Annotated in this window: 55 protein-coding genes, 4 tRNA genes, 2 pseudogenes and 1 other annotated feature (2 of these 62 cut by a window edge); of the genes and pseudogenes, 17 read left to right on the top strand and 44 right to left on the bottom strand. The window is 41.0% G+C overall.

Annotated features, from left to right (window positions below):
- Both bglA and MHB38_RS19085 read right to left on the bottom strand, forming a co-directional pair.
- A protein-coding gene (bglA, locus tag MHB38_RS19080) for a 6-phospho-beta-glucosidase BglA (protein ID WP_144741109.1) crosses the window boundary here: on the bottom strand, positions 1–1,140 show its 5' portion. It extends 300 nt beyond the left edge of the window; the window shows 1,140 of its 1,440 coding nt (coding positions 1–1,140); the start codon lies at positions 1,138–1,140; the stop codon falls past the left edge of the window.
- A 9-nt stretch (positions 1,141–1,149) separates the two neighbouring features.
- Positions 1,150–3,047 (bottom strand): annotated as a pseudogene (locus tag MHB38_RS19085) (beta-glucoside-specific PTS transporter subunit IIABC).
- A 155-nt stretch (positions 3,048–3,202) separates the two neighbouring features.
- Here MHB38_RS19085 and MHB38_RS19090 point away from each other — a divergent pair.
- Positions 3,203–3,913 (top strand): GntR family transcriptional regulator, encoded by a 711-nt coding sequence (locus tag MHB38_RS19090; RefSeq protein ID WP_046527583.1) that lies wholly within the window; start codon positions 3,203–3,205, stop codon positions 3,911–3,913.
- A 39-nt stretch (positions 3,914–3,952) separates the two neighbouring features.
- On the opposite strand, the gene MHB38_RS19095 is transcribed toward MHB38_RS19090, so the two are convergent.
- The gene (locus MHB38_RS19095) at positions 3,953–4,516 is read right to left on the bottom strand and encodes an Imm64 family immunity protein (RefSeq protein WP_046527582.1); all 564 of its coding nucleotides are present in this window, start codon (positions 4,514–4,516) and stop codon (positions 3,953–3,955) included.
- A gap of 322 nt (positions 4,517–4,838) precedes the next feature.
- On the opposite strand from MHB38_RS19095, the gene MHB38_RS19100 reads away from it, so the two are divergent.
- Entirely contained in the window at positions 4,839–5,735 is an 897-nt protein-coding gene (locus tag MHB38_RS19100) for a PhzF family phenazine biosynthesis protein (protein ID WP_048002015.1), read from the top strand.
- Positions 5,736–5,774: 39 nt separating this feature from the next.
- Here the strand turns inward: MHB38_RS19100 and MHB38_RS19105 are convergent, their stop codons facing one another.
- From MHB38_RS19105 to MHB38_RS19125, 5 genes and pseudogenes are all read right to left on the bottom strand, one after another.
- On the bottom strand, positions 5,775–6,635 hold the full coding sequence (locus MHB38_RS19105) for a LysR family transcriptional regulator (protein WP_046527580.1): 861 nt from the start codon (positions 6,633–6,635) through the stop codon (positions 5,775–5,777).
- Between the two features lie 13 nt (positions 6,636–6,648).
- Positions 6,649–7,155, bottom strand: a complete 507-nt coding sequence (locus tag MHB38_RS19110) for a hypothetical protein (RefSeq protein ID WP_048002014.1) — start codon at positions 7,153–7,155, stop codon at positions 6,649–6,651.
- A 17-nt stretch (positions 7,156–7,172) separates the two neighbouring features.
- On the bottom strand, positions 7,173–7,679 hold the full coding sequence (locus MHB38_RS19115) for an LURP-one-related/scramblase family protein (RefSeq protein WP_202734078.1): 507 nt from the start codon (positions 7,677–7,679) through the stop codon (positions 7,173–7,175).
- 136 nt (positions 7,680–7,815) lie between these two features.
- Positions 7,816–8,082, bottom strand: a pseudogene (locus MHB38_RS19120) (darcynin family protein); the annotation flags it as partial.
- Between the two features lie 71 nt (positions 8,083–8,153).
- Positions 8,154–8,744 (bottom strand): Crp/Fnr family transcriptional regulator, encoded by a 591-nt coding sequence (locus tag MHB38_RS19125; RefSeq protein WP_060781595.1) that lies wholly within the window; start codon positions 8,742–8,744, stop codon positions 8,154–8,156.
- A gap of 100 nt (positions 8,745–8,844) precedes the next feature.
- On the opposite strand from MHB38_RS19125, the gene MHB38_RS19130 reads away from it, so the two are divergent.
- Together MHB38_RS19130 and MHB38_RS19135 are read left to right on the top strand one after the other, a co-directional pair.
- The gene (locus tag MHB38_RS19130; RefSeq protein WP_025208306.1) at positions 8,845–9,093 is read left to right on the top strand and encodes a hypothetical protein; all 249 of its coding nucleotides are present in this window, start codon (positions 8,845–8,847) and stop codon (positions 9,091–9,093) included.
- Positions 9,094–9,107: 14 nt separating this feature from the next.
- Positions 9,108–9,350 (top strand): hypothetical protein, encoded by a 243-nt coding sequence (locus MHB38_RS19135; RefSeq protein ID WP_008347452.1) that lies wholly within the window; start codon positions 9,108–9,110, stop codon positions 9,348–9,350.
- 69 nt (positions 9,351–9,419) lie between these two features.
- Here MHB38_RS19135 and MHB38_RS19140 read toward each other — a convergent pair whose 3' ends face one another.
- The 9 genes from MHB38_RS19140 to MHB38_RS19180 form a co-directional block, all read right to left on the bottom strand.
- Positions 9,420–10,268, bottom strand: coding sequence for an MBL fold metallo-hydrolase (locus tag MHB38_RS19140; protein ID WP_341004238.1), 849 nt, complete (start codon positions 10,266–10,268; stop codon positions 9,420–9,422).
- 55 nt (positions 10,269–10,323) lie between these two features.
- The gene (locus MHB38_RS19145; RefSeq protein WP_202734076.1) at positions 10,324–12,153 is read right to left on the bottom strand and encodes a hypothetical protein; all 1,830 of its coding nucleotides are present in this window, start codon (positions 12,151–12,153) and stop codon (positions 10,324–10,326) included.
- A gap of 794 nt (positions 12,154–12,947) precedes the next feature.
- Positions 12,948–15,470, bottom strand: coding sequence for a toll/interleukin-1 receptor domain-containing protein (locus tag MHB38_RS19150; protein WP_202734075.1), 2,523 nt, complete (start codon positions 15,468–15,470; stop codon positions 12,948–12,950).
- A gap of 249 nt (positions 15,471–15,719) precedes the next feature.
- Entirely contained in the window at positions 15,720–16,199 is a 480-nt protein-coding gene (gene rlmH / locus MHB38_RS19155) for a 23S rRNA (pseudouridine(1915)-N(3))-methyltransferase RlmH (protein ID WP_017359968.1), read from the bottom strand.
- 80 nt (positions 16,200–16,279) lie between these two features.
- Complete coding sequence (locus MHB38_RS19160) at positions 16,280–16,450, bottom strand: CxxH/CxxC protein (protein WP_008360116.1); 171 nt, start codon at positions 16,448–16,450, stop codon at positions 16,280–16,282.
- 164 nt (positions 16,451–16,614) lie between these two features.
- Positions 16,615–17,442, bottom strand: coding sequence for an energy-coupling factor transporter transmembrane component T family protein (locus tag MHB38_RS19165; RefSeq protein WP_341004241.1), 828 nt, complete (start codon positions 17,440–17,442; stop codon positions 16,615–16,617).
- Positions 17,433–19,148, bottom strand: coding sequence for an ABC transporter ATP-binding protein (locus MHB38_RS19170; protein WP_156061154.1), 1,716 nt, complete (start codon positions 19,146–19,148; stop codon positions 17,433–17,435). Before MHB38_RS19170 ends, MHB38_RS19165 begins: the two co-directional genes overlap by 10 nt.
- Positions 19,149–19,167: 19 nt before the next feature.
- The gene (locus MHB38_RS19175) at positions 19,168–19,725 is read right to left on the bottom strand and encodes an ECF-type riboflavin transporter substrate-binding protein (protein WP_041508071.1); all 558 of its coding nucleotides are present in this window, start codon (positions 19,723–19,725) and stop codon (positions 19,168–19,170) included.
- A gap of 14 nt (positions 19,726–19,739) precedes the next feature.
- Positions 19,740–20,600, bottom strand: coding sequence for an SAM hydrolase/SAM-dependent halogenase family protein (locus MHB38_RS19180; protein WP_007497378.1), 861 nt, complete (start codon positions 20,598–20,600; stop codon positions 19,740–19,742).
- A 110-nt stretch (positions 20,601–20,710) separates the two neighbouring features.
- Positions 20,711–20,981, bottom strand: a binding site (T-box leader).
- A gap of 192 nt (positions 20,982–21,173) precedes the next feature.
- Between MHB38_RS19180 and MHB38_RS19185 the strand changes: the two genes are divergently transcribed.
- Complete coding sequence (locus MHB38_RS19185) at positions 21,174–21,863, top strand: ABC transporter permease (protein ID WP_008347476.1); 690 nt, start codon at positions 21,174–21,176, stop codon at positions 21,861–21,863.
- Positions 21,864–22,745 (top strand): ABC transporter ATP-binding protein, encoded by an 882-nt coding sequence (locus MHB38_RS19190; RefSeq protein WP_341004245.1) that lies wholly within the window; start codon positions 21,864–21,866, stop codon positions 22,743–22,745.
- A 38-nt stretch (positions 22,746–22,783) separates the two neighbouring features.
- Here MHB38_RS19190 and MHB38_RS19195 read toward each other — a convergent pair whose 3' ends face one another.
- The 11 genes from MHB38_RS19195 to MHB38_RS19245 all read right to left on the bottom strand — a co-directional run bounded on the left by MHB38_RS19195 (position 22,784) and on the right by MHB38_RS19245 (position 30,917).
- Entirely contained in the window at positions 22,784–23,248 is a 465-nt protein-coding gene (locus MHB38_RS19195; RefSeq protein ID WP_341004246.1) for a GNAT family N-acetyltransferase, read from the bottom strand.
- A gap of 68 nt (positions 23,249–23,316) precedes the next feature.
- The gene (locus MHB38_RS19200; RefSeq protein WP_412459322.1) at positions 23,317–24,507 is read right to left on the bottom strand and encodes a S1C family serine protease; all 1,191 of its coding nucleotides are present in this window, start codon (positions 24,505–24,507) and stop codon (positions 23,317–23,319) included.
- 78 nt (positions 24,508–24,585) lie between these two features.
- Complete coding sequence (locus MHB38_RS19205; RefSeq protein WP_007497388.1) at positions 24,586–25,380, bottom strand: MBL fold metallo-hydrolase; 795 nt, start codon at positions 25,378–25,380, stop codon at positions 24,586–24,588.
- 6 nt (positions 25,381–25,386) lie between these two features.
- The gene (locus MHB38_RS19210) at positions 25,387–26,250 is read right to left on the bottom strand and encodes a two-component system regulatory protein YycI (RefSeq protein ID WP_017368442.1); all 864 of its coding nucleotides are present in this window, start codon (positions 26,248–26,250) and stop codon (positions 25,387–25,389) included.
- Positions 26,237–27,616: a two-component system activity regulator YycH gene (yycH, locus tag MHB38_RS19215; RefSeq protein ID WP_008347488.1), complete on the bottom strand. Its 1,380-nt coding sequence runs from the start codon at positions 27,614–27,616 to the stop codon at positions 26,237–26,239. The genes MHB38_RS19210 and yycH overlap by 14 nt, the downstream gene beginning before the upstream one ends.
- Positions 27,606–29,444 (bottom strand): cell wall metabolism sensor histidine kinase WalK, encoded by a 1,839-nt coding sequence (walK, locus tag MHB38_RS19220; protein WP_007497390.1) that lies wholly within the window; start codon positions 29,442–29,444, stop codon positions 27,606–27,608. The genes yycH and walK overlap by 11 nt, the downstream gene beginning before the upstream one ends.
- Before the next feature lie 7 nt (positions 29,445–29,451).
- Positions 29,452–30,159, bottom strand: a complete 708-nt coding sequence (yycF, locus tag MHB38_RS19225; protein ID WP_017359978.1) for a response regulator YycF — start codon at positions 30,157–30,159, stop codon at positions 29,452–29,454.
- A gap of 347 nt (positions 30,160–30,506) precedes the next feature.
- Positions 30,507–30,579, bottom strand: a tRNA-Phe gene (locus tag MHB38_RS19230).
- Positions 30,580–30,605: 26 nt separating this feature from the next.
- A tRNA-Asp gene (locus tag MHB38_RS19235) sits at positions 30,606–30,682 on the bottom strand.
- A gap of 81 nt (positions 30,683–30,763) precedes the next feature.
- Positions 30,764–30,835, bottom strand: a tRNA-Glu gene (locus tag MHB38_RS19240).
- 6 nt (positions 30,836–30,841) lie between these two features.
- Positions 30,842–30,917: transfer RNA gene (locus MHB38_RS19245), tRNA-Lys, on the bottom strand.
- Between the two features lie 332 nt (positions 30,918–31,249).
- On the opposite strand from MHB38_RS19245, the gene MHB38_RS19250 reads away from it, so the two are divergent.
- Positions 31,250–31,774 carry a peroxiredoxin family protein gene (locus tag MHB38_RS19250; RefSeq protein WP_116306588.1) on the top strand — a complete coding sequence of 175 codons (525 nt, stop codon included), beginning with the start codon at positions 31,250–31,252 and terminating at the stop codon, positions 31,772–31,774.
- Between the two features lie 30 nt (positions 31,775–31,804).
- Here the strand turns inward: MHB38_RS19250 and MHB38_RS19255 are convergent, their stop codons facing one another.
- The 4 genes from MHB38_RS19255 to MHB38_RS19270 all read right to left on the bottom strand — a co-directional run bounded on the left by MHB38_RS19255 (position 31,805) and on the right by MHB38_RS19270 (position 35,410).
- A complete protein-coding gene (locus MHB38_RS19255) occupies positions 31,805–32,014 on the bottom strand; it encodes a hypothetical protein (RefSeq protein WP_024718463.1) in 210 nt (69 codons plus the stop codon).
- A gap of 15 nt (positions 32,015–32,029) precedes the next feature.
- The gene (locus MHB38_RS19260; RefSeq protein WP_017359897.1) at positions 32,030–33,163 is read right to left on the bottom strand and encodes a DUF418 domain-containing protein; all 1,134 of its coding nucleotides are present in this window, start codon (positions 33,161–33,163) and stop codon (positions 32,030–32,032) included.
- 132 nt (positions 33,164–33,295) lie between these two features.
- On the bottom strand, positions 33,296–34,591 hold the full coding sequence (locus MHB38_RS19265; RefSeq protein WP_007497400.1) for an adenylosuccinate synthase: 1,296 nt from the start codon (positions 34,589–34,591) through the stop codon (positions 33,296–33,298).
- Between the two features lie 216 nt (positions 34,592–34,807).
- Positions 34,808–35,410: a TetR/AcrR family transcriptional regulator gene (locus MHB38_RS19270; protein ID WP_341004334.1), complete on the bottom strand. Its 603-nt coding sequence runs from the start codon at positions 35,408–35,410 to the stop codon at positions 34,808–34,810.
- Positions 35,411–35,526: 116 nt separating this feature from the next.
- Here MHB38_RS19270 and MHB38_RS19275 point away from each other — a divergent pair, with 116 nt between their 5' ends.
- Positions 35,527–36,732 carry a cytochrome P450 gene (locus MHB38_RS19275; protein ID WP_341004249.1) on the top strand — a complete coding sequence of 402 codons (1,206 nt, stop codon included), beginning with the start codon at positions 35,527–35,529 and terminating at the stop codon, positions 36,730–36,732.
- 33 nt (positions 36,733–36,765) lie between these two features.
- Here MHB38_RS19275 and MHB38_RS19280 read toward each other — a convergent pair whose 3' ends face one another.
- The 3 genes from MHB38_RS19280 to MHB38_RS19290 all read right to left on the bottom strand — a co-directional run bounded on the left by MHB38_RS19280 (position 36,766) and on the right by MHB38_RS19290 (position 39,912).
- Positions 36,766–37,179 (bottom strand): VOC family protein, encoded by a 414-nt coding sequence (locus MHB38_RS19280; RefSeq protein ID WP_008347509.1) that lies wholly within the window; start codon positions 37,177–37,179, stop codon positions 36,766–36,768.
- A 129-nt stretch (positions 37,180–37,308) separates the two neighbouring features.
- Positions 37,309–38,673, bottom strand: a complete 1,365-nt coding sequence (dnaB, locus tag MHB38_RS19285) for a replicative DNA helicase (protein ID WP_003214779.1) — start codon at positions 38,671–38,673, stop codon at positions 37,309–37,311.
- A 282-nt stretch (positions 38,674–38,955) separates the two neighbouring features.
- A complete protein-coding gene (locus MHB38_RS19290; protein WP_046344900.1) occupies positions 38,956–39,912 on the bottom strand; it encodes a DUF4885 family protein in 957 nt (318 codons plus the stop codon).
- Between the two features lie 109 nt (positions 39,913–40,021).
- Here MHB38_RS19290 and MHB38_RS19295 point away from each other — a divergent pair, with 109 nt between their 5' ends.
- The 7 genes from MHB38_RS19295 (at position 40,022) to MHB38_RS19325 (ending at position 47,424) form a co-directional block, all read left to right on the top strand.
- Positions 40,022–40,879, top strand: a complete 858-nt coding sequence (locus tag MHB38_RS19295) for a hypothetical protein (protein ID WP_254000930.1) — start codon at positions 40,022–40,024, stop codon at positions 40,877–40,879.
- Positions 40,880–41,366: 487 nt separating this feature from the next.
- Entirely contained in the window at positions 41,367–42,248 is an 882-nt protein-coding gene (locus tag MHB38_RS19300) for an alpha/beta hydrolase (RefSeq protein ID WP_007497413.1), read from the top strand.
- Between the two features lie 209 nt (positions 42,249–42,457).
- Positions 42,458–44,083, top strand: a complete 1,626-nt coding sequence (locus tag MHB38_RS19305; RefSeq protein ID WP_341004255.1) for a helix-turn-helix domain-containing protein — start codon at positions 42,458–42,460, stop codon at positions 44,081–44,083.
- A 98-nt stretch (positions 44,084–44,181) separates the two neighbouring features.
- Positions 44,182–45,147, top strand: a complete 966-nt coding sequence (locus MHB38_RS19310) for an iron-hydroxamate ABC transporter substrate-binding protein (protein ID WP_035704087.1) — start codon at positions 44,182–44,184, stop codon at positions 45,145–45,147.
- Between the two features lie 89 nt (positions 45,148–45,236).
- Positions 45,237–46,025, top strand: a complete 789-nt coding sequence (locus MHB38_RS19315) for an alpha/beta hydrolase (protein WP_048002629.1) — start codon at positions 45,237–45,239, stop codon at positions 46,023–46,025.
- Between the two features lie 18 nt (positions 46,026–46,043).
- The gene (locus MHB38_RS19320; protein WP_008347524.1) at positions 46,044–46,187 is read left to right on the top strand and encodes a YycC family protein; all 144 of its coding nucleotides are present in this window, start codon (positions 46,044–46,046) and stop codon (positions 46,185–46,187) included.
- A gap of 22 nt (positions 46,188–46,209) precedes the next feature.
- Complete coding sequence (locus tag MHB38_RS19325; protein WP_341004258.1) at positions 46,210–47,424, top strand: CynX/NimT family MFS transporter; 1,215 nt, start codon at positions 46,210–46,212, stop codon at positions 47,422–47,424.
- 40 nt (positions 47,425–47,464) lie between these two features.
- Here the strand turns inward: MHB38_RS19325 and rplI are convergent, their stop codons facing one another.
- The 3 genes from rplI to MHB38_RS19340 are packed head-to-tail and all read right to left on the bottom strand — an operon-like array spanning position 47,465 to position 50,858.
- Positions 47,465–47,914, bottom strand: coding sequence for a 50S ribosomal protein L9 (rplI, locus tag MHB38_RS19330; RefSeq protein WP_007497423.1), 450 nt, complete (start codon positions 47,912–47,914; stop codon positions 47,465–47,467).
- Complete coding sequence (locus tag MHB38_RS19335; protein ID WP_017359884.1) at positions 47,911–49,890, bottom strand: DHH family phosphoesterase; 1,980 nt, start codon at positions 49,888–49,890, stop codon at positions 47,911–47,913. The genes rplI and MHB38_RS19335 overlap by 4 nt, the downstream gene beginning before the upstream one ends.
- A gap of 20 nt (positions 49,891–49,910) precedes the next feature.
- Positions 49,911–50,858 (bottom strand): YybS family protein, encoded by a 948-nt coding sequence (locus MHB38_RS19340; RefSeq protein WP_017368456.1) that lies wholly within the window; start codon positions 50,856–50,858, stop codon positions 49,911–49,913.
- 303 nt (positions 50,859–51,161) lie between these two features.
- On the opposite strand from MHB38_RS19340, the gene MHB38_RS19345 reads away from it, so the two are divergent.
- A complete protein-coding gene (locus tag MHB38_RS19345) occupies positions 51,162–52,091 on the top strand; it encodes a manganese-dependent inorganic pyrophosphatase (protein ID WP_048001996.1) in 930 nt (309 codons plus the stop codon).
- Positions 52,092–52,135: 44 nt separating this feature from the next.
- Here MHB38_RS19345 and MHB38_RS19350 read toward each other — a convergent pair whose 3' ends face one another.
- The 3 genes from MHB38_RS19350 to MHB38_RS19360 form a co-directional block, all read right to left on the bottom strand.
- Positions 52,136–52,993, bottom strand: coding sequence for a DUF3298 and DUF4163 domain-containing protein (locus tag MHB38_RS19350; RefSeq protein WP_048001995.1), 858 nt, complete (start codon positions 52,991–52,993; stop codon positions 52,136–52,138).
- Positions 52,994–53,488 carry an RNA polymerase sigma factor gene (locus MHB38_RS19355; protein WP_007497431.1) on the bottom strand — a complete coding sequence of 165 codons (495 nt, stop codon included), beginning with the start codon at positions 53,486–53,488 and terminating at the stop codon, positions 52,994–52,996.
- 149 nt (positions 53,489–53,637) lie between these two features.
- Positions 53,638–54,297, bottom strand: coding sequence for a hypothetical protein (locus MHB38_RS19360; RefSeq protein WP_060832808.1), 660 nt, complete (start codon positions 54,295–54,297; stop codon positions 53,638–53,640).
- Positions 54,298–54,493: 196 nt separating this feature from the next.
- On the opposite strand from MHB38_RS19360, the gene katX reads away from it, so the two are divergent.
- Positions 54,494–55,993, top strand: a complete 1,500-nt coding sequence (gene katX, locus MHB38_RS19365; protein WP_230677060.1) for a catalase KatX — start codon at positions 54,494–54,496, stop codon at positions 55,991–55,993.
- A gap of 48 nt (positions 55,994–56,041) precedes the next feature.
- Here the strand turns inward: katX and wrbA are convergent, their stop codons facing one another.
- The 3 genes in view from wrbA to MHB38_RS19380 are tightly spaced (at most 59 nt apart) and all read right to left on the bottom strand, a layout consistent with a single transcriptional unit that may run on beyond the window.
- A complete protein-coding gene (wrbA, locus tag MHB38_RS19370; protein WP_045034926.1) occupies positions 56,042–56,665 on the bottom strand; it encodes an NAD(P)H:quinone oxidoreductase in 624 nt (207 codons plus the stop codon).
- A 59-nt stretch (positions 56,666–56,724) separates the two neighbouring features.
- Positions 56,725–57,336: an alpha/beta hydrolase gene (locus tag MHB38_RS19375; protein ID WP_024718443.1), complete on the bottom strand. Its 612-nt coding sequence runs from the start codon at positions 57,334–57,336 to the stop codon at positions 56,725–56,727.
- On the bottom strand, positions 57,333–57,671 hold the 3' portion of the coding sequence (locus MHB38_RS19380; protein WP_171465983.1) for a ring-cleaving dioxygenase. The gene runs 633 nt beyond the window's last position; the window shows 339 of its 972 coding nt (coding positions 634–972); its start codon lies off the right edge, out of view — the gene reads right to left on this strand; it ends in the stop codon at positions 57,333–57,335. The genes MHB38_RS19375 and MHB38_RS19380 overlap by 4 nt, the downstream gene beginning before the upstream one ends.

Genomic DNA, 57,671 nt, shown 5'->3' on the forward strand with positions numbered 1-57,671 from the left:
AAAGCCATTTTCCACAATGAATAGCGGGATTTGATAGCGATCGTAAAAACGATTCAATGTATACCTTAAACCTGTCGGATCAATGGACCAACCCCAGTCACTTGATTTGATATACGGATTTTCCACACCATGTGGCAGTGCTCCATTGACAATGTCTCCGTTGTGATCAGATACCGCATCGCTTTTGACCGTTGTTGACATATAGTAGCTAAAGCCAAGGTAATCTACTTTTCCTTTTCTTAAGCTTTCTTCATCGCCTTCTTCAAAAGGAATGTGATAGCCTTCGCGCTCAAATTCTTTTAACGCGTAGCTTGGATAGTAGCCACGCACCTGGACATCTGGGAAGAAATAGCGCTGTCTCATATATTCTTCTGCCAGCATGACATCCTCTGGGTTTGAGGAATATGGATAAATTGGCACGTGGGACACCATCGCTCCAATTTGAAAGGACGGATTGATCTCTTTTCCTTTTGCCACTGCCCATGCACTTGCAAGCAATTCATGATGTCCCGCTTGATACATGACTTCTTTGGCATTTTCGCCTTCTTTGACCGATACGCCTGAATTTGTCCAAAGGAACAATGGGTTGTTGACATCCATTTTGTTATTGATTTCATTAAACGTCATCCAGTATGTGACTTTGTCCTTGTAACGATTGAAGCACACTTCCGCGAATTTCGCGAAATATTCAGCGACTTTTCTGCTTCGGAATCCGCCGTATTCTCTTGCCAAATGGAGGGGCATTTCAAAGTGAGACAGCGTAATGACAGGCTCGATTCCATGTTTAATCAGTTCATCAAACACATCATCATAAAACTGTAAGCCTGCTTCATTCGGCTCTTCTTCATCCCCTTTAGGGAAAATTCGGCTCCAGCCGATCGATGTTCGTAAGCATTTTAATCCCATTTCAGCAAACATGGCGATATCTTCTTTGTAACGATGGTAGAAATCAATGGCTTCATGGTTTGGATAAAAAGTTCCTTCTTCTATCGTTTCCGTGATCTGTCTTGGTACACCATGAGCACCTGCTGTCATCACATCTACAACACTCGGCCCTTTGCCAGCTGCATTCCATCCACCTTCGAATTGATGAGCGGCTAATGCCCCGCCCCATAAGAAATCTTTTGGTAAAGTCATTATCTATTCCTCCTATTTCACAATTGTCATCATGACGTCAGTTGGCTGACATGTCGAACGTTTCTCTACAATCACATCTTCGTATGCTTGGGTATTGGTAATGATAACAGGTGTGATTGTTTGTAATCCTTTGCTTTCAATTGCTTCCTGATCAAATGTCATCAACAAGTCACCCTTTTTCACCTTGTCGCCTTCTCTGATATTGAGTGTAAATGCCGATCCATCTAGAGAAACCGTATCAATTCCTACATGAACAAGTAACTCTACACCAAATTTAGAACGCAAACCAATCGCATGTTTTGTTGGTGCAAGCATGACGACACTGCCATCAAACGGTGCAAACAGTTGTTATCGGTCGGATGAACGGCAAAGCCTTTCCCCATCGCCCCAGAGCTAAATACGGGATCTGGCACTTCAGATAACGAAAGCACCTTTCCTGTAAATGGAGCCGTGATCATATCTTCATTGTTCATAGAAGCTTGTGTCGTTTCTCCGTCTTGATCTTTAACAGGTGTTTCACCAGCTGACTGTTCTACCGTATCTTCTCCATATCCGAACATTTGAATAAGCACAACTGGTAAAATCAGCGCAATGGCCACACCAATCAAAATACCAATGATAGACGTTGGATAATCTGCATTGATTCCGTTCACAATGGTCAGCGGGCCAGGCAGCCCTGCATATGCAAAGTAATAGGGCGTAAAGAAGCTGGCCACAATGGCACCGACCGCTCCAGAAATACACCCAAAAATAAACGGCTTTTTAAAACGTAAGGTGACACCGTAAATCGCAGGCTCCGTAATACCGAAGAGTCCTGTGATTCCAGCTGAAACCCCAACTTTCCGTGTTTCCCGATTTCTTGCTTTTAAAATAACTCCCAGCACCGCACCGACTTGAGCGATAACAGCGATGGTTTGATATGCCTGAAAGGAGTCACGTCCATATTGTTCAAAGTTCGCAAGTACCATTGGCGTGATTCCCCAGTGAACACCGAAAATCACGAGTACTTGCCAGAAACCACCGATAATGGCACCTGCCAGAGCTGGTACATTTTCAGCTAAGACATTGTATCCGTTTGCAATCCCATTTGCACCTGCTGTCGAAAGAGGACCGATTAATAGAATGGTTAACGGAACCATGACGACCATACAGAGAAAAGGAACAAATAGTGGTTTGACAACCTCATGAATTCGTTTGTTTAAGAATTTTTCTACATAAGAAAGAATCCATACTAAGAAAAGCGGTGGCAAGACGGATGATGTATAAACCGTTTCAGATAATGCAATCCCTAAAAAGGTCACACCTTCCCCTGATGCTACACGTCCGGCAATCTCTGTCCAAGAAGGACTGACAAGCGCTGCTGTACAAGCAACCGCGATATACATATTTGTTTTGAAATGCTTGGCTGCAGTGATCGCAATAAAGATGGGCAAGAACGTAAACGGTGCCCAAGAAATAAAGCTAAACACTTCATAAGTGCCTGTTTTCGAGAAGCTTGGAAATATCAAATTTATTAAGATAAGTGCACCTTGCAAAATACCAGCTGCGGCTAAAATATACACAAATGGCGCAAACACAGCGGACATGGTCGCAATGACCCGATTCAGTATCGTTCCTTTGTTTTCATTCGGCTGATCATCATCCGACGTTTGGAGCTGAACAAGGTTGGAAAAATGCTCATATACCTCACCTACATGCTGACCGATCACAACCTGAAACTGACCACCGTTTTCCACCACTGTAATGACGCCAGGCATGGCGTTGATTGCTTCTTTTGCCTTTGGATTAGAGCGCTTCAGCACCAAACGCAGCCTCGTGGCGCATCTTGCGGCACTCACCACATTTTCCTCTCCGCCAACTGCTTCTAAGATGTCTTCTGCAAGCTTTTGATAATCCCTCACTTTTGACATATAAACCCCCCCTTTATCACCACTAGTATATGTACATTATAATTATACCGGTACAATTTATCAATGCCTATATAATTTAAGTTTGCATATCAAAGAGAAATCGGGATGTGCTATAATACAAAGACAATAAATCGTGAAAACAAAGAGGAATGGCTATGTTAAAGTATCAACAAATTGCGAGCGATATTGAAAAATATATTGTCACACATGAGCTACAGCAAGGAGACAAACTTCCTGTGCTTGAGACTCTTATGAATCAATTTGCTGTGAGCAAAAGTACAATTATCAAATCATTAGATTTACTCGAAAGAAAAGGGATTGTCTATCAGGTGAGGGGCAGCGGCATCTTTGTGAGAAGGCACAGGCGCAAAGGCTATATCAGCCTTTTATCCAACCAAGGATTTAAAAAAGATTTAGAGGAATTTCAACTGACATCAGAAGTTCTCACGTTAGATACCGTCAAACCGCCAGAAGAAGCTGCGCTGAATTTAAACATTGAACCAGATGAGGATGTTTTCTACCTTAAACGCATTCGTTACATCAATGGACAAACTTTATGTTTAGAAGAGTCCTATTACCGGAAAACCATTATTCCTTACCTCAACACAGAAATTGCAGCCGATTCTGTTTTTAAATTTATCAGCGAAGGCCTTGGGCTCAAAGTTGGCTTCTCGGATATGTACTTACAAGTAGGCAAACTGAATGAAACCGAAGCGAAGCACCTCGGACTTAAGCAAAATGATCCTGCTCTTCGCGTCGAAACCGTCTTTCATCTCACAAACGGCCAGCCCTTCGACTTCTCGAAAATCACATATAACTACATGCAATCCCAATTTTTTATTCAGGCGAATAATTATTATGGGTGATGGATGGAAAAAGCCTCCTGAGACATTCAGGAGGCTTTTTTACTGTTCTCTTTTAACCTTTAAATATTTCTTCCCTCTCTCTTGAGTAGTTAGCCCGTCAATGAGAGTATCACCATAAAAAATGACTAAATAATCCTCTTTACCTATAAGAACAACTGGAAAAGCATGGTGTTCTTGCAGACTCTTTTCAACATCATCTGGATGAATCTCGACTTCCATTTCATGTCCAATGAATGAATACTCGAACGTAAGAGTATGATAAAGTTCTACAAGACACTGTACGATCTCCTGTTGAATACGAACGACATCATGTGAAACAACCTCTGTCCACTTTAAATATAGAACGAATCCCACAAAACCAGCTTCTTTTTGTATATTCATGGTCGTATGCTTTAGACATGTTCCCGCCAATTCAAATTCTGTATAAAAACCTTCCAAGTAATTGTTTTTGATTTTATTCTCTTTTACATCATGTTCGATCCATGCTTCGCCATTAGCATCCTGACTAAACTTTATCTTCGTTATCAATATTCCTTTTTTTGTTAAAAAGTCAGTCAGTTTGCGAAAAGTGATTGTTAAATGAATGTCATCATAGAATACCAATCCAATATTGATATATCCTCCTAAAGCTATGCTGACCCCCTCGCTTTCTTTTTGTTTTGTTCAAGCATACTACAAAAAAGCAGATTCTCTTTGAACCTGCCTTTTGATCCGATATTATTTTCTTTCAGCCTTAAACGACTTTACCGTCTTACTACTCTCCGACATTCCTTTTCCTGTAACGGTAAGACCTTTCCGCCCTTAGCGCCTAGTTGTTTGATATTACATGAACAATTCCAATTCATCACATTCAAAAGATTCATTTTACGAATGCATCATACAAATTTATGATGAACATAACAACATGTTTAGGAGGATTCGTCAGATGAAAGATATTAGAGTGTATCATGTCGATGCGTTTACAACTGAGAAATTTGGAGGTAATGCCGCTGGGGTGGTGTTGGATGGGGAATGGTTAACGGAGGATGAGATGCAGAATATCGCCAAGGAGTTGAACTTACCCGAGTCCGTTTTCTTACTACCGGCACATGATGAGAAAGCCGATTATCGAGTGAAGTATTTCACTCCAACGGAAGAGGTCAATTTCTGCGGGCATGCGACGGTTGGGTTGACTTGGCTTTTAGCGACGGAGCTAGGGATGGCTAAAGAAAAATCAGGGGTTGTGTTAGAAACAAAGATCGGCCATGTTCCCGTTATATGGCACGAGGAAAATGGCAAAGTTGTGGATGTGGAGATGACACAGGTCACGCCAAAGACGCGAGATTTTATCATCGATGTAGAAGAGCTTAGTGACATGCTCGGTATAAGCAGTGACAGGATTGATCCATCCTATCCTATAAAATTAGCAAACACCGGAAACTGGCATCTCCTGGTTCCGTTGAAACACCAGAATGACATTGATCAAGCGGCACCAAACTTAGCAGCTTTAGGAAAAATGAATAAAGAGCAGGATATCACAACGACTCATCTTTATACGTTTCAATCCACAAAGGACTTTGATCTTTATACAAGGGATTTTGCACCTGGCATTGGTATACCCGAAGATCCTGTAACGGGAGCAGCCAACGGGGCATTGGCCGGATTTCTGTATTTGGAAGGGATCATTCCTCAGCAAGAAACCACTCATCTACGCATTGCTCAAGGTGATGCCATCGGCAGACCAGGATTGCTTCGTATCACGGTCATTCCGAATGAAGCAAAGCCGGTCATTAAAGTAGCAGGAGCAGCGGTTATTACCATTCGTGGGGTGATCACGCTATAAATTGATCAGCTTGAATAGAGACTCTCGTTCAAGCTGAATCTATTTAAAATGATCTTTGACCACTTCAATCCATCTTTTAGTAGAGGGAGAGGCTGCGTTAAAAGATTTAAACGCCATATTGATTTCGCGATAAACACTGGTCTCAAGTGGAATTACGTTCGCATGAGGCACCTGAGGCGGCAAAATCAACTTCGGAATGATCGTGAGCCCAAGGCCTTCCTGAACCATAGAGATGAGCGTATTGTTGTCCCCAATCTCAAATAAAACATGGGGTTTTACGCCTCTTTCTTTTAATATTTTCTTAATGAGTTGATCACAGCCCGCTTTTGGCATAATAAATGGTTCATCTTGGAACGAAGCGACTTCCATCACCTTCTTTGTATGGAAACGATGACTCTCTTGCATGAGCACTACCAATTCATCTTGAAACAATGGAACAGTTTCCAAATCTCTAGATGGCTGTGTTAAAAACCCAAGATCAACTGTGCCAGACGCGATCCACTCTTCAATCTCTTCATAGCCGCCTTCGTATAACTCCAATTGGATATTGGGATAACTTTTCGTAAATCGATGTATCAGCTGCGGAAGCATTTTTGAAGAAAAACTAGAAAACGTGCCGATCTTAATACTCCCCACTTCCATCCCTTGAATCAACGCCGCCTCCTGCTCAAGCAATGACGCATGATGAATGATTTGGCGAATATGCGGCATCACCCGCTCACCTGCATCTGTCAGCGACAGCCCGTTTCGATTCCGATGAAGCAGCACAATCCCAAGCTCTGACTCAAGCTTCGCCATATTATGACTCACCCCAGACTGCGTCAGCCCAAGCTTCTCTCCAGCTTTTGTAAAGCTGCCGCATTCAACAACTGTTTGAAATACTTTGTATGGGAATGTCATTCGTTTGCTCACCTCACTTTAGATCTTGGCAAAACCTACTGTTAGACATGTCTGTGATTTTTCGATTTAATTGTTGTTCGACCAATTGAAAACATGCCTGCTGAATCCATAAACGTTTAAATGTATAGAGTTGTTCTTTTTCATCGCCATGCATCTCTTCATCTTTTTCTAACTGAAAATCTGTCAATTCGATTTTGTCATGAACATGCATGTGAATAAAAACATGCGCATTGTGAAAATCATGCATATGCTCTACTAAAGCTGAGATATTGGTGATAAAGTCATCAAATATATCTTCTTCTAGCGTTTTCTTGAGATCTAGATGGCTGTGCACATCCATTGATATGTAATTATCTCTTTCATCCAGTTCTTCTTGAGTGGCCAGAGGATTATCATGAATCGTTGCTTTTCTATTTAAATCTTTAATCGAGAAATAGACGATGATGTCTTTATTATCGAGAAATTCATACTCCCATATCTCTGCATCTCTTAATCTTAAAATGCGGGTGAGGTTGTCCAACTTTTTAAACCCTCCAATTAATTATTCATCGTCGTCGATGAAGACCTCGACGCCGCTTCATCCGCCTTCACACAATCAATCGCAACAACCAATGCAATCATCACAGGCTCCATCTCTTCTTTCAAAATATCCACCTTATAGCTATCCCCCCAAGTAAACCATTCCTTCTTCACTTGACCGATCACTTCGCCGCTTTGCAGCACTTGGAAATTCATATCCCACCAGTTCCCTTGTACTTCGATTCCAGCAGCATCAATTGAATATTTGGCTTTGAAGAACGTAAACTCTTTTTTGATCGTCAATACCTCTTGCCCTCCGACTTCTACTAAAAACTTTGGTAAAAAGCTAAACATTTTCTTTGTAATCACAGCGATTTCTTCTCGTTCTGTATTCAAAATGGTGAACGTCTTTGGCACCTTCATAAAGCTGCCTTCGACCTCATATACATCATTCTCCTGTTGGTCCTTTACCGTAAATCTGCCGCTCAGACTAAATACCTTTTGCTTCATATACAGCTGCTTCATAAGTACCTCCGATTCAGTTCAAAAATTTATCCGTTTTTACCTTACCCCTGATTATACCAAAAAATAGAATGTGCAAAAAACCACCTGATAGCAGGTGGTTTTCGATTACTAATCCATTTTCAAAGATTCTTTTTCATTTGACATAACCACTTGTGTAAGGAATAGAATCTCTAATCTCTTCCCACATAAAATGATAGAACTTCAGGTCATCCGTTTCACACATCACAAAATCTGTGTAATCCTTACCTGGAAGAGCTTCAGCATCAAAAAAGCGCACCGTCACATGTTCCTCATATTTCTGCATCAATTCTTGCAGCGAAGCCGCATGGGTTCTGCGCTCCTCTCGTGGTAAAGCAAGCCAAGATGGATAGAACTCTAATAAAACAACCATCATATATTTCATGATCCAGCCCCTCGATTCTTCTATGATGTGATGATTGTACGCCAGATCTAGAGAATGTGCATTAACATAGGTTAATGTTCATCAGTATGCAGCAGCCTGCTCAGCGAAACCGGAGAAATACCGGTATATGAGGCAATATGATATTGAGCGATACGCTGATGTAACCCGGGATATTTCAATAAAAACGCCTGATATCGCTCAATGGCTGGCAAATAGAGCAGTTCCCTCTCACGCTCTTCCTTTCTCGTATACAGCCTTTCTACACTCACCCGAACAAACCGCTCCCACATATGACTTCTGTCCATCAACATTTGAAGCAGATCATACGGAATTTCAATCACGATAGAATCCTCCATCGCTTCAATCGAATAAGGAGAAGGCTGCCCGTTGATCATACTTGCATAAGAAGTAGCAAAATCATCTTCCAACGTAAAAGCCACATTATACTCCCTTCCATCCGGTAACAAATAGAACAGACGGAAGAGCCCCGTTATGCAGAAATAAGCATGCTTCACTGGATCGCCAGCCTTGATCATGCATGTACCTGCTTTTAATTGTTTAATCGTTGTTCCATCTTTGAAAGCTTGCCAATGATTTTGTTCAATTGGATATTTCGATATTTTGGTTTTGAACGTGTCGTATAGGTCAGTTATGTTGTCCATCTGTAAGTAACCTCTCTATTAATAGAAGAATTGATAAAAAATGGTGTCAGAAAACACTCAGGTTATAATGGAAATATAAGCGAAGATGAGGGGAGAAACAATGAAAAACATCACTTTTTTTGACTGGACCATCTATTTACAAGCAGACTTAACAGCGATTACCGATCATCATGAAAAGAAAATGGTTATTTTAGAGCCATCCATTGAACTAAATAGCATCATCTGGATAGACGACAACAACGAGCTACAAATCAAACCTACTTGGGATTGTGTCATTTCAATTGATCCAACCAATAAATCACTGACAATCCGGCAAACAAAAGAAGTATTCGGAGATGTGTACGAATGAAAATAGGAGGAACTATGAAGAAAACCGCTTTTTATGATTGGACGATTCACTATCCTGAACATTTAACAGCAGTCAAAGATGATACAGAAAAGAAAATGGTCTTTCTAGAACAGACTGTTGAATTTAAAGGAATTATTCGTATTGATGAGAATGATGAACTGCAAATAAAGCCCACTTGGGATTGTGTCATTATTATTAATGCAAAACAGATGTCTGTCACAGTTCGTGATGCAGAAGACTTTGTAGGTTTACCATAGAAATAAAAAAGTCTCGTTTGAGGAAAATCACTCAAATGAGACTTTTTCTGTTTTAGTCACCATAATTATTTAATAACCATTTACAAAATAAGCGATTGTCTCTAACTCATCTTCTTTTAGCTCTCTGTTCACATGTGTTTGATATTCACTCTTGATTCTCTCCTGATCTCCACCATAAAGATCCGTGTATTTCGCCATCATTCGAAGCTTATCTGTTTCCTGACGAAACTCCTCTTTTGTCCATGGTCTTTGGTGTGAAGGAATATACGTTTCAGCATCAAATGCATCTAACTCATCTAAAAGACGCAAGATTTCTTTTACCGTATAATGTACTTTTTCAGCATACATTTTCGGATAAATGCAATCAGCAAGAAACAGGATTTTTTCCTCTTTCACATACACGATCACTGAATCTGCGGCATGATCACCCCCAACATGCTGCACAACACAAGTCACCCCGCCAAGATCAATCTCCATCCGACGATCAAACGTGACATCCGGTAAAACCACCTGAATCTCTCGATGATTCTTATATTCTTCTTTTATCGCCTTCGCGCAAAACTCAATCTCCGTTCCTTCCCTCACCCGCTCATCAATCGCCTCATCTGACCAAGAAAACGGAAGAAGCTTCTCCATTTCTTTTCTGGTTTTTGCAGAAGCAACTGAAACCGCATGAGGCAACGCCGGTAGACCAAAAATATGATCCCAATGCCAATGCGTGAGGACCACCATATCGGGCGTGGCATTCTCGTGTTTTAAAGTTTTTTGGATAAAATAGTTCGCATGATCTTCCGAGTTGCCGGCATCGATCATTAATGTTTTGTTATTGCCTACGACCATGCCTAGGATGGGGCGGTCGGTGAGTGATACTGGTGTGATGTAGGAGAAGGTTTTGCCTATTTTTTTGATTGTGTGCATGGTGTGCCTGCTTTCTAATAGATTTTATTCTCGTGGTGCGAAGGTAAACCGAATCCTATTTCTTTAATAAGTATTTGGCTAACTTTCGATCTTCTTTATCCTTTGTCTTCACAGCAATATGTTCAATCAATTCTCTTGTGGCCGCTTGCTGAGAATACGAAGGAGACCATTCTTTTAATACACTTAAAGCATGATACTGTAAATTTCCATCATCTGATCTAAGTGCAGCTTGAATCAATGGCAATCCTACACCGTCGTGTGCATATAAATCTTGCACAATATATTGTAGACAAGCCACTTCATCATCTGAGAGGTTAGATAACGATAAATGTGTTTCTGAAAATTTACAAAGCTCTCTAATATGCTGGTGATGATTTGTGTCCATCACAGCAAAGTATATTTCACTATTTGCCGGATCTTTCTCAAGTAAAGCAAATAGATGCTCAATCACATCTAAACGATAAAAGAGAGCGATTTCAAGTGCTTGGGAGCTAAAACCCTGTTGTAACGAATCGATTGCAAGCTTTGGCCATCTACTGTCATTGATAAACGGTTGAACAGCTTCCTGGATAGCCTTATAATCGTCCTGTTTCCATGAAGCATTCAATCGGTCGTCCCAAATCTCTTGTTCATCATTTAAAAACTCATTTATTTTCAATATTGGATAAAAGTCCTCAATTGCTTGGCAGTGCTTATGAGCATGGTGAATAAATCGGCAGAGAACTGAGCTTGCATTTGAATACTCATCGATTCCGTAGATAGAAACCTCATCTTCTAATAATGCTTGAATGATGAGACTCGCTCCATCGTATAATTCTTTGGAAATTTCATCTTCTGATAAAGCTGTTTCCAGATCACCATTAAGAGCACAAGTATAAGCTAAGTATTCATTCATGATTGTATTTTCGCAGCCCTTTGTTAGTAACCAACGTTTTATTTCTGGCGTCGAGGCTTCCAATTGCTCAACAGCCGAAATTTTTCCCCATCCATCAACAGACTTTGCAAGACGCCAAACATGTTCGTTTCCTTGAATTGTGCCATTCTTCAATGCAAACACGACATAAGAAGTAAATTCTTCATGCATACCTATTGTGAATAAAAGCTCTTTGTATTTTTCACAGTTCGTACATCCCAGTATCATGACTGCAAATTTGACGACCTCCCGATGTGCCGCATGTTCAAGAAGCCATAACGCTTCTTGCTGTACAAGAGATTCATCCCATTGTGTTTGCTGAAATCGGTCGATTAACTCACTGTTGCGACTCGCCATATTGTTAGAAATGATTTTTTCATATGTTTTTTTTCTAGTTTCGTTTGTAGGATGATTCAGTTGTATTTCAAAAAGCTTCAATAGTTTCTTCACATAAAAAGGGGCAGGTCGTTCATCTACATAATAATCAGATAAACCGGGAGCCAATCGTGGTTCATTTTCGTCAAATAAATAATCTTCATCGGGTAAACGATCATCTACTATTTTATGATGTGTTTGAATTTGTTGTTGAATAAAGGGAACGATTTTCTCTTTATGATCCCATGATAGAAGGTCTATCTTCATTGATTCATCTAAAACCGTTTCATGATCTACCTTCACCATACAACGAAATCGTACATACCCACCAAGTTTAACGGACACTTTGTGTTTTGTACCATCTTGAAGTTCCAATATCCCTGACAATTTTGAATAAGGGATCATATGAGTCAATAAACTTTTTCGTTGTTTTTTATCAACTGTCACACCATCAATGATTAGTTGCTCTTCTTTTATTTGGTTTGTAATTTCTATAGAATGCCCTTTATATTCAATTTTCCATGTTTTATTTATTTCTTTTTCTACGTCTTTTATTACGTTACGTATTTCATGTTTAAAGTCAGCTTTAAAACTCATGGAAGTCTCCTTTAAGTAATTGTAGATTGAATATGTGATGTTTCTAATACATGCTGTAGTTGTTTTTTGAACTAAAGTTTTCATATATAAAAAATTAAGCTGTTCTACCATTCCATTAATAATTTCTTCTTCAGCTAAACCCTCATATATTTATCTTCTCTTTCAATATTGTCTTTTGAATTCAAATTCTCAATACTAATTAATCAAAAATCTTTTTGAACTTTAATATTGAATTTTACTTTTGCCTCTGAAAATGGGACGAAAATAGTAAATGCTAGTGCTACAATCATTAAAATAGTTTTTCTTAATCCCCCATAAAACAAATTATAGATATCATTCATCAGCGATATATATATTTCGTATTAAAATAAGTTTAATATATATATCTATGGATGTGCTGAAGAATAAAACTATAGTTAAAAATAAAAAAGATAGCTTGTAGCAATAAAATGCTATAAACTATCCATTTATTTCATAATAAAATTTATTCATGCATTTCATTTATTTTAATCAATAACTTATCATGCTTTGTCTCATCTTCACTTTCATCTGACTTTTTCACTTAAAATTTCAGTGCGTTTCTCCCCTTAATTTATCTAACTGAGATATTAAGTAAATTTTATTCACAACCTCTCACATTATCTTTTGAATTTTAAAATTTTAGTTCATTCACCATCTTACTCTTTTACTAAACTAAAAATCCCGAATATCATACAAGACTTTTAATCATTATAGATAATTAATTTTTTTAAAAATATCATATTTTATTTTAAACCCACATTGATTTTATTAGTTTAAATTCTAACAAAATTTCTAATACCAGTTTCGTTATCTATTAATTCAGCTATACCTTGTAATTTTAACCTCTGTAATTCCTCTGTAAGTTCATTCTTTTCTTTAAGTGATACTTTTTTATCTAATAACTTCAATTCAATAACTTTGAATTTTAAAACTTTACTATAATCCGAGTTATTGTTATTCATTTGCTTTAAATAAATCTCTGCTTCTTCCCAATTAGAAGTCTCAATAGCTAATTTACTTCTTAATTCAAGATAGAAGTCTGTTTTTATTTGAGATTTAAATCTCGCTTTGATCTCATCTAATACCCCTTGAGCTTCAGTGTATCTTTCTATCATAATTAAAACATGAGCTTTATTTAAAAACGCTTCAGGTAAGGGTGGTTGACGTTTACAAGCCTCTTCTGCAAATTGAATAGCTTGTTTATAATCCCCTTGCTTCGAATATAATAAGGCTTTTCGATGACTTACATTTTCTGGTCTATCTACTAATTCCAAGGCAGAAATATGCTCTACAGCTATTTCAAAATCATGATTTTCAATAGAAATTTTTGCTGCCAAGTCTAATACAAAAGGATTTGGTGGCGTATTTCTTTTCAAAACATTATTTATGTGCTTTTTAGCATTTTCATAGTCACCCATCCAATAATAACATTCTGCAATTTCTCTATAAACTGCTAAGCTTTCATCACCAGAAGCCAGAGCTAAATTATAACTCTTAATTGCTTCTGAATACTTCTTTTGCTTTAAATCCCTGAAGCCTTTTAGAGCATTGTAGCCACGATAGTTACTATCTTTTAGTTCACTTAATACTTCATTAGAATTTTCATTTTCCCTTACCAATGATTTGAATAAAATAACTCTGGCCTCATTCGAATTAGAATCTAGGTTAAGAACTTTTCGACATAAGTCAATGGCTACAAGCCACTCTCTATTTCCATATGCACTTTTTGCTGCTTTTAAAATTGTAGAAGGTAATATGATACCCTTGAAGTCTTCTAAGTCTCCTACATTTTCTGATCTTAATAAACAGAAAATCAATAGCTCCAATATAGCGTTTTCAGGTAAGTTATTTTCATCCCAATAAACTTCTTTTAATTTAATTGCAATATCTTTAAAGGACTCTTTGTCCAAAGTACCCCATGTCCTTCTCACAGCCTCTTTTAATGGGGCAGATAAAATATACTTATTATTTTGCTTATCAAAAACAATAATACTTTGATCTATTAAGCTCTTGATATAATCTAAAAACTTACTATCATTGTTTAAAATGTTCAAAATCTTTAAATTCAGCGGAGGCAAAGCTTCACATATCCTCAAAATTTTTATTTTAACTTCATTCTCTTCTACCATCTTCTTTAAATATTGTGTAAAAGAATGTACTTTAAAATCAGTTAATAGTGTTTTATCTGCTAATGCAATATCCATACCATATTTATCAATAGTATTTCTTACAAATTGAGCTGCTGGTGGATACCCATCTAAAAATTTTGTGAATTCTAGCACATCATCGCGTTTGTAGTCTATTTGCATATTTCTTAAATATGTACTTAATAGAGAATTCATTCCATCAAAACTTAAAGGGCCTATATATGTGACAAAGAAAAACTGTTCTTCATTAATATACGATGGATTTCGAGTCTGCAAAATAACTAAAAATAAATTCTTTACAGTATCAATCTTTTCCATCAAAACTTTATATTCTTCACGATATTGACCATATTCATTTAATAAACCACCATTATCTAAAATACAGGGTGCTATCTTATATTCACTATATTCCATCAATAAACGAACTATCTCATCCGTCTGCTGATCTAAGTTAACTTTTTCAAAAGCTTCAATATGATCTGCTAAATCTGTTTGAGTTAACACATCACTCACATCATCTAAAACCTTAACATATAGGTTAACTAGAGACTCTGTTGAGTCAATTTCAAAAATAGGGCCTAATCTTAGATTATAAATATTCTCAAGTATGTCTTTAGCAAATGTTCTTCTACCTATTCCTTGCAAGCCATAGAAGACTAATACTTGTGGTGATTTTTTCGATTTTCTAAATAAATGCTCAGAAAATTTATCACGTTCTGTACCTCTACCGACATATACATCTTGATAAGAAGAATTAATTTGTATTAATTTTTCTTCAATCAATCGAGCCGTGACACTAGCATTAGATGCTTGGAGAATCAATGCTTTTTGACACCACTTAGGTAAATCAGAGTGTTTAACATCTTTACCTACAAGAAAAATAAGCATTTTTTTTATTTGTCCTTCTATTAGCATAGTTTCTGCTTCATCTAATTCATATTTTACCCATGGTGCACTTAAAGATTCCTTGCTAGCAAATAATACAAATAAAGAAGATTGTTTTAAGCCTTTTTGAATTGATTCTCTAAAGTCTTCTCCTTCATAGAATACATATTTATCAAAAATAACCTTTGATCTTTCTAATTTACTTGCAACTCTTTCAACAAATTCTTTATCTGCTCCGTTATGAGATAAAAATGCTTTATCCATTCTTTTCCCCCTCATCCCTTTGTAAAATTAGAACGGTTCCCAAAAACACTAATAAGTAAGATAACCTATTGATTATTTGTAAACAGTTTCCTCACAATGATATATTAATTAAAGTTATTGAATTAATCAAAGCCTATATTATTGCTTTCTAATTTAGATTTTTGACAAACAGATCTGGTATTGGAAACCATAAAAATTACCCTTTATCACAATTTTTTGATAAGAAAGAGGCCTATTAAAAAACCTCACTCACTTATGATAAGGCTCCCCCCGCACAATCCGAAACGCCCGATAAATCTGCTCCACCAAAACCAACCTCATCAACTGATGCGGAAACGTCATCCTCGAAAACGATAACTTCTCATTCGCCCGCTGCATCACAGCATCACTTAATCCAAGGGATCCGCCTATGACAAAACACACCTTACTTTTTCCGTATGTTGCCAGCTTATCTATTGTATCGGCTAATTCTTCGGAAGTTTTCATTTTTCCTTCGATGGCGAGGGCGATGACGTGGGCGTCTGGGTTGATTTTGCTTAGGATGCGTTCGCCTTCTTTGTCTTTGATGATTTTCATGTCTTGCTCGCTGAGATTCTCGGGTGCTTTTTCGTCTGCGAGCTCAATGATCTCGATTTTTGCGTATGCCTGTAATCGTTTTGTGTATTCGGCTATGCCTTGCTTTAAATATTTCTCTTTTAATTTTCCTACTGTGATAATTGATATATTCACAGGTCATCCCCACCTTAAGAACAAGTTATTCATATAAGTTATCAACAATTGTGGATAAAATTTGTGTATTTTGTGTCCGATCATTCGTTCCCCACTATATATATTGCAGGTTCATCGCACAATTCACAGGTTGTGGATAAGCTGTGTGTATGTTCGATTTTTCTGAATTCTGGCGGTGTTTCGTGATCATCTATGTACATGTCTAGTACGGTTTCTATATGTTCTGCACAAGCATAAAGTGATTTGTTCATAAGTTTCTAATTCCTCCAATATGTTGTTTGGTTATTCACAAGTGTTTCGCTCATTGTTCAATATAACCGATTTATTCACATGTTAATAGTCTTTTACCATTTTCCACACCTTTTATCCACAAACCAAATAAAAAAGCCTCCACTCCTGTGAAGGCTTCCTTCTATCAAAACGGATTGTAAAATCTCGTTCCTCTAACAAATGTAATCACTAGCGACACAATCAGTACCGCTCCAACAAAAATTAACGCCGCATAATCTGCTTTTTGAAAGTCTTTCGCCGTAAACCATGTGCGCTTTTTATGCTTTCCAAACCCGCGCAATTCCATCGCATTGCTGATCGTTTCAATCCGCTCTAGGCTGGAGAAAATCAGCGGCATGACAATCGACAGCGCATTTTTAATCCGTTTTCCCAGTTTTTCATTCTTCGATAAATCAATGCCTCTTGCTTGCTGAGAAATGGCAATCGTTCGAAAATCACGCTGAATATCTGGAATATAGCGCAGCGCAATCGCTACCGCATACGAAATCCGGTAGTTGACCCCGATTCTGCTGAGCGATGAGGCGAATTCACTTGGATTTGTTGTCACGATAAATAAAAGCGCCGCTGGCATCACGGTCACGTATTTCAGTGTAATGTTCAATTGATAGAAAAGCTGTTCAAGTGTGACATTATACCAGCCTGCAATGTGAAACAGCTCGTGCTTCGCTCCATAGATGGCGACACCTTGCTGAGGCGCAAAGACATAAATGGCGATGTTATTGATCACAAGGAATATCGCCAGGACGATCACCACGAAGGAGATATCACGAAATCGCACATTCGACAGTTGAAAGAACACGATACTGGCTACTAACATAAACACTAATACGCCTGTATCATATGTGAGCATCGCTGCGGATGACCAGAGGATAAAGCAAATGAGTTTGGTGGCACCTGTCAGCCGGTGAATCGGCGACGGGCGATCGATATAGGACAGCATGTCTACAGCCATGTCATTCGTTCCTTTCTGTCAACCTCAATGAAGCGATCCACGAGTTCATTTGGATTTGGCCAGTCTGCTTTTAGCGCCAGTTCATAGAGCGACGTTTCCTTTAAGCTCGCCTTTTGGACTAGAAGCTGATCTGTCAGCACTTTGGCTGGTGTATCATCTGCGATTTTTTCTCCATCTGAAATGACAATGGTTCTTGTTGTGTATTCGAGCATCAAATGCATATCATGGGTGATCATCAAAATCGTGACGCCCTGCTGATTTAATTGCTCTAAAAACGTCATCATCTCTGTGTAATGTCTAAAATCTTGACCGGCCGTTGGCTCATCTAAAATGATGATTTCTGGCTCTAACACAAGAATGGATGCAATGGTGACGCGTTTTTTCTGTCCAAAACTGAGTGCTGAGATCGGCCAATTTCGAAATGGATACAGCCCGCACACTTTCAGGACTCGCTCTACACGATCCTTGATGTCGTCTTCCTGTACACCTCTTAAAACGAGACCGAGTGCGACTTCATCAAAAATCATTTGTTTTGAAATCATTTGATTCGGGTTTTGCATGACGACACCGATTCGTTCGGAGCGCTGTTTGATGGTGTCTCCTGTGATATCATCGCCATTTAAAAGGATTGTCCCTTTTGTTGGCTTTTCAAATGCGCAGAGCACCTTGGATAGTGTCGTCTTGCCTGCGCCATTGGCACCGGCGATGCTGATCATTTCTCCTTTTTTGACGGTAAAAGAGATGTTGTTCAGTGTGTTAGGTCTTGTTGGATAATCAAAACTCAGCTCGCGCACTTCTAGTAAATCCGGCGCTGCATTCTGCTCGACTAACGGCTCAGATGCTTCCATCCATTGTTCGATTTTCTCTTTTGCCTCGTCATTTAAGGTGAGATGCTGTAAATTAGCGATCTGATCTCCTGCTGCAATCGGAATGCCTGCATATTTCATCGCTCTCACATATAAAGGCTCACGTAAATACGCGGCTTCTAACACATTTGAGGCGAGCAATTCATCTGGTGTCATATCCGCTGCAATCGTGCCGTCATTGACAACGATGATGCGGTCGACATGGCGGAAGAGGACGTCTTCCAATCGATGTTCCACCACCACGACCGTTTTTTTCGTTTCTTTTTGCAGACGGTCAATGAGGTCGATCACTTCTTTGCCTGTTGCGGGATCAAGGCTTGCAAGTGGCTCATCGAATAGCAAAATATCAACATCGTTGACAAGTACGCCTGCGATGGCGACACGTTGTTTTTGACCGCCTGACAGCTCATGTACGGACGATGCGAGTTTGCCGTCTACCTCTGTTAATTTTGCCGCTTTTTCGACACGTGTTTTCATTTCTTCGCGTGTGACTTGATCATTTTCAAGTGTAAATGCGATGTCTTCTCCTACGGTTAGCCCGATAAATTGTCCATCAGGGTCTTGCAGCACCGTCCCAACGAGCTGTGAGAGGGAGAAAATGTTCTCTTTCTCTGCATTTTTCCCGCCGATGTGAAGACTTCCTTCCATAGAACCTTTATAAGACGCAGGAACTAGCCCATTGATACAATGGGCTAGTGTGCTTTTTCCCGATCCAGACGGGCCTGCGATGAGGACTTTTTCTCCTTCATAGATGGTCAGGTTGATATCTTTCAATGTTGGTTCTGCCTGACTGCGATACTTGAATCCGAAATGTTCGAACTGAATCATCGGTTTCTTCATTTATGTGTTCCACCTTGCTTCATGATGTTTCTTTCGATAGACTGCCGCTTTTGCTTCTTGTTTTCGCATAAGCCGCAATGATGATGGTGCCTAGTACACCGACTGTGATGATGTTTGAGATTCCTGCTACGATGCCTTGAACGAACACTTTATTTGCAGGTTCTGCATAGATCACAATGTCGAGTACCGGCGCAATGACAAACCAGCCTAATGCTTGTGCGCCGGCTTGGACGGCGTTGAAGAGCGTGATTTTTTTCCAGCCAAAGTCGCCCTCTTCTACTTTTAAACGGTTCGAAATGAGGCCGATCAATAAACCAACAACACCCGAAACGATAATCCAGCTCCACCAAGGTCCAAATGTGGTGGCATCTTTAATGAGATGACCAATAAATCCAATCAATGCGCCTGCAACAGGACCAAATAGCACGGCCATTAACGCAAGGAACGCGTACGATGTTTCAATTTGTGTATTCGGAATCCCAGTTGGAATGGAGACGAAGCGTCCTAAAATGACAAAGACGGCTGCCCCAATCCCGATGGCAACGACAGTTTTCGTTGAAAGTTGTTTACCTGCCATGATGTTTCCTCCTCTTATTCATATATAATGCGCGGAGCTTTGCGAATCGAAAGGCGCCAGCCTGTGCCTGTACCGATGTTATAAGCCTTTGCAAATGACCCTTGATTGATCGCCACGCCTAAATGATCGAGTGAATTGACATATACGAGTGGTTCGCCTACCTTTAAATCGGCAAAAGATCGTCCATAGGTCATGATATTTTTATACACATTTTTTGGCCCGTTGGCAATGGTAACTTCTATTGCATCCCCATAATTGATTGAAAGCTGTTCAAATAACGTATGATGAATGTTTGTCCATAGGTTTCCGAACCGCACATCTAAAATATCAATCGTCCCTGTGATTACTTCTTCTTCCGCATAAGCTTGTACGACTGGAAGGTGAATAATGTCCTCTATATTCGCCTTTGGCCCGACCTCTTCAAAAGAAATCACACCTGAAGCAATTCTCGCGCCTGTATAGGCGTAAATGTCTCTACCATGGAATGTATGTGATTTTCCTGACTTCGGCAGACGATTGATGGTTTCATCTAAATACCGAGCCTCCACGATGCCAATATCCTGTGCGACATGCGTAAGTGTCCCATTATCAGGTGTGATGATGTAGTGTGAGCTTGTTGTTTTGACGACAAGGCTCTTTCGCTCTGATCCAACGCCTGGATCAACAACGGAGACAAATACCGTTTCTTCCGGCCAATATGTGACCGTCTGAAGCAAGCGATAAGACGCTTCCCAAATGTCGTATTGGGGAATGTTGTGAGTTAAATCAAAAATGCGGATGCCGCTGCTCACTGTATTGGCTACGCCGTACATTGCGCTGACCGCTCCATCATCAATACCGAAATCTGATTGCAAAACCAATGCATGTTCACTCATGTTAATCTCCCTTTCATTTGAAAAAATGGTTGTGGTGTTTCACGTGGAACATTTGAACATTTGTATGAAAAAAGTGGACAATAAAAAATACCCCATCCTTATCTATGAATCATAAGGACGAGGTATTTGTCTCGTGGTACCACCTTTATTTACTGTTTGCTCGCGCTAAACAGCCTCTACAAGTACAAAGCTCCAATTTGGCTCATATACTGTGGTTTTGATAACGAGTACCAACTCTCGTCGTCACCTACTAATATCATGGATATGTTCAGCACGAGGCTCAGAGACCATTTTTCGAATCATTATTTTTGCTTCTTTTCAGCTGCCGAAGCTCTCTGTGGAAAAATTGATGATTGTACTTTCTCTCGTCATTGCCTGTTTAACTATCTTGAATTAAAGCTATCATACATGATGTTTTTTGATAAATCAAGATATTTTTCTGAACATTTTTAAAAATGAGTTAACTGTTCTGGAAGAGTCTTCTTTTTTATAAAATTTAAGCAAATGTTAAAGAGCGAGATATGGTGTCTTTCTTTTCTAGGGGTATAATAAAGATGAAGGGAGGTACAGTGTGTGTGGACCATCTGTATGAATGAATTTAAGCAGCTCTTCAAAAGCACAAAATCCATCTTAACTATTGTTATTATTTTCATTTTATCTACTTTTGTATCAAGTCTTCCATTTATAGCTGCTTATCAAGGGAAGTGGGAACAGGCAAAGGACCCTTATTCCATTGGGAATGAACTAGTGATTTCGTTATTTGGTTTCTTCCTTATTTTTTTATTATCTCATGATATTTTGAGCCGCGAAATTCATTTGAAAACCATTCGTTTTCTCGTCAGCAAAACGACCCGTTTAAACATTGTCATCGGGAAATATCTTGGGCTGATGCTGTTTTGGCTCAGTTGCATTATGACCACATATATTTTAAATATGGTGATTTCACATCGTTTTCTGTTCTCAGATGCCTTAAAAATATTAACGTTTATCAGTGTCGGCATCTCCTGTGCTTTGTTTTTGTCCATGCTCTTTCCAACACCACAGAAATCGATGTTTGTTGGCATGTTGTTTTCCTTTCTATTTCCAATCATGAGCATGATGTCTGTTCTTTCTTCAGAACGGTTGATTCACTGGTTCCAATATGTGACGCCTTATTATTATGCGCGCTGGAGTGAACCGCTAACCTATGTACTGATGAATGCCGCATTGACTGTTGTCTTACTCGTTGGAACGGCACTACTGTTTCAGAGGAGGGATGTCTAAGTGCTTCACACAAAAGGGCTGACAAAAAAATATCGGACAAAAGTCGCAATAAATCATATTGACCTTGATATCCATCCAGGGGATATCTTCGGCCTCATTGGACCGAAGGGTGCTGGTAAGACGACCTTTTTTAATATCATTACAGGGATCTCCCGCCCCACCTCTGGCACATTTATCATGATGAACATGACGTCGTTAAAAAAAGTACGTCATCATATCGGTGTTCTGCCTGAATATACAGATTTATATGAAGGGCTGACTGCTATTGAGCATATTGCCTATTTATCGAAAATTACGGGTGCTCGCCAAAAAACGAGCTATTATGAAGAATTACTCGAATTTGTTGGCTTACATCGTTATCATCAAGAGAAAGTCGGTGCCTTTACACCTGGGATGAAGAAGCGACTCGGAATGGCTCAGGCCATCGCTCATCAGCCTGACTTTATTTTACTTGATGAGCCTTTTGCGGATATTGATGCAGATTCTATCTTACATATCCAGCGGGTGATTGAATCATTAAAATTTGAAGGAAAAACTGTCTTTTTAACAGCAGACGAGCCAAGGTTCACCCAGCCTATTTGTACCAAAACAGCTTTCATATCTGAAGGAAAAATCGTGTCCTCAAGTACTCATCCTCAAGAGAAAACCATCACGTCCTCAACCATTCGTGCCACCTTCAAGCATGCATGGATTGATGATGAGGTGAAGCCTGTTCTCACGCAGTACTTACAAAGTGTGGGAACAGACCTTGTGATCAGAGATGACGAGACCTCATTGTTGATTCGTTCAGAAGCTCAAGTCCCAGCCATCATCCGTGCGTTTGTGAAATGCAAAGTCGATCTATACCGAGTCACGGCGCAAGATGCCATCATGTCCACGTAAAAAGTACCGTACGCTCACTGCACGGTACTTCTCTTTTTTTATAAAGGCTTGCTCATGTAAATCCCAGTCTCAGCAAATCCCGTTTTCTCATAAAGTGAGCGGGCGATTTGATTATGGGCAAAGACATGCAGCGATAGTTTCTTCACACCTAATGACTTTGCCTGCTCTTCTAATGCCGTCATGGCCTGTTTTGCCAATCCTTTTCCTCGATACGCTTCAAACAAAATAAAATTATAAATAAATCCTTCATGCTGAGGATGATCTCGGTCATAGCAAAGCCATACCCATCCAATGGCTTCTTCTCCATGTAAGATGTTCCACAACTCATGATCCTCTGTCTGAAGGCCTTCAGGAAGCAACCGGTCAAATTGTTCCTCTGCGTTCTTTTGCGCTTCTTCCTGACCCCACGTCCCTGCGAGTATCTTTTCTTCTGCGTACCGCTTAATGGCCTTCTCTATCAAGACGTCATAATCTGTTTGCGACATTGGCTGTAATGTGACCAATCGTATCTCCCCCTTTTCTTTATCATATGCCGGGCATATAAAAAAAGCCAGTCCCTTATAGGAACTGGCTAGCCACCGAACTGATCGGTTTGGGAGAGTTTGATCTCGACTGATTTTTTCTTTCCGCTTCGGTAAAATTGCACCTTTACCTTGTCGCCTACTTTCTTCTGATAAAGATACTTACGCAGATCGACGATATTTTGTACTTCCTTGCCGTCAAACGACGTCACGACATCCAGCTCTTTTAACCCTGCTTTCCCTGCTGGAGACAAAGGCTCGACACTCATCACGACGACTCCGGTTGTGACCTTTGATGGCAGTTTTAACGTTTCCTGCCAATGATAGCTCGCAATATCTGCTAGTGATTTCATCCCAACACCAAGGTACGGACGCTTCACCTCTCCATAGCGCTCTAAATCTTCTATGACAGGGATCACCAGATTCGCAGGAATAGACAGCCCAATCCCTTCCACCTCTGACTCAGCAATCTTCATTGAATTGATGCCGATCACTTTGCCGTCCATATTAATCAAGGCTCCGCCGCTGTTCCCAGGATTAATGGCGGCATCCGTTTGCAAAACTTCCGCATTCCAATCCGTCTGTCCATCACCATTAGAATCAACAGGGATCGCACGCTCCGTTCCAGAAATCACACCTTGTGTGACGGAGCCAGCAAATTCAAGGCCTAATGGATTTCCAATGGCGATGACAGGCTCACCTGGTTTGACATGGTCTGAATTGCCGAAGGCGGCGGTTTTCTTGATCTTATCACTTTTGACCGTGAGTACCGCTAAATCCATAAGCTGATCACTGCCGACAAGATTTGCCCCGATCCTTGTCCCGTCCTGAAGGCTCACTTCAAGCTGGTTTGCGCCTTTGATGACATGATGGTTGGTCACGATATAAAAGGTGTCACCCTTTTTTTTATAAATCACACCTGACCCGCTGCCTGCTTCACCGCCTTCTTCCCAAAAGCTCGACTTTTGAATGTTAATGACGCCGACAACTGTATCTGACATACTCGATACCACTTTTGTGACCGCATCATTCACGTTCACATTGACGGTCTTTAAAGGGCCCTCTGATGCCTGCTGATCTCCAGCTGACTGCCATCCAAAGGGGCTGCCGTTTTGTCCAGACACATAGGGGAAAAAGAATCCCATTAAAAAAGCTCCTACCAATACACCGATCAGACCAGATAGGAAATATCCTTTTCTGCTTCGTCTCGGCTTCCACTCTACATCGCGATAATCCACTATGTTTCCTTCCTTTCAGTGAATAGATGATGTATATAGTGTTGGTAAGAAGCTCTTATCTTAATCATACGATTGTAAAAATCATACGGCGCAAAGCGGGGTTGCTTTTTTAGGGTCCGTATCATATAAATCAAAGCCGTCCCCTACAACAAAGCCCTTCATTTCAAGCGTCTGCTGGACCGCCATACGGGCTAAGTCCTTCATGTTGTTGTCTTGACTCAAGTGGGCCAAATAAATGCGTGAGGTGGCATCTCCAATCACGTCTGTCATAGCAAGAGCTGCATCTTCATTGGATACGTGTCCGACATCGCTCAAAATTCTGCGTTTAATGCTCCATGGGTAGCGCCCCATTTGCAGCATGCCGACATCATGGTTGCTCTCAAATACGAACGTATTGGCTGATTTAATAATCCCTTTCATCCGGTCACTCACATAGCCTGTATCCGTCATAAGGGCAAGTTTACGCCCGCCATAATGGAATACGTAAAACATGGGCTCTGCCGCATCATGTGATACGCCAAATGATTCAACATCGAGACCGCCGAATGATTGAACCGTCTCCATATCAAAGTGGAATTTCTGCTCCGTATCCACTTTCCCAATATGTGACTCCATCGCCTTCCATGTTTTCGCATTTGCATAGACAGGAAGCTTGTACTTTCTTGCCATCACACCGAGTCCTTTAATATGATCTGAGTGCTCGTGTGTGACAAAAATTCCGTCCAAGTCTTCTGGCTTTCGGTCGATTTGACCAAGCAGCTCCACCATCTGTTTGCCGCTTAAGCCCGCATCTACTAAAAAAGCATGCTCGTCTGTTTCTAAATAAAAAGCGTTCCCCGTACTTCCGCTCGCTAGTACACTGAACTGCAAGCTCATGTTCTCTCACTCCAATGAAGATTTGTCTTCTTTCTCTATATGATCAAGGGTTGAGCCATCAATGGCATTGATCAAATATTCTTCTTCTGTCTTTTTCTTTGAACCAGCTGCCACGCCTTCAATCTCTACTCGCCATACAGGAACCATGACTTGAGTGCTTGCACCTGGGTATTGCGTGTAGTAGCCAAGCTCCACTTTTTTCACTGTCGTGTTTTGGCTCAGCATATTTTGTGTATATAAGTCCTTCACCGTTTCAAGCGCCGGGACAAGGGTTTCTTTTCTCACTTCATTAATCGATGTCACCATCGACTGCCGATACGATACGACCTCGTTTTGATCGTTCACATCCAATGTGATCTTCCCGATGGTTTCGGTGTCATCAAGACCTTCTTGGAAGATGTATTTTCCTTTATACGTTTGGAAAAAGACGATTTCACCTGTTTCTTCATCGATGCTCCAGAGCTTATAATTCTTACCATCCAGTAAACGCTGGCTCACAAGATTGGTCGCTGCTGTTTTCATATCTTTTTTCGGCAATGCAACTGGTTTATTGAAGGTCATTTCAAGCAGGGTGACAGGATCATCTTTCTCGGTTTTCGGGAATGTGCTTTTCGTCTTTTGATCAGCTAATCCGTCGACATCCTTTTTCGTATATTGCTTTTTCTCAGCTGTAATGCGGTATCCAATCTTCGCTTCATCTGATAGATTGCCATATTTGATTCCGTCTGCCTTCATTTCTTCCAGCGTATCTGTTTTTTCGATAATCGCAAAATGATCGGTCGAGCGCTTTTCAAAGTATTGAAAACCTAGAAAGATATCGAGAACGAGAAAGGCTAGGATAAAGATCGTTTTGGTCTTATTCCACTCCATGATTCTCGCTCCCCTCTGTCAGCAAATCATTCGTTAAAATGACGGTTTTTCCGTTATATTTCATACACCATACCGGCTCTAGCCAGACAAACATCGCTTGATCCTGATCTGATGCCGTGGATGTCGCTTGATAGGCAGGGAAAATCTGTTCAATTTTCTCTAAATCATCATACTTCGTCTGCTTGATGATCAAGTTTTTCAGCTCTGTCCCATTCATCAGTTTGACCTGTTCACTCTGACTCGCTTTGTTGCCAAGAATGTAGTTTGGACGCTTATAACTCAAGATGTCATCATTCGCCCATTGTACTTCAAGTGATGTCATACCAAATGGATGCTTTGTGCTGTTGACGATCGGCAGTCCATCCATAAACATATTAAATGACAGCTGTTGGTTGCTGTTAATGCCGAAGTATTGATAATTATCGGTAAAACTTCCGGTATCATTGAAATATTTCACGCTTCGCTTGATCAAATCTCCCGTTTGGAATACGGTACTAGAATTGATATTACGATGCTGATATTGGATGCGGTGGTCTTTTTGATTTGCTTCAAGACGACTCGTTCCATCTGTATACACCGTCCGGTTTAAATTAGACTCCTCCCCAACTAGACTTGGGTCTGTAAACAAAGCGTCCTTGAATTTGCTTGTCTTAATCGTTTCGATAAAGAACATTTTCGCTTCAAGCTGCTTTTGCTTCTGCGGCAGAAGGAAATCTCGTTTTGAATTTGTAGAGAAAGTATATAGGTCATAGCGCGGCATCTCGTTTTGAGCGGCTGCAATACTATCCATCAGATTACGATAGTTGGCAGATTCAATCGTCAGCTCAAGCACCGATTCCTTGCTGTATGAAACCAAATAGACTTTCTTATTGGCCTTATCCGGCTGAGCGAACGGCACAATCATCCGGTCAAATGAGTTGTATTCAATGGATTTATTCGGCCATTTAAACAGCGCTTGGAAAATATCAATCGGAATCGGATCATTGAACACAAGATCCAATGTCTTGCCTTGCCCCTCGCGTCCATAGAAGAAATTCTTAAATTTCTGCTCGGAATATTGGTCCGACACATCGGCAATCTCTTTGACATCCCACAGGCTCACATCATTCCAAAAGTTTTGGAAGAGTTCCTTTTGATCCACTTTGAAATGCTCTCCATTGGAATGGATGAACATCTCACGCGGTTTCACGACATCAATGAGACTCCGAGGCTCGTCGCTTGAAATCTTCTTCGTTTCCACGACCTGTGTACCGGCATCCGCCTGATCCTGCATGACGGGCTGGAACATCCAAATATTCCACGTAAACACAAGACTGATCGCAATTAGGATTGTCAATATAATGGTTTTAAAGGTCTCACGCTTCATCCCAATCATCCTCTTGTTCTTCATTGTACGGAAGGGTAAAGGTTACCGTTGTTCCTTTTCCTTCAATGCTGTCAGCCCAAATATCTCCGCCATGAGCCTGAACCATTTCTTTTGCAATCGCAAGACCTAGGCCGGTTCCGCCAAGCTTTCTTGTTCTTGCCTTATCCACTCGATAAAAACGTTCAAAGATTTTATCCATATCCTTCTTCGGAATACCGATTCCTTCATCTTTGACACTGAATAACACAAGACCTTGCTCCTCATCCAAATCGACAGTGAACGTAATGTGTCCACCCTCTGGCGAGTATTTCATAGCATTGGAAATGATATTATCGAGCACCTGAGTGATTTTATCTTGATCAATTTCCACATATATTTCACGCTGCGGCAGGTTGCGGATGAAATCGACATGCTGCTCCTTCGTCATTTCAAAACGATCAATGACGAGCGAGATAAACCTGATAAAATTCGTCCACTCACGATTGAATTGATAATCCTTGCTGTCGAACTTAGACAGCTGGAGCAGGTCATTCACAAGTCTAATCATGCGCTCTGTTTCGTTTTGCGTGACACTGAGGAACCTTGGCGCAAGCTCTTTATCACCAATCGCACCTTCAGCGAGTGCCTCCAGATAGCTTCGCATCGTCGTAAGCGGTGTGCGCAGCTCATGCGATACGTTCGCCACGAATTCACGACGTTCCGCATCAATTTTTTCCTGCTCGGTTACGTCATAAATGACTGCAATTAAACCATCAATTTTCCCATGCTCTTTCTGAATCACTGAGAAATTCACACGCAAAACAGACAGCTGATCTTCACGTTCAATTTCTAGCAGCATGGAGTCTTGATTTTCGACTAGATCTTCAAATGTATGAGTTTCTTCTAAGCCAAGCAAGGATGTGATCGGCATCTCTAGAGCTGTTTCACGTGAAACATTCAACAGCTCTAGTGCTGGGCTGTTTAATAGAATAATGGCCCCGTTTTGATTCGTGGCAATGACGCCATCTGTCATATAGGCGATAACAGAAGAAAGCTTTTTCCTCTCACCCTCTGTCATCAGCTGCGCTTCCTCCAGCTCTCTCGTCAAATGATTAAAGGTCGTCGCAAGCTGGCCAATTTCGTCATGTCCATACTTCCGAACCTTCCTGGAGAAGTTCCCTTTGGCGAGCTCGATCGCTTGCTTTCTCATGTCCGAGATTGGATGTGTGATCGTTCTAAAGATGAAGATACCAAGTAGAGCGGTCGTCCCAAGTGCGATGAGTGTCCCCGTCGCCAAAATGGTGTTGATCGTTCGCATTTGGTTAAAAACACTTTCCATGGATGAGACCACATAAATGACACCAACAGTTTCTTGGTTCTCATTTTTCACGGCTGTCGCTGATATGCGGACTCGTTTATTCGATTCTGGGTCATAGAATTTTTTCTCGTAGTCTTTGCCAACCGCGAAAATACGGCTAATGATTTGATCTGTGATTTTCTTCCCGGCAATCTCTTGACTGCCGTTATTCACAGAGGCAATGACCTCTCTGCTTTCGTCAATATAGCTGACTTCAGAAATTTCATTAGACTCATCTTTGTTGTTAAAATCGTTTAAGATCTTTTGAGCATCCTCTTTTAATTCTGCCTTGCTTTTCGATGAATCTTGTTCTAGGTAATACGATAACGAGTAGATTCGCTGATTCAAGGAATTATCATAGGAATTAATTAAGGACTGCTCTAGCTGCTTCACAAAGTACACGCCAATGATCTGCATGGCGACAATGATCAGCAGCACATAAATCAAGGTCAATTTAAAGTGAATCGAGCGAAAAAAACCTACTTTACTCATAAGAATCTTAGTCCTGCTCTGGGTTTCTTAAATAGTAGCCGACGCCTCGTCTTGTTACGATCCAGCTCGGGTGGCTAGGGTTGTCTTCAATTTTTTCACGAAGACGGCGGACTGTCACGTCTACTGTCCGGACATCTCCGAAGTAATCGTAGCCCCAAACCGTTTGCAGTAAGTGCTCACGTGTCATGACTTGTCCAATATGTTTCGCTAAGTAATGAAGCAATTCGAACTCACGATGCGTTAGCTCAATCGTTTCGTCACGCTTAGACACGACATACGCATCTGGGTAGATCACAAGTGAACCAATCTCGATATCATTTGATTCAGATTCTTCCTCTGATTGCGGAGCAGCCGTCTGTCTTCTTAAATTTGCTTTTACACGTGCAAGCAGCTCGCGTGTACTGAATGGCTTTGTGACATAATCGTCCGCGCCAAGCTCAAGACCAATGACTTTATCGATTTCAGAGTCTTTTGCTGTCAGCATGATAATCGGCATATCATATTTCTTTCTCACTTCACGGCATACTTCAACGCCATCTTTATTCGGCAGCATAATGTCGAGCAAAATAATGTCTGGCTTAATTTCTTCTACCATTTCAAGGGCTTCATTTCCATCATACGCACAATGAACCTCGTAGCCCTCTTTTCTTAAGTTAAATTCCAATATATCCGCAATCGGCTTTTCATCATCTACGACAAGAATCTTTTTTTCCATTGTGATTTCCTCCTGCATTTTTAGCATCTATGTCATTCCATTTTGCATGTCTCATTACGCCTTTTTCATTTACGAAAAAAAGGCTCACTGTCTATTATAACGTTTTACGAGGCAAAGATAAAAATAATAACGGCTTTCTTTGCTAGTAAACGTTGGATAGAAGAACTTCACCCAAAAGATTTGATGACTTTTTCCTTTTTTATTGAAACTTTTCCAGTCACCAAACGTCTATATACATGTAACGTCTTCTTCTTATGGAGCCGGGCCCTACCTAGGTCCGGCTTCTCCCTTTTTATGCCTTCTTTTCATAATAAAAACGCACCTGCGATTGCAGATGCGTTTGGAAGTGGCTCGGGACGGAATCGAACCGCCGACACACGGATTTTCAGTCCGTTGCTCTACCAACTGAGCTACCGAGCCATCATCAAAAGATGAATATGTATAAATGGCGGTCCGGACGGGACTCGAACCCGCGACCTCCTGCGTGACAGGCAGGCATTCTAACCAACTGAACTACCGGACCTCAGTAACTTGCCCGAAAAAGCAATCGTGGTGCTCCTTCAAGCAAGTGAGGAAAAATTAGCTTAACGCTAAAGTAAATCAATGACCCGTACGGGATTCGAACCCGTGTTACCGCCGTGAAAGGGCGGTGTCTTAACCGCTTGACCAACGGGCCAAAACATGGTGAGCCATGAAGGACTCGAACCTTCGACCCTCTGATTAAAAGTCAGATGCTCTACCAACTGAGCTAATGGCTCTCGGTTTGTGAAAAGTAATTCTGAAGAAGTTGTACTGCGTCAAACCAATCGCTTTAAAAGCTGGAAAATCGCATCTTAACAAGTTTCAGAGACCTTTGCAACAACGAGATTTATAATATCATAGAGTAATTACATATGGCAATACGTTTTTCGACATTTTTTAAAAAAAAGTGTCGGATTTGATATCTTCTGTTACATCACCTAAATCCGAAAGCGCCTTCATTCAATTAATGGCTACTGCCCAATCCAGCACACAGAAACGTTTGATTCCGATCATTATTGGTTATACAAGAAACAAACAGCATGGTGATTGAAAAAGGAGGAAGCATAGGATGAGTTCATTTAAATTAGGAGATAAAATGCCCGATTTTTCACTGCCAACAGTGCAGGGCGATCGCATTGAGTTTTACAAACATTTAGAGGAGCATCAAAGCTGGCACCTCATCGTTTTCTTTAGAGGATCATGGTGCCCAGTATGTGTCGAGGAATTAAAAGAGCTGGAAAAACAGCAATCCTATTTTCAAGACAAGGATATTCACTTAATGACGATTTCAACAGATAACCCTGAAGACTTGAAGGAATTTGCAGACAAAGAGGGACTTTCTTTCCCCATCATGTCTGACCAAAACCTCACATCATTGAAAGCCTATGAAGTCTTCTATCACGGGGAAGATGCCCCATATGAAGATCACGGGGTGCACGGAGAACCTGCCTATTTCTTATTAAATGAAAAAGGCCAAGTCCTCTATCAGCAAAGACAAACAAGTCCATTTGGCAGACCGCATGCCAACGAACTGCGCAAAATCATTCAATACATTCGTAAAAATTTAAAAGGCCAATATAAAAGCCTAAAATAAAAAAGAAGCTCTCATCAGAGGGCTTCTTTTTTATGAATGTTTTTTATTGTATAGCCAATCTGCGGTGAAAAACACAAGAAGACCTGTCATTAAAATCACAAAAGTCACAGGTGTACTCTCACCTTGAAAAAAAGCGTAAGACGCATGTCCTCCTAATGCTAGAAGATAAAAAACAAACGCCGATCCTGCTGCTTTTTGTGCATTGGCTTGTTCTCTTTTCGTCGTTTTTTTGAAAAACATTGTATCTATTCCCCTTTAAGATGCTTTCTTCATTGTCACACGGCGAAGTGCCCGTGATCGGATATACTCCATTGGCCCAATTCGCCAGACGTGTAAGCAAAGGGCTGAAATAGCGATTTGCAGCAGGGAGATCAACAGCCATGACAAGACGATAAGGGGGGCGTTGATTTGGCCGCCAAGACCCAATCCCCAGCTGTAAAAAAGGATCGAGCAGATGACATTTTGCAGGATATAGCAGCTAAGCGCCATTTTCCCTACATATTCAAACCAAGTCCACATGAACCATGACTCCGTCCGTGCTAGAAGCTTCGCCACGACAGCAATATAGAAAATAGAGAGGAATGGCGAAAACACATAGCGCACCACGAATTCTACTATGTCATTTGGTACGAAGACGAGCGCATTCAGCGGCAGTCCAATCCACAAACCCATTCGGAACAATATTTTCCGCAGAGATTGCCCACGCTCATTTGCATAAAATACACCAGCTCTCATCATCCGCACACCTAATAAAAACAAAAAGGTATTCATTGGGATAATAAAGATCGCTTCTTCTCGGTACATCAAAAAGTGCTGTAATCGGTCTTGAACTTGAGATATCCATGTCTCCGGCAGTTGTTCTTCGTACGTTGGTTCACTGCTCCCGTCATAGGATTCAGTTTCCAATTCAGAGAAAGAAAATACAACGAGAAAAGCCGTCACCAACAAATGAATGACACCCGAGACAATCATGCCTTTTTTGATGCGCCGACTTCCTCCACGGACAATAAATGCCACAAGCAAACCCGTGATGGCGTAACTCATGAGCACATCATATTCCATCACTAGCGCAAAATGGACAAAGCCTTCAATAAATAAAAATAAAAGAATCCATAAATATGTACCCGGCCAAGTCATATTTTTTCTTTTCGCCTGCTGGTATTTCAGCTCTAGCCCTACGCCAAACATGATTGTGAGCAGCGATAGCATTTTGCCATAAACGAACATAGAGACAAGACTTTCAAGAAAACTGCCATTTTCATATTCATCCGCAATCTGATCTGTCGCAAAGGTATCCCCTGCGTATGCAAAAAACCAGACGTTTGTACCCAATGTACCTAATATCGCAAAACCTCGTAAAATATCTAATAATCGTATTCTTTCTTTCACTAGAACGCTCCTTCCCTTTTATACAGTTATCATATTTTGGTAATATCGGGAAGTCAGTTCCGTAGAAATTAAGGAATATTTAAACAAAAAAAACACCAGTAAAATGTGTAATTTTACTGGTGTCTGATCAGTCTATAATGATGGACGGTACACGCTGCGGACAACGTTCGTTTGGGAACGGTCTGGTCCGACTGAGAAAATAGAAAGTGGAATACCTGTTAATTGTGAAATGCGCTCTAAGTAATGACGGGCATTTGCAGGCAGTTCACTTAAATTCTTCACGCCTGTAATATCCTCTGTCCAACCTGGCATTTCTTCGTAGACAGGTTCACATTTCGCTAATTCATTTAGACTTGCTGGGAATTCTTCAGTGATTTCTCCGTTCAATTTATAAGCAACACAGATTTTCAATTTCTCAATCCCTGTTAGTACATCGATGGAGTTAAGAGATAAATCTGTAATTCCGCTCACACGGCGCGCATGACGGACAACAACACTGTCAAACCAACCAACACGGCGCGGGCGGCCAGTTGTCGTACCGTATTCACGGCCAACTTCACGGATTTGATCGCCAATTTCATCATGGAGTTCTGTCGGGAATGGGCCATCACCTACACGAGTTGTGTAAGCTTTTGATACGCCGACCACATGTTGAATTTTCGTAGGACCTACACCAGAACCAATCGTCACGCCTCCAGCCACTGGGTTAGATGACGTCACGAACGGATATGTCCCTTGATCGATATCAAGCATAACGCCTTGTGCCCCTTCAAAAAGAACACGGCGGCCTTCATCTAGAGCATCGTTCAATACAACAGATGTGTCCACGACATATTTTTTCACTTGCTGACCATATTCATAATACTCATCTAAAATATCTTCAATTTTGAAGCCTTCTGTGTCGTACATTTTCTCTAAAAGACGATTTTTCTCTTCTAGATTACGGGCAAGCTTCTCTTCAAATACTTCACGATCTAATAAATCTGCGATACGGATTCCGACGCGGGCAGCTTTGTCCATATAAGCTGGTCCGATTCCTTTTTTCGTCGTACCGATCTTGTTAGCCCCTTTCCGCTCTTCTTCTACCTCGTCCAATTTTAAGTGATAAGGCAGAATGACATGGGCTCTATTGCTGATTCTGAGGTTATCTGTACTCACATTCCGTTCGTGAAGATACGCAAGCTCAGTGACCAACGCTTTAGGATCAACCACCATTCCATTACCGATGACACAAGTTTTCTCTTTGTAAAAAATACCGGACGGAATGAGGTGTAGCTTGTAAGTCACTCCATCAAATTTGATTGTGTGACCTGCATTGTTTCCCCCTTGATAACGGGCAATCACCTCTGCATTTTCTGAAAGGAAATCGGTAATTTTCCCTTTCCCTTCGTCACCCCACTGCGTACCTACTACGACTACTGAAGACATATCGTGCACCTCCGTTAACCTTTCAAAACGTTATCTCTTTCAAACACATTTATTTTATCAATGGACAATGAAAAAGTCAACGTGAAATCCGAACATTAATATCTTGAAATCAAATTTTGTTCGTTTTACATGTGAGGAAAAGCGCTTTAATTGCTCATTCTACGCTTAAACAAGGAGATTTCGATCAAAATTACTGTTTTTCTCATTTCCGTTTGTTCAGTGATTTTCAATCAATTGAATCATCGAACTTGCCATAAAGTCGGGTGAATATGGTCTACCTTTTCTCAGCCACCACTCAGCTGTTCCAACATAAGCAGAAATGACAAATTGCTTCTGCATTTCGAGAGGAACGTGTTGTGGATCAGGTGGTGAACCTGTAACTTCTTCGAGCCCCAAAGTAAAGCTTTCTTCAAAAAAAGCACTGGCCGTCTGATGAATATTAAGCTCTTTTCCCCTTTTCAAGAGAATCTGATACTCCTCTTCATGTTCCTGCAAATGCTGATAAAAGCGGTAAATATACACATATGCTGCATGATCGCTCTTCCACTCACTTTCATGTACAGGAGCAAAAATAGCGGTTTTCATGACATCAAACATCTCATCCATGACCTGCTGTGCTAGGTCAAACTTATCCTCATAATGCTGATAAAAGGTGGTGCGATGGATTCCTGCCTTGTTCGTCAAATCTTGTACAGAAATCTTCCCCCATTCCTTCTCCTTTAATAACTGAAATAATGCTTTTCTTAATTGTTGCTTTGATTCAGTTGTGCGCTTATCCCCTCTGTAGCAGTCCGCCACAAGCCGCTCTCCCCTTCCCATTTTCTTCAACAGATTTCTCTTTTCTGTTGGTTGAATCCTTTCTCCTGATGAATTACCTTTAAATCTAACACAGTGAAAAAAAGGAATCATCTGACAACCCATAAGGAGTGATGATCATGGAAACAACAACACCTAGTGCCGTTCAGAAAGCGTTATTAAGAGGGAAAAATAAGCAGGACCCGTATCACCCATTTGATTGGTACGCCAAAATGCGTCAAGAATCCCCTGTTCATTTTGATGAACACAGCCAAACATGGAGTGTCTTCACCTATGAAGAAGCAAAGCGCGTCACCATCGATAAAGATACCTTTTCTAGTCAACCTCCTCAAGACCACCGGAAACATTCACTGATGAAAACAATGGTCATGATGGACCCGCCAAAACATACACGAATCCGTTCCATTGTGAGCAAAGCCTTTACACCCCGGGTGATGAAATTGTGGGAACCACGCATTCAAGAGTTAATGGATGATCTCATTGCACAAATAGAAGGTAAGGAAGAGATTGATCTTGTTCAAGACATCTCCTATCCGCTTCCTGTCATAGTCATTGCAGAGCTTTTAGGTGTGCCAACAGAACATAAACAATCCTTTAAAGAATGGTCCGATATTCTCGTCAGCATGCCTAAAAGTGAACATGAAAAAGATGTCGTTGAATGGCAAAAAACACGGGATCAAAGCGAAGCGGACATGATGGCGTTTTTTGCTGACATCATTGAAGAGAAGCGGCAGAACCTTAGTGATGATTTGATTTCTCTTTTAATTCAAGCGGAGGAAGATGGAGACAAGCTGTCCGCAGACGAATTAATTCCTTTCTGCAATCTTCTCCTGTTAGCAGGCAACGAAACGACCACCAACCTGATCTCCAATATGATCTTTAGTTTGTTAGAAAATCCGGGGTCGTATGAAGCGCTCGCTCAATCACCTGACCTCATTCCTCGAGCTGTGGAGGAGGCTGTCCGTTTTCGTGCCCCTGCGCCTACCATCGTCCGGTATGTCACAGAAGACACCGAACTTGGAGGAAAAGTCTTGAAAAAGGGAGACAGTGTGATTGTCTTTCTTGCTTCTGCGAACCGGGATGAGCGTCAATTTCCAAACGCACATGAGTACGATATACACCGGCACCCTAATCCCCATATTGGCTTTGGCCACGGCATTCATTTCTGCCTAGGCGCACCACTTGCTCGCCTGGAAGCATACACTGCAATCAAAGCCATACAGTCACGATATGAATCACTAGAGCTTCTCTCGTACGTCCCAATGGCCAGCAGCGGTATGTATGGACTAAAAGCACTGAAGCTCCGTGTCACGCCTCGTTCCTAACAATCTGAGACTCTCACAAGATGGGAGTCTTTCTTAATCAGGTGTAATTCCTTCTGTATTCATGAGCACCACTCGATATCCATCTGGATCTTCAATCGTCACGCCTCCTCGATCCCAGTACGGGTTTGTAGAGGTAACATGCCGTCCACCAAATGCGATCAGTCTCTTTTTCATCTGCTGAAATTCTTCTTCATTCGGAATATAGAATACAAGCAGCTGCTCTGGGTGGGGAACAGGCAAGCTTTCGTCTTCTTCATGTTTGGTGATTTCCAGATGAACATGCTGGTGAGGAAGCCCAAGCATGACCCCATCATACCCTTCATGCTGATCAAATGAGCCAATTCGTTTCAGCCCTAAACCTTCTTCATAAAAAGAAACAACCTCTTTCATGTTGACGGTCGGACGTGCGATGCGTAATTGAGCGGCTTCGAATTGTTGAAACTTCATCAGTCATCACTCCTTTTCTCCCTTTAGTATACGATCTGTATTTCTGTCTCTCCTCCTCATTTCGACTGTTTTTCAGTCATTCTTTCGATGTAGATGGATCAAAAAAAGCCCAGCTTCTTGAGCTGGGCTTTAAGCACCGGGCGGAACACCCGCATCGTCAAATCTTCTCTCTAAGTTGACGAATTTGTTATATTCTTTCACGAAAGCCAGTGATACCGTTCCAACTGGACCGTTACGCTGTTTCGCAATAATAATTTCAATAATGTTCTTATTCTCTGATTCTTTGTCATAGTAATCATCACGATAAAGGAACGCCACAATATCGGCATCCTGCTCAATACTTCCTGATTCACGAATATCAGACATCATCGGACGTTTGTCCTGACGCTGCTCTACCCCACGAGAAAGCTGTGATAAGGCAATGACCGGCACTTCAAGTTCTCTTGCTAGTGACTTTAAAGCCCTAGAAATTTCAGATACCTCTTGCTGACGGTTATCGCTTGATCGTCCACTCCCTTGGATGAGCTGTAAGTAGTCAATCAGGATCATACCAAGCCCGTTTTCTTGCTTCAAACGGCGGCATTTCGAGCGAATCTCACTGACTCTAATACCAGGTGTATCATCAATGAAAATCCCACTGTTTGATAGCGAACCCATCGCCATTGTCAGCTTACCCCAGTCCTCTTCTGTGAGATTACCGGTTCTTAGGTTTTGTGCATTGATATTTCCCTCGGCACAAAGCATACGCATGACCAGCTGCTCAGCGCCCATCTCTAAACTAAAGATGGCGACACTTTCATCTGTCTTGGTCGCAACGTTTTGGGCAATATTTAACGCGAAGGCTGTTTTCCCTACGGACGGACGAGCCGCTACAATAATCAAGTCATTTCGCTGGAAGCCAGCTGTCATCCGGTCAAGCTCTGAGAAACCCGTTGGAATCCCAGTGATATCACCTTTTCGATTATGAAGCTGTTCAATATTATCATATGTCTGAACAAGAACGTCTTTAATGTTTTGGAAAGCTCCTGAGTTTTTACGCTGAGCCACTTCCATAATGGTTTTTTCAGCATCACTCAATAGATCTTCTACTTCATCCTCACGCGTATATCCATCTTGTGCAATGGTTGTCGCTGTACGGATCAGACGTCTTAAAATGGATTTTTCTTCCACGATTTTTGCATAATATTCAATGTTTGCGGCAGTTGGGACAGAGTTCGCAATATCGGTTAAATACGAAATCCCGCCTACCTCTTCTAGTAAGTCTGTATTGGCAAGTTCTGATGTCACCGTGACAAGGTCAACCGGTTCCCCTCTATCACCAAGTACAAGCATCGCATTGTAAATCTTTTGATGCGACATTCTATAGAAATCCTCTGGAATTAATACTTCAGAAGCGAGCGTTAGCGCAGATGGTTCTAAAAAAACAGCACCTAATACGGCCTGCTCGGCTTCTATATTTTGCGGCGGCAGCCGGTCATCGAGAAGTTCCGTCATGCCAAGCACCGTCCTTTCATAAAAAAATACGCTACTCATCATTTTAACATTTTCATCAATAAAAAAGTGAAAAACATCAACTATAGTCAAAATTACCATGTCGATGTTTTGTTGAACAGCGAAACAACACACTTCAAATAGAAAAGACTCTGTAACATAAATTGTTATAGAGTCCTTTGTATCGCTAATGGAATTTGTAGCTGTTGTTCACACATGTGATCGATACTCCAACATGGCATGTACACGCACATGATCAAATATTGAAAATATCAGGTGCGTTTTTTAATCTATCGTTTTCTTAACTCCGTAATTCACCTTTTGTCCAATGTCATATAAAGACCCGTTTTCATACCCAATAGATAACACCAAATCGGGAATAGAATCATATCCGTTTTTGGCTAAGTCAAAGAGCTGTGCACCATAATGTGATGCAGCAATACGGGCATTTTCTGCTGTGTATGGGTTTTTCAGAAGTTCTTCTTTGTAGATATCAAAAATATTCGCTCCGGTATCCGTTACAAATTGACCGTTTACAATGCTTAAATCTTTTAAATTGTAGCCTGTCACCGTTTTAATTTGATTTACAAGGTGGAACTTTGCAAGTGAATCCGGCGTGAATTGAGTCGAATCATCATTTCTACTTTTCATAATATGGAAAAATAGTTCTCTTGTATTGTTGCTTGTATTTAATATGTCTTCTATTTGTTTGATCAGTGATTCATCAGTTGATCCACTCACCACTAATTTGAAATGATTTGGGTCAATGGTAAAAGTTAAATTGGCGTTTTTAGGAATGTTCAAACCATTGGTAGAAAACAAAGCTTGCAGTTGTTCATTCACCTTTTGACGATTTAATAGTTTCTTTTCTACACTTTCCTGGGTAGGATCGTACCGTTTTTCATTACGGAAGGCGGCATCATTAGAATTATAATGTCCTCCTGTTCCATTATTAGCCCAGCCAATTTCAATAGAGTAAGCCGCTTCTCTTTCTGGTTTGGTTAGGTCACTTCTGAAATAAGGAGAGTATGGATTTCGATACTTATCAAATATATGACCATGAGGATCTTTGAATCGTTTATTTTGTTCATTTATTTTTTCGTATTTTTCATCTAATATTTTCATCCGTCTATCAGATTCGGTCATCACTTCATTTGTACTTTTAATAGCTGATTGGCCTTTAGAGTCTATTTGGTTCAGATTGTTTGAAGCACTGGCTGTGTATGACGTATTAATATTCATTTTGATTCTCCTTTTTTAAGAAAATAGTGATTATTAAATATATCGGCATTTCAGTTAAAATTTGTTAGTTTAATGTCGATATAGTAATTATTACAAGGAGGGTTAATATATGACAAATACGATCTTTAAACGTTTATTATTACCAGCATTATTATTGGCGCTTGTTACTAGTTTTTTCGCACCTACGTCAGCAGAAGCAGCAATTACGGGGAATAACAGTCCTAACACTGCAAGTTCAATGGGATATTGGAAAAATAGTCGTTCAGACACGACAATCTTACCTGAAGGTGAAAATGAAGCGTATTATCAGTTTACGATCAATAAAGGTGAAAGAGTTTATGTCCGAAGTTCGTATAATAAGCAATATACAGGTATGAAAATCGAGGTGTATAATTCAAAAAATTCGGACGGAAGGTCCAGAGTCATTAATCCTGATTCAGTCACACCCTTTATTTTTGCAAATACTGGTGACGTGACTTCAACTTCAGATACTTATTTTGTGAAAGTGACCCGTGGTACATATACAGGGAATATGTATTTTACTGTTTCCATTCAAGATCGTATTAAATCTGGAAATGGGACATTCAATTTTACGGGGACGGCTACAAACTTGGGAAATTCTTCTTTAAATTTTTTAGGGGTTGATTCTTCTGTCATTACAATGGATTTAACGAACAATTCTTCTATTCCTAAAAGTGCAATCGTTAAATCGATTACGACAACTAGTACTCAAACACCCAACCAAGGGAATGTCACACACAAATTAATGGATAGTGAAAGTAACATTTGGTATCAATCACTTTTCTCCTCTGCAACAAGTGGTTCTTATCGTATATCTCTGGAAGATCAATTAAGAGTCGCTCAAAAATGGAACTTTAAGTACAACGCAAAAGCTACGGCGAGATCTACTATGAGCAATGTCAAAGCCGATATCCGTTACGAATATGATGTCACAGATGGATTTTAATTAACTAGTGTTGACAGATACGATCAAAAAGTAAGGGTACCTCCCTTACTTTTTTTATTGCCTCATTTTTGATGTTATATGTTATTTCGTCACTTTTAAAACAGCCCCTCCTCTTTCAACACGCTCTCTAGCAGAACCCCGACTGACCATTTCATTTTGTTATGAATGAAAATGTTAAAAAGAAGAGTAGTGTATTTTTGTATGAAAGGACGGTGCTTGGTATGGCGGAACTTCTCGATGACCGGCTGCCTACGCAAAATATAGAAGCAGAGCAGGCCGCATCAATGAATTGGGCGAAATTAACATTTACATAACTTTATGAACATTTGACTTTATAATTAATAACTATTATTATTTGGTTTGCTCACATGATAATTGAGAATCATTTTCATTTGAAGTTTTCAAGTAATACTCTCATCCAACCAATATTCACAAGTCTGCTTTTATCACCATATGAGGATCATTTTGAGGAAGGGAATTTTTATATATGTTGAAACACCCTGAAGGAATGGGTACTGAGAATTCACTTTTCGGAGAAAGCCGTCCCTTTTTTATACCTGGGACGGAGCAACTGGATATCACAGCACACCCATACAGACTTTTTATATTTAAACCGAATGCTACTCCTCCAGCGGCTGGTTTTCCAGTCATGTACGTACTTGATGGAAATTCGCTTTTTGGCACAATGGTCGAAGCCATTCGTTTACAGTCAAGAAGACCTGAAAAAACAGGAATCATACCTGCAATCATTGTTGGAATTGGCTATCAAACAGAAGAATCCTATCATCCGCTTAGGCATTATGATCTCACTTTTACCGCCCCTGATGCTTCCATTGGGAGGAAAAGAAAGGACTTCTCCAACCATACATATGGCGGCGCTTCTACTTTCTTTTCTTTTTTAGAAATGACGGTAAAGCCCTATATCGAACAACGCTTTCCGATCAACCAAAGTCGTCAAACACTGTTTGGGCATTCTCTTGGCGGTCTTTTTGTATTACACACACTATTTGAGCACCCTGATGCTTATCAGACATATATTGCAGGGAGCCCTTCTATCCACTGGAACAAAAAATTATTTCTAGAAAAAGAACACCAATTCACCAACTATATACGTCAGGTGCCTATGGATGTCAGGCTGCTTGTAGGTGTAGGTGAGTTAGAAAAACATCATCCATGTCAAATGAATGATCATGCCAATTCACTAGCAAATCGTATGTTGCCTTTATCGTCATACGGCTTGCATACTGCCTATCACGAGTTCCCTGAAGAAGGACATACGTCCGTTTTGCCGGTGCTGATGAATTATGCTTTTCGTTTTGCACTCTATCATGATGATCCTTTAACAACCACAGACATGGAAAAAAGCTAGTGAACACACGAAACATAGTGATCTATCTCAAAAGATTGCCCTTATCACATGCGCAGGACGGACAACGAATGCAAGTATTTCTCTACACCCTACGCACCCTGATCTCCATCAGGGTGCTTTTTTGACAGAATAAACACACCATTTTCCAGCTCTTTCTGATACAATTCAATTGAGAATATTTATCAATTAATAAGAGATCAGGTGGTTTTATGGGAAACAATCATCAATTATGTACAAAGGTAAATGCTGAACAATGCATTTATCGATTAACATATACTGAAAAAATAAATAATGCAGATCTTCCACATACGGAGCAGCAGTTGTCAGATACTTTCTGCCTCCTTTTTAGCATAAGCGGCAGCGGTTTACTTACATTGAACGATCAAAGATGGCGATTGAAACATCTGACACTCTATACGATGATGCCTGGGGAAACATTTATGTTGAAAACAGAGCCTTATCAAAAACACGAGCTCTATCTGTTTCGCTTTCAGATGTACACGCCGCAAGGTCAAAACATAGAAGAAGTATCAACTGAACATGCCCGCTCTTTACTGAATGTATGGCAATTTATCGATATTAGCTCGATTGAACACATTCATTCTTTACTGTCCGACATGACAGCAGAATGGCAAAAACCTGAATCCATTAGCTTTTTTAGAAGCCAAACCCTTTTTCAACAGCTCATGATGCAGCTTTTCACACTGCATAAAGAAGACATTTGTGACACAACACACGCCCTTTTTAAAACAAAACAATATATCGATCAACATTCCGAAGAACCTCTCAGCCTTACAAGTCTATCTCATATGGCTGGTATCAGCGCCAATCATTACAGCGAGCTATTTAAAAAGCATTTTGATGTGAGTGTCACTGATTATATCACCAAGAAAAGACTGGCTAGAGCCAAACAGTTAATGGCAAAAGGTCATGCAAAGCTCAAAGACATTGCACAGGACATCGGCTATCAAGACCCCTATTACTTTAGCCGCATCTTTAAGAAAAAAACGGGTATCACTCCTTCTGCTTATATGAAAAGCCGTCAACGGAAAATGGCTGCCTATGGCCATTCCATACTCGGTCAGCTCACACCCATTCATATCATCCCATATGCTGCCCCTCTTCACCCTAAATGGACAGCACATGATTTTGAGCATTATGCAGAAGAAATTCCGATTCATCTGAGTGCACATCGTATCAACGAACACGCTGAAGCCAATTTACAGCAATTGAAGGAAGCACAACCTGAGCTGATCATTGCCAATGATCATGTGACAGAGGAAGAAAAACAAGCGTTGAAAACCATCTGTCCTGTTCACTTTGTTCCATTCACACAATTGGATTGGCGCGCTCAATTCAGACAAACAGCTCTGTTCTTAAACGAAACGAGGGAAGCAGAAGAATGGCTCCTTCATTACGAAGAACTCGTCATTCAAGCGAAAAAGGCATGCCTTATTGATCATCCACCAAGAACCGTCCTGCCTCTTCGTATCTTTCAAGATCAGCTCTACTTATCTGTCAATCGTACTATGGCAGAAGTAATTTTTCATGACATTGGCCTTCTACCAGCTTTTCAGAATGATGGACAGCTAATAGAAAAAAAAATCAGCATTCACTCTATACAGCAGTTAGACCCAGATGCCATCTTCCTCTTGTTGCATAAAGAACCAAAAACCATTGCTTTTTATCAAAAGTTAAAGCAACAGGAGGCTTGGCAAAATCTCAAGGCTGTGACGCAACAAGCCGTCTATCCACTCGCTTCTGACCCTTGGCGTGAATACACAGCAGCCAGTCATCAACGAGTCATTCAGGACCTTTTATCTTTTTTTCCGTAAAAAGTCCATCACTAGACAGATGATTGTCTATGGATAAAAGGACGAATGACTACTACAATCTTTAATTGAGAACAATTATCAGTTAAAGGAGAAAACAAATGAAAAAATGGTTCGCATTGCTTATCCTTTGTATCATGACGATCATCGCAGCAGCCTGTGGTGCTGCAGAAAATAAACCGGCTTCCAACACAACCAAAAGCAAGTCAGCTGAAGCAGCAGAAACAAACATCAAATACTTAGATCAAACGTACAAACTGAAAACACCAGTGAAACGAATCGTCATTGCTGGAAGCCTAGAATCGATGGAAGATGCAAAACTACTTGGTATCGACCCTATTGGTGCTTCTACTGTCGGCGGCACTTTCCCTGAATTATTTAAAGACATTACAGCAAAAACAGAAGGCATTGGGGAAAAAACTGAACCGAACCTAGAAAAAATCTTAAAACTAAAACCAGACGTGATACTCGGATCAACCAAGTTTCCGCCTGCAACAATTAAAAAACTAGATAAAGTCCAAACGACGATCCCAGTATCACATGTCTCTTCCGACTGGGAAAGCAACCTTTTATTACTCGGTGAACTGACTGGAAAAAGTGAAGAAGCGAAAAGCATCATCTCTGATTATCAGAAAGATCTCAAACAAGCGAAAGAAACCCTGAAAGACAAAAGCAACAACAAAACAGCTGTCATTTTACGCATTAGACAGGGCGACCTGTACGTGTACCCTGAAGACGTATACTTCAACTCTACTTTATATGGGGACTTAGGGTTTACAGCACCAAGTGATATCAAAAAAGCCAAAGCACAAGCAATGATTTCATTGGAACGCCTAGGCGAACTCAATCCTGACTATATCTTTGTTCAGTTCTCCCAAGAGGAAAACTCATCGAATCCAAATGCATTGAAGGACTTAGAGGGAAATAAAATTTGGAACAGCCTAAAAGCTGTGAAAAATGGGCACATCAATGAAAATGTCGTTGATCCTATGCTTCAGGGAGGAACAGCACTAAGCAAAACTACCTTCCTTGATCAGGCTGTCAAATGGCTAGATCAAACCAACTAAAAAGATGCGCATCTTGACAAAGGGCTAAACATTTTAGTCCTTTGTTCTTCTTTTCAGCGGAGCTTGAAAACTTGAAGGAGAGAATACACATGAACGGAACGTTTCTATATGACGAATTGAACGGGCGGCAGCTTGATATTTACCTTCCACCGGACACCTCTATTGATGTTCCAGCTGTCTTTGTACAAGATGGCTCTTCTTTGTTTAGAACCCACCTGCTAGAGATCGAAAGCATGATTGAAGCCAAAACCATCTCGCCAATCATCATCGTCGGTATACACCCCTTCAATCGACTTGACGAATATACACCATGGAAGGCATCAGCACTGCATTCTGGATTCCCTGACTTTAAAGGTGAGGCACAGACATATGTGTCATTTTTAGCAAATGACTTGCTTCCATATATCAAAAGAGAATACCCAGTTAAACAGACCGGTCATGAACATAGCCACGTAGGTGCTTCATTAGGTGGACTCTTTGCTATTTATACCTTATTCATGTACCCTGACCTTTTTAAAAACATCGCGTCCCTCTCCGGGTCATTTTGGTATCAAGATTTTCTATCGTTTGCTAAACAACAAAGCATTCAGTCTGTGGACCACCTTGTCTATTTGTCTGTAGGCAGTGAAGAAGGGAAAGGCAAAACATCTGCCCAACAGCACATGCCTTTATTCAACAAACAACTCCATGATCTTTTATTACAGAAAGGGATGCAGGAACGAAAGCTTCACTTTCACATTGAACAAGGAGAGGGCCACCATCTGAAACAATTTCAAAAAAATTTCTTATCGGCCATCAAGTGGTTTTATAAAAGAAAACCCAAATTTTTTATCAGCAAGTCACAAAGTCGATATGGTATATTGGAACGTATAGATTGAAAGAGGAGGGATTTGCGCATGAGACCTTTACAAATCTCAGCCGATACCGCACAAAAGCTTGCTGCATCACTCAATGTACCGTTAGAGCAAATCATGCATATGCCGCAGCACATCTTATTAGCTAAATTAGCGGAGCTTGAACAGAAGAAAGATCGTTCTTAAAGAAATAAAGGAGTTTACATTCATGGAACAACAACTAGAAAAATCAACATTTCATCCTCGCAGTACAGGGCAAACCATTTTGCTGATTGCTGGGATTTTACTCATTGCCTTTAACCTGAGGCCAGCCATTACGTCTGTTGGTCCTGTGATCGGTGCCATTCGTTCTGATTTACAGCTTTCAAATGGACTTGCTGGTTTCCTCACGACATTACCACTGCTCTCATTCGCATTGCTTTCTCCTATTGCACCTAAAATCGGAAAACGTCTTGGGAATGAACGAACACTTTGGCTTGGGCTTGCTGTCCTGCTCTTTGGGATTGTCATTCGTTCATTTGGTAGCATCACCTTTTTAATGATGGGAACGGCGCTAGTCGGCGTCGGGATTGCGATTTGTAATGTGCTTTTACCTGGACTTGTGAAACATAAATTCCCTGCACATGCTGGATTAATGACAAGCGTGTATACGACATCGATGTCCGTTTTTGCTGCACTTGCATCTGGTGTCAGCGTTCCGCTCAGTCATGCAATGCCTGGCGGCTGGAATACATCATTCCTTGTCTGGGCCGGACTTGCCCTTCTTGCGATGATGGTGTGGGCGTCGCAGCTTCTTCATCAGAACACAGCGGCTGTCAAAAGCATTTCACTCAAAGAGCAGCCAATATGGCGTTCACGTGTCGCATGGCAGGTGACCTTTTTTATGGGCTTGCAATCATTCCTTTTCTACAGCAGTATCGCATGGTTTCCTGATATTTTAACATCACATGGCATGAACTTAGCGACAGCGGGATGGATGCTGTCCATTATGCAGTTCACTGGTCTGCCATCGACCTTCTTAACGCCCGTTTTTGCAGAAAAATTAAAAACGCAAAGACCGCTTGTCGTCGGCCTTGTCCTTGTGTATTTACTCGGCATGATTGGTCTCCTTCTCGGAGGGTCGACGCCTATTCTTGTCATCTCTGTGCTATTCATCGGCGTCGGACAAGGGGCCAGTATCAGTCTTGCCCTCACATTTATTGGATTAAGAACAACCAATATGGAACAAGCAGCTGCCCTCTCTGGAATGGCGCAGTCACTCGGTTATTTATTAGCCGCTGTTGGTCCATTCATGATCGGTATCCTTTTTGATGTGACACATACATGGACGCCATCCATTATCATCTTTATCATCGTCCTATTTTTCATGTTTATATCCGGTATGCGTGCTGGACGAAGCGTCTATATTTCAGATCCATCATAAACAAAGAACCCGTCTCACGAGGAGACGGGTTCTTTTCTGTTTATGCTTGTTCTGTGACGTGCACCTTTAATGTTGCTTGTACTTCTGGGTGAAGCTTCACCGGTACATTTGTGTATCCTAGCGCACGGATGGCATCATTCAACTCGATTTTACGCTTATCGAGTTTGATTTGATGTTCTTTTTGCAATTTATCAGCGATCTGTTTGCTTGTGATCGATCCAAATAGACGACCGCCTTCACCTGATTTAGCAGTGAGTTCCACTGTCAGCGCCTCAAGTGTTTCTTTTAATTGTTTCGCTTGCTCAAGCTCTTGGATGGCATTCTTTTTCTCTTTGTTTTTCTGCCCTTCCAATGCACTTAGGTTCGTTGGAGTTGCTTCAACAGCTAACCCTTGTTTGATGAGAAAGTTGTGAGCGTATCCGTCAGCTACATTTTTGACTTCGCCTTTTTTCCCTTTGCCTTTTACGTCTTTTAGAAAGATGACTTTCATCTTTGAACCCCTCCTTCGAAATATTCGTCTATGGCAGCTTTTAACTTCTCTACCGCTTCTTCAATGGTTATACCATAAATCTGGGTCGCAGCGTTAGTTAAATGACCGCCACCATCTAATGCTTCCATAATAATTTGAACGTTGATATCCCCTAACGATCTTGCACTAATACAAACCGTATCGTCATCTCGCCTTGCGACAGCAAATGATGCTTCAACCTCACTCATCGACAAGAGAGAATCAGCCGTTTGTGCGATCGTAATTTGATCATAATACTCAGACCTGTCAGACGGCAAGGAAGCAATCGCTACCTGATTTTGATACAGCTCTGTATGCTGAATGAGCTTTGCCCGTTTGATGTAATGATCGACTGTCTCTTTCAAAAACTTTTGCACAAGGACAGGATCTGCCCCTTTTGCACGAAGGTAGGATGCTGCATCGAACGTTCTTGACCCCGTTCTGAGGGAGAAACTCTTCGTATCCACGATGATCCCAGCAAGAAGTGCTGTGGCTTCAATCATGTTAATCCGCAATTTCTTCGGCTGATACTCTAACAGCTCTGTCACAAGTTCTGCTGTAGATGAAGCATACGGCTCCATATAGACAAGTAAAGGATCACGGATAAATTCCTCACCACGTCTATGGTGGTCAATGACAACGACGTTTTCGATCTTATTTAGCAGTCGTTCTTCCATCACAAGGGACGGTTTATGTGTATCTACGACCACAAGCAATGTGTCATCCTTTGCAAGCTCCATCGCTTCCTCAGGCGTGATAAAACGGGACCAAAGTTCTTCATAATTCTTAATTTCACTAATTAAGCGTTGAACGCTGTCCCCAATCTGGTTGGCATCAATGACGATGTAACCTTCTTTTCCATTCGCCTGAGCAACCTTTAAAATCCCGATCGAGGCACCGATAGAATCCATGTCGGGGAACTTATGCCCCATGATCATGACATTACCGCTTTCAGATACAATTTCTTTTAAAGCATGTGAAATCACCCGTGCGCGTACTCGTGTCCGTTTTTCCATTGGATTGGTTTTTCCACCGTAGAATTTCACTTTCCCATTCGGCTGTTTAATCGCTACCTGATCCCCGCCTCGTCCGAGGGCAAGGTCAAGACTCGACTGCGCAAGTGCGCCAAGTTCTTTTAAAGAAGGAACAGACGCACCGATTCCAATACTAAGGGTAAGCGTGGCGCTATGTGCCCCTGTTTTCTCACGAACCTCGTCTAAAATGGAAAACTTCGACGCTTCTAGCTCTGCTAAGATGCTCTCGTTTAATACCGCCATAAATCGTTCAGATGAAATTCTTTTTAGGAAAATGCCATATTCTTGCGCCCAATTGTTTAACAGCGATGTGACTTCACTATTTATCGCGCTGCGCACCTGATCATCGAGACCTTGTGTGACATCATCATAATTGTCTAAAAAGATATAAGATAACACCGTTCGTTCATTTTCATACTGTCTTTCAATCTGCACTTGTTCCGTGACATCAAAGAAATATAAAAGGCGCTCTGACCGTTTAATAATGACTTTGAATTTCCGGTCATTCAGCGTCACATTTTCTGTCTCAACCTCTTGTTTAATAAGAGGCACAATGGATTCAAATGTATCATACAAGGATCTGCCGACAAGTGTGCTTTCATGGAAGCACGAAGCGAGAAATGGATTGGTCCATTCGATATAATACTGGTCATTAAACAGCATAATACCAATTGGCATCTCCATTAATGCTTCTTCTCCAACCTTTTTGACTCGATAGGATAATGTTGAAATATATGAATCAATCTCTTTTTGTACCTGCGTATCTGCCCACTTTAAAAAGTAGAGCACACCCGCAAGGACTAAAAGACCAACCGCTCCTATGATCCAATTAAAATAAAGGTTGAGGAGGACTGTGATCACCGCAAGGACAATTAACGCGAAGATCGGATACTTGATGACAGGTTTTCGATAGAAGCTTGGCACTGATATCAACTCCTCAACATTCAGAGTGAATTATTTGTTTTTACTTTTTCTCTTAAATCAAAGCCTATGTCAGCAATCCCTATAATACGCACAATCACACCGATTGGCGGAAAGAGAATCGTCAATACGACGGCAAAAATGGGTACCACTTTTGAGATGTTTTTTTCGTGGCAATAATAGAAGATAAAAGAAAAGCCCTGAATAAGCACCAGTATAAATAAAATTTGAAAAGCACTCGTTTGCACGAGCGATAAAAAGCTGCCTTTCTCCGGCTGAATCAGCATCAAAAGCAGTGTGAGTAAATAATACCATACCATGCTTTTTGGCAGTCGCATATCCTTAAATTTCTTAAGAGCTGGCATGTCTGGAACAAACCGTTTGATCAACGGCCGCACAAACCAATGATTGACGAAAGACATCAGCGTGACAAAAATCAAAAGCGCTACAGGTAAAGAATTTAATGCCGTATCCTGCATCTCTCTAAACTGCTTGAGTTGTTTTGCTATGTCCTGATCAGAAGCGCCAGATTGTTTTAAGGTACTCTCTACCATCGGCATGATTTGGTCAATTGATTCCTTTGCGACACCCAGTATATCTACTTGAAACAGCTGGACACTGACAACAAAGTAAATGAGAAAACTGAATAAGTAGATCAGCGCACCCGTAATGATAGCCTGACCTGGCTGCCTCCTGCTGTAGAAAACACCCATACCTATTCCAACAGCAATCAGCATTGGCGCACTTAACAGCCCATTAATAGACCCAATTAAAAAGCTGATCACTATGCCAATAGCGCCAGCCGCAATTCCTTTTTTCAAGCCATGCCTGATTGTATAGAGAATGATCGGAATCGGAGCAGCCATGAAGAAAATAATGGATAAAAGTGGCACATACAAATAAAACAGCGTCATTACCGCAAAAATACTGATCATGATAGCGCCTTCTACTAACGCTTTTGTTTGTTTCACACCTTCACCTCAATCCAATCATTTTTCTATATCTTGCTCAATGTGTACTTCTATGTATACGTACGATGTACGCTCCGTCATATCTTGACCCAACCTTTATTTTACCATAGCCGCAAATCGCAAGTAAAATGCAGGCTATCCCAAGAGCGTTTCACGTGGAACAACTTAGATCGTCTTGTACATGCAACTTTTCAGACAGCATGTTACAATTTTTTAGATTATTCTTAGCTATAAACCCTGAATTCAAGGTCAAAAGCTGTTAGAATAGAAACATCATCAATAAAAGTAAGAAGGAGAATTCACATGGGAAAAACACTCGTATTCGGACACAAAAACCCTGACACAGACACGATTTGCTCTGCTATCGCTTACGCTGATCTGAAAAACAAAATTGGCGTTCAAGCAGAAGCTGTCAGACTTGGAGAAATCAATGGAGAAACACAATACGCATTAGATTTCTTTAAACAAGAAGCACCTCGTTTCATTGAAACGGCTGCAAACGAAACAAAACAAGTCATTCTTGTCGATCATAACGAATTCCAACAAAGTGTAAGCGATATTGATCAAGTACAAGTGACAGAGGTCATTGACCATCACCGTATTGCCAACTTTGAAACAAGTGAACCTCTTTACTATCGTGCTGAGCCAGTTGGCTGCACAGCAACGATCTTAAACAAAATGTACAAAGAGCACCAAGTCACAATTGAAAAAGAAATCGCTGGTTTGCTTTTGTCTGCGATCATTTCTGATTCCTTGCTATTCAAATCCCCAACATGCACACAGCAGGATGTTGATGCTGCGCATGAGCTGGCAAAAATCGCAGGAGTAGACCCTGACGTATATGGTTTAGATATGCTGAAAGCAGGAGCTGACCTAAGCCAAAAAACAGTTCAAGAATTAATCACACTGGATGCAAAAGAATTTGCACTAGGTAACAGCAAAGTCGAAATTGCACAAGTTAATACAGTTGATATTGCTGAAGTAACAGCAAGACAAGCTGACATCGAAGCAAAAATCAATGAAGTTATCGCAGCGAAAGGTCTTGATCTATTTGTTTTAGTGATCACAGACATTCTAGAAAATGATTCTCTTGCGCTTGCCCTTGGTGCTGAAGCAGCAAAAGTAGAAAAAGCATTTAATGTCACACTTGAAAACAACACTGCTTTACTCAAAGGTGTTGTATCAAGAAAGAAACAAGTCGTGCCTGCACTAACAGACGCACTTTCTTCATAAACATAAAAAGACTGCTGACATCTTCAGCAGTCTTTTTTCTTCTTTTAATGAATGTACATATCGCTGACAAGAACATCCTTTAGCACGCTTGTTGGAATCGTGAATTCAACTACACCCATGTAACCAGGCGCCACATCATATTCGTTGAAGGAAATCACCAGTTTGCCTTTTGAATTGATATAGAAACTTTGATCTGGCTGAATCTTCTTAAACGGATCAACCGTATCTTGCTTCGTCATCCAGTAAATCTTATTTGAATCCTCTTTCATCTGTTTCTTCATTTGTTCTTTAATATTTTCACTAATCACATCAATATAACGGTCATCTTTAAACAGACTTGGTAATGTAATGAGTACATGGTTTTTCTTATCCACCGTATCATATGTCATTTCCTCTGCCGCAGAAGCCTGAGTTGTCACCTTGTATCGACCTAGTGAAAGAATTTGATCATTATTTGTTCTTACTTCATATCCGCTCTCTACACTCAAATGACCATTTTTATAACCCTTTGTTTCCTTTTCAAAATCTTGATACAGCTTTTTGTTTTCAGCTAAATATTTTTGATTCAGGCTGTCTTGTAATTTTCCGTCCCCAAGCCCTGAAACGTGTGGTGTTTTGAGATCAATATTTGTTCCCTGATCGCTCTTTTTAAATTCTGTGAACGTCACGACTTTCACAAGCTCTCCAATGACGGGTACTTCTGAAATCGCTCTTGCTGCCTGCGGACTGACATTTACAGTGGTGACAAATAAAGCAGCCGCAGCAACCAGTCCGATCGTCCATTTCTGAAAATGAGGTTTCTTGTTTTTTCGTTTTAATGTCCGTTCAACCATAGCATCGTATTCCGGGGGAATAGGGATTTCTAAATATTCCTCTTTTAACTGTTCCAAATGCTTATCCATTTATATTTCCTCCTGCGATAATTCTACTTTTAAAAGCCGCAACGCCTTATATAATCTTGTTTTAATGGTGTTTTCATTTTCTCCAAGAATATGAGCAATGTCCTCTAGCTTTAAATCCTCAAAGAATCTTAATATAATGATGACCCGATACATCTCCGGCAAATCTTCTATCGCCCGTCTGACATCTTGATCCTCATAGACATCCGATTCACCCTGTGATAAAAATTCCAGCGTGTCATCGTCTGTCACTTGCACACGCTTCTTCTTTCGTAAAAAGTCGAGGGCAGCGTTTACGACGATTTTATAAAACCAGCTATGCATCTTAGTCGCATCCTCTAATCGGTGAACAGATTTGAGTGCTTTATGAATCGCCTCTTGAACGACATCCATCGCATCTTCTGGGTTTTTGACATAGCTATAGGACAATCGATAAAAACTGTGTTTATGCTCCATTACGTAATCCGCAAATTGATCATCAATCTTTCGTTTCTTCATTTTACAAAGAGCTCCTTTATCTTAAATGCGCATCTGTTATTTCTTACATTGGATAGACGCGCATCTGTTAAAAATAGTTTGCGCTCCATTATTTTTTTAACATGTCATCCCATTTACGTTTCTATACAAAAAGAGCGAACCTGACGGGTTCACTCTTTTAAAGCCGTTATTTTTTGATAAACAAATGGTTTGAGTGGTGATAGCGGATGAATGATGGACACTCCTGTTTCCTGCTCCACCTGCTTTGCAGCGTGAACCATCGAGAGCTGCATCACACAAATATCTCCATGCTGCTGCTTCACAGATTGCCTTAACTGTTCCATGATTCGCTCATGGTAGGCTTGTATATCACCGTTCAAGCAAAGATGAAAGACATCCTCTAGCACAACCACTTCTGCCTTCAACTGCTTTCCCCGCTCTTTTACATATGAAGACAGTCGCTTCATCGTTCCTTCTACTGTATCTGGGTTTGAAAACACCAGCTGAAGCGGACCCTCTCGCTCACAAATCTGCTCAAATAACGGCTCATCTATCGGAACAATTGGTTGTTTGAACAGGTGCTGCTGCTCCCCCAAAGCCGCAATGTATTGTGTACACGTTAATAAAACAAGATCAGCCTCTCCTTCTTGCATGAGTCTGTTGATGGCATAGGTTTGCTGCTGCTCAAGATCAAATGCGGGATCTTGTTTGGCTCGTTCCATAAATGATGAATCGACGATGTGATGCAGATCAAATCCTGTGTCATAGAAAGCGTCGTCAATGTAAGAAATATTAGATGGATGTGCGTGAAGGCAGTGTAATCGAATCATTAGGTCCGCTCCTCATAAAAGTTTTCACTCATTATATCAATCCTTGTATGAAATAGGGAGCAACATGACCATATTGTTAGGGAGATATTGAAGGAGGGATTCTACCTTGAAAGAAGATCAACAGCCTAAATCATCTTCAGAGTCAGAAGAAACCTTGACGAATCGACAAGGTCACCCGGTAACAGATAATCAAAACATGAGAACCGTTGGGAATAGAGGACCGACTACGCTTGAAAACTACGATTTCCTAGAGAAAATCAGTCATTTTGATCGTGAACGCATCCCTGAACGTGTCGTTCACGCACGAGGTGCCGGCGCACACGGATACTTTGAAGCCTACGGTACATTCGGTGACGAACCCATTTCCACTTATACAAGAGCCAAATTATTTCAAGAGAAAGGAAAAAAGACCCCTGTCTTCGTTCGATTCTCTTCTGTTATTCACGGCGGACATTCACCAGAAACTTTACGCGATCCGCGGGGATTTGCGATCAAATTTTATACAGAAGACGGCAACTGGGATCTCGTTGGGAACAACCTCAAAATTTTCTTTATTCGAGATGCTTTGAAATTCCCTGATTTGGTTCATGCCTTTAAGCCTGATCCTGTCACCAATCGTCAGGATGGCGAGCGCATTTTTGATTTCGTTTCACAATCACCTGAAGCAACACATATGGTGACATTTCTCTTCTCACCATGGGGCATTCCCGCCACATACCGGCACATGCAAGGCTCTGGCGTCCATGCCTATAAATGGGTGAATCATGAAGGAAAAGCAGTACTGGTCAAATATCACTTTGAACCGAAGCAAGGGATTCGCAACCTGACACAAGAACAAGCCCAAGCCATTCAAGGGGAAAACTTTAATCATGCCACACAGGATTTATATGAAGCCATTGAACAAGGGGATCATCCTGAATGGGAAGTATACGCTCAAATCATGGAAGATGACACCCACCCCCATCTAGACTTTGATCCACTCGATCCGACAAAGCTCTGGTACAAGGATGACTATCCATGGAAACCGATCGGACGAATGGTGCTAAACAAAAATCCAGAAAATTATTTTGCTGAAGTGGAACAGGTTGCCTTTGGGACAGGGGTTCTTGTAGACGGATTAGATTTCTCAGATGATAAATTGCTGCAAGGACGTACCTTCTCATACTCTGATACGCAGCGATATCGTGTGGGGCCAAATTATTTACAGCTGCCGATCAATGCACCGAAAAAGCATGTTGCCACCAATCAGCGAGATGGGCAAATGGAATATCATGTGGATCAAGGAAAAGGACAAAACCCCCATGTGAATTATGAACCGTCCATTCTAGGGGGATTAAAAGAAGCGCAGCAAGATGGAAAGGATCATACGCCTTTTGTAGAGGGTGAAGTCAAACGAGAAGCCATTGACCGCCCGAACAATTTCGGACAAGCGGGAGAAACCTATCGCCGCTTCAATGATTGGGAACGTGAGGAACTGATTAAAAACTTAGTCAACACCTTAGCTACCTGCCAAAAAGACATCCAAGACCAAATGATCGAAAACTTTACAAAAGCTGATCCTGACTACGGAAAACGTGTGGCCGATGGCTTAAAAGCCTTCAAACAAGAGGAGCCAAGCGGACCAATTGGATCAACAGGCGCGGCACAGGCTGTCAACGATGCGATCAACAACAGCACCCCTTCAGATCCTTATTAATGAAAAAAGAATGCAGCGGAGTGGCTGCATTCTTTTTGTATACATCTATTAAGCGTTTTGACCTTTTTTGATCCATTCTGCTACATTCACTGTACGTTTCGCCTGATGTTTTGCGGCTGCTTCTGCATCCTCTTGGATCTTTCCATTTTGGTCAACAGTCACACTCACACCATAAGGGTTACCCCCTGCGCCGTATAGGGAATCATCCGTGTAGCCAGGAGCGGCAATAATAGCTCCCCAGTGGAACATCGTTGTATACAGGCTCAGAACCGTCTGCTCCTGTCCGCCATTTGGGTTTTGTGCAGATGTCATCGCACTCACTGCTTTGTTTGCTAGTTTCCCTTGGAACCATAAACCGCCTGTTGTGTCTAAGAATTGCTTCATTTGAGCCGGTAAGTTACCGAAACGTGTCGGCATGCTGAAAATAATGGCATCTGCCCACTCTAAGTCACTTAACTGAACCTCAGGGACATCTTTTGTTTCATCTAAATGTGCTTTCCATGCTGGATTTGATGCAACAACTGCTTCTGGTGCCAATTCAGGAACCTTTAAAATTTTGACTTCAGCACCAGCTTCTTTCGCTCCAGCCTCCGCCCATTTCGCCATCTGATAGTTTGTACCTGTTGAACTATAATAAATAATCGCTAGTTTTACGTTTTCCACTTGTTCCATCTCCTTTTGTTTGGTTTGCCCAAAAAGCTTCTGTAAAAATCCCACCTGTATTCCCCACCTTATTTAAATTGACGACGATACCACAATGCCGCAGCATCGACTTCTTCTCTCGTTAGCTGATGTCCACGATTTTCCCAATGAAGCGTTACGGATGCTCCCGCCTCCTGAAGCAGTTGCTCCAGTTCCTGAGATTCCTCAGGACGGCACATTGGATCATTTTCACCAGCTGCTATAAAGACTTGTTTCCCCGCTAATGAAGGTAATGAAACCCCTCGTCTTGGGACCATTGGATGATGCAGGATCGCTCCTTTCAGCGCATCTCCATAATGGAATAACAGACTTCCAGCAATATTCGCCCCGTTTGAATAGCCGATGGCTACAACATTGTGACGATCAAATCCATACTTATCTGCTGCTTCCCCGATAAATGTATATAATTCCTCTGTACGCTCAATTAAATCTTGCTCATCAAAAACACCCTCTGCCAAACGCCTGAAAAAACGCGGCATGCCGTTTTCTGATACATTTCCTCTCACACTAAGAACAGATGCTTCAGGGTCTACCACTTCTGCAAGCGGCAATAAGTCTTGCTCTGTCCCGCCAGTTCCATGCAGCATGAGAAGGACAGGTTTTTGTTCATTCTTTCCTTTTTGAAAAAGATGCTTCATCATGAATCTCCTTTCCCTTTGATTTCTCTTACCTCAATCGGCAGCACGATTTGTTCAATTTGACTACGCTGCGCCTCATATTGCGGCGGCAGTTTCAACGCTTCACCCATCGTTTCCACAGATTCATCGTGTGCAAACCCTGGAGGATCGGTCGCAATCTCAAATAATATGCCGCCAAGCTCTCTAAAATAAATGGCATTGAAATAATTTCGATCTTGCACAGGCGTCACTTGATATCCGCTTTGCGCAACATGTCTTTGCCAATCTAATTGATCCTGATCATCTGTTGCTCTCCACGCAATATGATGTACAACACCCACGCCCATACGTCCTCGTGC

Origin of the sequence: Bacillus sp. FSL K6-3176 (assembly GCF_038003325.1) — a bacterium.
GTDB classification, from domain to species: Bacteria; Bacillota; Bacilli; order Bacillales; family Bacillaceae; genus Bacillus; species Bacillus altitudinis.

Excerpts from the sequence above, each read along its gene's own strand:
- MHB38_RS19175 (WP_041508071.1), bottom strand. The coding sequence starts at position 19,725 with ATGGCAGGTAAACAACTTTCAACGAAAACTGTCGTTGCCATCGGGATT.
- MHB38_RS19100 (WP_048002015.1), top strand. The coding sequence starts at position 4,839 with ATGAAAGATATTAGAGTGTATCATGTCGATGCGTTTACAACTGAGAAA.
- MHB38_RS19360 (WP_060832808.1), bottom strand. The coding sequence starts at position 54,297 with ATGATTCGATTACACTGCCTTCACGCACATCCATCTAATATTTCTTAC.
- MHB38_RS19170 (WP_156061154.1), bottom strand. The coding sequence starts at position 19,148 with ATGAAGAAACCGATGATTCAGTTCGAACATTTCGGATTCAAGTATCGC.
- MHB38_RS19320 (WP_008347524.1), top strand. The coding sequence starts at position 46,044 with ATGAGACCTTTACAAATCTCAGCCGATACCGCACAAAAGCTTGCTGCA.
- walK (WP_007497390.1), bottom strand. The coding sequence starts at position 29,444 with ATGAGTAAAGTAGGTTTTTTTCGCTCGATTCACTTTAAATTGACCTTG.
- MHB38_RS19350 (WP_048001995.1), bottom strand. The coding sequence starts at position 52,993 with ATGGATAAGCATTTGGAACAGTTAAAAGAGGAATATTTAGAAATCCCT.
- MHB38_RS19290 (WP_046344900.1), bottom strand. The coding sequence starts at position 39,912 with ATGAATATTAATACGTCATACACAGCCAGTGCTTCAAACAATCTGAAC.
- MHB38_RS19310 (WP_035704087.1), top strand. The coding sequence starts at position 44,182 with ATGAAAAAATGGTTCGCATTGCTTATCCTTTGTATCATGACGATCATC.
- MHB38_RS19375 (WP_024718443.1), bottom strand. The coding sequence starts at position 57,336 with ATGATGAAGCATCTTTTTCAAAAAGGAAAGAATGAACAAAAACCTGTC.
- MHB38_RS19305 (WP_341004255.1), top strand. The coding sequence starts at position 42,458 with ATGGGAAACAATCATCAATTATGTACAAAGGTAAATGCTGAACAATGC.
- MHB38_RS19325 (WP_341004258.1), top strand. The coding sequence starts at position 46,210 with ATGGAACAACAACTAGAAAAATCAACATTTCATCCTCGCAGTACAGGG.
- MHB38_RS19165 (WP_341004241.1), bottom strand. The coding sequence starts at position 17,442 with ATGGCTGTAGACATGCTGTCCTATATCGATCGCCCGTCGCCGATTCAC.
- MHB38_RS19275 (WP_341004249.1), top strand. The coding sequence starts at position 35,527 with ATGGAAACAACAACACCTAGTGCCGTTCAGAAAGCGTTATTAAGAGGG.
- MHB38_RS19345 (WP_048001996.1), top strand. The coding sequence starts at position 51,162 with ATGGGAAAAACACTCGTATTCGGACACAAAAACCCTGACACAGACACG.
- MHB38_RS19295 (WP_254000930.1), top strand. The coding sequence starts at position 40,022 with ATGACAAATACGATCTTTAAACGTTTATTATTACCAGCATTATTATTG.
- MHB38_RS19145 (WP_202734076.1), bottom strand. The coding sequence starts at position 12,153 with ATGAGTTTTAAAGCTGACTTTAAACATGAAATACGTAACGTAATAAAA.
- yycH (WP_008347488.1), bottom strand. The coding sequence starts at position 27,616 with ATGAAGCGTGAGACCTTTAAAACCATTATATTGACAATCCTAATTGCG.
- MHB38_RS19180 (WP_007497378.1), bottom strand. The coding sequence starts at position 20,600 with ATGAGTGAACATGCATTGGTTTTGCAATCAGATTTCGGTATTGATGAT.
- MHB38_RS19210 (WP_017368442.1), bottom strand. The coding sequence starts at position 26,250 with ATGGAGTGGAATAAGACCAAAACGATCTTTATCCTAGCCTTTCTCGTT.
- MHB38_RS19125 (WP_060781595.1), bottom strand. The coding sequence starts at position 8,744 with ATGGACAACATAACTGACCTATACGACACGTTCAAAACCAAAATATCG.
- wrbA (WP_045034926.1), bottom strand. The coding sequence starts at position 56,665 with ATGGAACAAGTGGAAAACGTAAAACTAGCGATTATTTATTATAGTTCA.
- MHB38_RS19135 (WP_008347452.1), top strand. The coding sequence starts at position 9,108 with ATGAAGAAAACCGCTTTTTATGATTGGACGATTCACTATCCTGAACAT.
- MHB38_RS19280 (WP_008347509.1), bottom strand. The coding sequence starts at position 37,179 with ATGAAGTTTCAACAATTCGAAGCCGCTCAATTACGCATCGCACGTCCG.
- MHB38_RS19150 (WP_202734075.1), bottom strand. The coding sequence starts at position 15,470 with ATGGATAAAGCATTTTTATCTCATAACGGAGCAGATAAAGAATTTGTT.
- MHB38_RS19140 (WP_341004238.1), bottom strand. The coding sequence starts at position 10,268 with ATGCACACAATCAAAAAAATAGGCAAAACCTTCTCCTACATCACACCA.
- MHB38_RS19270 (WP_341004334.1), bottom strand. The coding sequence starts at position 35,410 with ATGGGAAGGGGAGAGCGGCTTGTGGCGGACTGCTACAGAGGGGATAAG.
- MHB38_RS19105 (WP_046527580.1), bottom strand. The coding sequence starts at position 6,635 with ATGACATTCCCATACAAAGTATTTCAAACAGTTGTTGAATGCGGCAGC.
- rplI (WP_007497423.1), bottom strand. The coding sequence starts at position 47,914 with ATGAAAGTCATCTTTCTAAAAGACGTAAAAGGCAAAGGGAAAAAAGGC.
- MHB38_RS19090 (WP_046527583.1), top strand. The coding sequence starts at position 3,203 with ATGTTAAAGTATCAACAAATTGCGAGCGATATTGAAAAATATATTGTC.
- MHB38_RS19300 (WP_007497413.1), top strand. The coding sequence starts at position 41,367 with ATGTTGAAACACCCTGAAGGAATGGGTACTGAGAATTCACTTTTCGGA.
- MHB38_RS19265 (WP_007497400.1), bottom strand. The coding sequence starts at position 34,591 with ATGTCTTCAGTAGTCGTAGTAGGTACGCAGTGGGGTGACGAAGGGAAA.
- katX (WP_230677060.1), top strand. The coding sequence starts at position 54,494 with ATGAGAACCGTTGGGAATAGAGGACCGACTACGCTTGAAAACTACGAT.
- MHB38_RS19130 (WP_025208306.1), top strand. The coding sequence starts at position 8,845 with ATGAAAAACATCACTTTTTTTGACTGGACCATCTATTTACAAGCAGAC.
- MHB38_RS19255 (WP_024718463.1), bottom strand. The coding sequence starts at position 32,014 with ATGTTTTTCAAAAAAACGACGAAAAGAGAACAAGCCAATGCACAAAAA.
- MHB38_RS19250 (WP_116306588.1), top strand. The coding sequence starts at position 31,250 with ATGAGTTCATTTAAATTAGGAGATAAAATGCCCGATTTTTCACTGCCA.
- MHB38_RS19315 (WP_048002629.1), top strand. The coding sequence starts at position 45,237 with ATGAACGGAACGTTTCTATATGACGAATTGAACGGGCGGCAGCTTGAT.
- MHB38_RS19160 (WP_008360116.1), bottom strand. The coding sequence starts at position 16,450 with ATGAACAAATCACTTTATGCTTGTGCAGAACATATAGAAACCGTACTA.
- MHB38_RS19355 (WP_007497431.1), bottom strand. The coding sequence starts at position 53,488 with ATGAAGAAACGAAAGATTGATGATCAATTTGCGGATTACGTAATGGAG.
- dnaB (WP_003214779.1), bottom strand. The coding sequence starts at position 38,673 with ATGACGGAACTTCTCGATGACCGGCTGCCGCCGCAAAATATAGAAGCC.
- yycF (WP_017359978.1), bottom strand. The coding sequence starts at position 30,159 with ATGGAAAAAAAGATTCTTGTCGTAGATGATGAAAAGCCGATTGCGGAT.
- MHB38_RS19205 (WP_007497388.1), bottom strand. The coding sequence starts at position 25,380 with ATGAGCTTGCAGTTCAGTGTACTAGCGAGCGGAAGTACGGGGAACGCT.
- MHB38_RS19115 (WP_202734078.1), bottom strand. The coding sequence starts at position 7,679 with ATGAAGCAGCTGTATATGAAGCAAAAGGTATTTAGTCTGAGCGGCAGA.